The organism is Stenotrophomonas sp. YJH_SMC_69 (assembly GCF_059370495.1).
Window position 1 is genome coordinate 1 of sequence record NZ_JCAFTS010000008.1, and the last position, 55,629, is coordinate 55,629.

At 67.8% G+C, this 55,629-nt stretch carries 53 protein-coding genes (1 of these 53 only partly in view); 33 read left to right on the forward strand and 20 right to left on the reverse strand.

Going from position 1 to position 55,629, the window contains the following annotated elements; genetic code table 11:
- Positions 1–472: 472 nt before the first annotated feature.
- Positions 473–1,684, reverse strand: coding sequence for a tyrosine--tRNA ligase (gene tyrS, locus AC5P8F_RS14275; RefSeq protein WP_049441862.1), 1,212 nt, complete (start codon positions 1,682–1,684; stop codon positions 473–475).
- Positions 1,685–1,851: 167 nt separating this feature from the next.
- On the opposite strand from tyrS, the gene AC5P8F_RS14280 reads away from it, so the two are divergent.
- Both AC5P8F_RS14280 and AC5P8F_RS14285 read left to right on the forward strand, forming a co-directional pair.
- On the forward strand, positions 1,852–3,324 hold the full coding sequence (locus AC5P8F_RS14280; protein WP_032961400.1) for a M23 family metallopeptidase: 1,473 nt from the start codon (positions 1,852–1,854) through the stop codon (positions 3,322–3,324).
- A gap of 66 nt (positions 3,325–3,390) precedes the next feature.
- The gene (locus AC5P8F_RS14285; protein ID WP_080281908.1) at positions 3,391–4,518 is read left to right on the forward strand and encodes an anhydro-N-acetylmuramic acid kinase; all 1,128 of its coding nucleotides are present in this window, start codon (positions 3,391–3,393) and stop codon (positions 4,516–4,518) included.
- Between the two features lie 116 nt (positions 4,519–4,634).
- On the opposite strand, the gene AC5P8F_RS14290 is transcribed toward AC5P8F_RS14285, so the two are convergent.
- From AC5P8F_RS14290 to AC5P8F_RS14300, 3 genes are all read right to left on the reverse strand, one after another.
- Positions 4,635–4,865 carry a hypothetical protein gene (locus AC5P8F_RS14290; protein ID WP_014645678.1) on the reverse strand — a complete coding sequence of 77 codons (231 nt, stop codon included), beginning with the start codon at positions 4,863–4,865 and terminating at the stop codon, positions 4,635–4,637.
- A 78-nt stretch (positions 4,866–4,943) separates the two neighbouring features.
- Positions 4,944–6,248, reverse strand: coding sequence for an AmpG family muropeptide MFS transporter (locus tag AC5P8F_RS14295; RefSeq protein WP_014645677.1), 1,305 nt, complete (start codon positions 6,246–6,248; stop codon positions 4,944–4,946).
- Positions 6,245–7,045, reverse strand: a complete 801-nt coding sequence (locus AC5P8F_RS14300; protein WP_041862998.1) for an exodeoxyribonuclease III — start codon at positions 7,043–7,045, stop codon at positions 6,245–6,247. Before AC5P8F_RS14300 ends, AC5P8F_RS14295 begins: the two co-directional genes overlap by 4 nt.
- Positions 7,046–7,207: 162 nt before the next feature.
- Here AC5P8F_RS14300 and pyrE point away from each other — a divergent pair, with 162 nt between their 5' ends.
- The 8 genes from pyrE to AC5P8F_RS14340 all read left to right on the forward strand — a co-directional run bounded on the left by pyrE (position 7,208) and on the right by AC5P8F_RS14340 (position 16,704).
- A complete protein-coding gene (gene pyrE, locus AC5P8F_RS14305; RefSeq protein ID WP_032961411.1) occupies positions 7,208–7,867 on the forward strand; it encodes an orotate phosphoribosyltransferase in 660 nt (219 codons plus the stop codon).
- Between the two features lie 18 nt (positions 7,868–7,885).
- Positions 7,886–8,548, forward strand: coding sequence for a hypothetical protein (locus AC5P8F_RS14310; RefSeq protein WP_014645674.1), 663 nt, complete (start codon positions 7,886–7,888; stop codon positions 8,546–8,548).
- Between the two features lie 221 nt (positions 8,549–8,769).
- Entirely contained in the window at positions 8,770–8,862 is a 93-nt protein-coding gene (locus tag AC5P8F_RS14315; protein ID WP_005407770.1) for a potassium-transporting ATPase subunit F, read from the forward strand.
- 11 nt (positions 8,863–8,873) lie between these two features.
- On the forward strand, positions 8,874–10,583 hold the full coding sequence (gene kdpA / locus AC5P8F_RS14320; RefSeq protein ID WP_495228435.1) for a potassium-transporting ATPase subunit KdpA: 1,710 nt from the start codon (positions 8,874–8,876) through the stop codon (positions 10,581–10,583).
- 10 nt (positions 10,584–10,593) lie between these two features.
- On the forward strand, positions 10,594–12,651 hold the full coding sequence (gene kdpB, locus AC5P8F_RS14325; RefSeq protein ID WP_049441858.1) for a potassium-transporting ATPase subunit KdpB: 2,058 nt from the start codon (positions 10,594–10,596) through the stop codon (positions 12,649–12,651).
- The gene (gene kdpC / locus AC5P8F_RS14330; protein ID WP_053495930.1) at positions 12,648–13,298 is read left to right on the forward strand and encodes a potassium-transporting ATPase subunit KdpC; all 651 of its coding nucleotides are present in this window, start codon (positions 12,648–12,650) and stop codon (positions 13,296–13,298) included. Before kdpB ends, kdpC begins: the two co-directional genes overlap by 4 nt.
- Before the next feature lie 51 nt (positions 13,299–13,349).
- Positions 13,350–16,010, forward strand: a complete 2,661-nt coding sequence (locus AC5P8F_RS14335) for an ATP-binding protein (RefSeq protein WP_014645670.1) — start codon at positions 13,350–13,352, stop codon at positions 16,008–16,010.
- The gene (locus AC5P8F_RS14340; RefSeq protein ID WP_032961423.1) at positions 15,991–16,704 is read left to right on the forward strand and encodes a response regulator transcription factor; all 714 of its coding nucleotides are present in this window, start codon (positions 15,991–15,993) and stop codon (positions 16,702–16,704) included. Before AC5P8F_RS14335 ends, AC5P8F_RS14340 begins: the two co-directional genes overlap by 20 nt.
- A gap of 395 nt (positions 16,705–17,099) precedes the next feature.
- Here AC5P8F_RS14340 and AC5P8F_RS14345 read toward each other — a convergent pair whose 3' ends face one another.
- Genes AC5P8F_RS14345 through coaBC form a run of 3 tightly spaced genes read right to left on the reverse strand, consistent with a single transcriptional unit; the run spans position 17,100 to position 21,220 of the window.
- The gene (locus AC5P8F_RS14345) at positions 17,100–19,448 is read right to left on the reverse strand and encodes a phosphomannomutase/phosphoglucomutase (protein WP_032961426.1); all 2,349 of its coding nucleotides are present in this window, start codon (positions 19,446–19,448) and stop codon (positions 17,100–17,102) included.
- A gap of 12 nt (positions 19,449–19,460) precedes the next feature.
- Positions 19,461–19,934, reverse strand: coding sequence for a dUTP diphosphatase (gene dut / locus AC5P8F_RS14350; protein ID WP_014035700.1), 474 nt, complete (start codon positions 19,932–19,934; stop codon positions 19,461–19,463).
- Positions 19,931–21,220 (reverse strand): bifunctional phosphopantothenoylcysteine decarboxylase/phosphopantothenate--cysteine ligase CoaBC, encoded by a 1,290-nt coding sequence (coaBC, locus tag AC5P8F_RS14355; RefSeq protein ID WP_329768293.1) that lies wholly within the window; start codon positions 21,218–21,220, stop codon positions 19,931–19,933. The genes dut and coaBC overlap by 4 nt, the downstream gene beginning before the upstream one ends.
- Before the next feature lie 199 nt (positions 21,221–21,419).
- Between coaBC and AC5P8F_RS14360 the strand changes: the two genes are divergently transcribed.
- The 4 genes from AC5P8F_RS14360 to AC5P8F_RS14375 all read left to right on the forward strand — a co-directional run bounded on the left by AC5P8F_RS14360 (position 21,420) and on the right by AC5P8F_RS14375 (position 25,540).
- Positions 21,420–22,046, forward strand: a complete 627-nt coding sequence (locus AC5P8F_RS14360; RefSeq protein ID WP_014645666.1) for a response regulator — start codon at positions 21,420–21,422, stop codon at positions 22,044–22,046.
- A 70-nt stretch (positions 22,047–22,116) separates the two neighbouring features.
- On the forward strand, positions 22,117–22,821 hold the full coding sequence (gene radC, locus AC5P8F_RS14365) for a RadC family protein (RefSeq protein ID WP_014035697.1): 705 nt from the start codon (positions 22,117–22,119) through the stop codon (positions 22,819–22,821).
- A gap of 112 nt (positions 22,822–22,933) precedes the next feature.
- A complete protein-coding gene (gene argS / locus AC5P8F_RS14370; protein WP_032961431.1) occupies positions 22,934–24,622 on the forward strand; it encodes an arginine--tRNA ligase in 1,689 nt (562 codons plus the stop codon).
- A 21-nt stretch (positions 24,623–24,643) separates the two neighbouring features.
- A complete protein-coding gene (locus tag AC5P8F_RS14375) occupies positions 24,644–25,540 on the forward strand; it encodes an SPOR domain-containing protein (protein ID WP_046428160.1) in 897 nt (298 codons plus the stop codon).
- 90 nt (positions 25,541–25,630) lie between these two features.
- On the opposite strand, the gene AC5P8F_RS14380 is transcribed toward AC5P8F_RS14375, so the two are convergent.
- A complete protein-coding gene (locus AC5P8F_RS14380) occupies positions 25,631–26,383 on the reverse strand; it encodes an SDR family NAD(P)-dependent oxidoreductase (RefSeq protein WP_014035694.1) in 753 nt (250 codons plus the stop codon).
- Positions 26,384–26,506: 123 nt separating this feature from the next.
- Between AC5P8F_RS14380 and AC5P8F_RS14385 the strand changes: the two genes are divergently transcribed.
- Entirely contained in the window at positions 26,507–26,974 is a 468-nt protein-coding gene (locus AC5P8F_RS14385; RefSeq protein ID WP_014645662.1) for a YehS family protein, read from the forward strand.
- Here the strand turns inward: AC5P8F_RS14385 and AC5P8F_RS14390 are convergent.
- Entirely contained in the window at positions 26,943–27,830 is an 888-nt protein-coding gene (locus tag AC5P8F_RS14390; RefSeq protein ID WP_014645661.1) for a LysR family transcriptional regulator, read from the reverse strand. The two genes, AC5P8F_RS14385 and AC5P8F_RS14390, sit on opposite strands and share 32 nt — an antisense overlap.
- Before the next feature lie 143 nt (positions 27,831–27,973).
- Between AC5P8F_RS14390 and AC5P8F_RS14395 the strand changes: the two genes are divergently transcribed.
- Positions 27,974–29,122 (forward strand): MFS transporter, encoded by a 1,149-nt coding sequence (locus tag AC5P8F_RS14395; RefSeq protein ID WP_329768298.1) that lies wholly within the window; start codon positions 27,974–27,976, stop codon positions 29,120–29,122.
- On the opposite strand, the gene AC5P8F_RS14400 is transcribed toward AC5P8F_RS14395, so the two are convergent.
- Entirely contained in the window at positions 29,119–29,817 is a 699-nt protein-coding gene (locus AC5P8F_RS14400) for a TorF family putative porin (protein ID WP_495228437.1), read from the reverse strand. The genes AC5P8F_RS14395 and AC5P8F_RS14400 overlap by 4 nt on opposite strands.
- 178 nt (positions 29,818–29,995) lie before the next feature.
- Between AC5P8F_RS14400 and AC5P8F_RS14405 the strand changes: the two genes are divergently transcribed.
- The gene (locus AC5P8F_RS14405) at positions 29,996–30,385 is read left to right on the forward strand and encodes a DUF6165 family protein (RefSeq protein WP_010486915.1); all 390 of its coding nucleotides are present in this window, start codon (positions 29,996–29,998) and stop codon (positions 30,383–30,385) included.
- Positions 30,386–30,391: 6 nt separating this feature from the next.
- Here AC5P8F_RS14405 and AC5P8F_RS14410 read toward each other — a convergent pair whose 3' ends face one another.
- Both AC5P8F_RS14410 and AC5P8F_RS14415 read right to left on the reverse strand, forming a co-directional pair.
- The gene (locus AC5P8F_RS14410) at positions 30,392–31,075 is read right to left on the reverse strand and encodes a response regulator transcription factor (RefSeq protein WP_032961444.1); all 684 of its coding nucleotides are present in this window, start codon (positions 31,073–31,075) and stop codon (positions 30,392–30,394) included.
- Between the two features lie 198 nt (positions 31,076–31,273).
- Positions 31,274–31,846, reverse strand: coding sequence for an OmpO family porin (locus AC5P8F_RS14415; protein WP_014645657.1), 573 nt, complete (start codon positions 31,844–31,846; stop codon positions 31,274–31,276).
- Between the two features lie 277 nt (positions 31,847–32,123).
- On the opposite strand from AC5P8F_RS14415, the gene AC5P8F_RS14420 reads away from it, so the two are divergent.
- Positions 32,124–32,483, forward strand: a complete 360-nt coding sequence (locus AC5P8F_RS14420) for a DUF1428 domain-containing protein (RefSeq protein ID WP_495228439.1) — start codon at positions 32,124–32,126, stop codon at positions 32,481–32,483.
- A gap of 15 nt (positions 32,484–32,498) precedes the next feature.
- Here AC5P8F_RS14420 and AC5P8F_RS14425 read toward each other — a convergent pair whose 3' ends face one another.
- Both AC5P8F_RS14425 and AC5P8F_RS14430 read right to left on the reverse strand, forming a co-directional pair.
- Entirely contained in the window at positions 32,499–33,185 is a 687-nt protein-coding gene (locus AC5P8F_RS14425) for a hypothetical protein (protein WP_014645654.1), read from the reverse strand.
- Between the two features lie 107 nt (positions 33,186–33,292).
- On the reverse strand, positions 33,293–34,174 hold the full coding sequence (locus AC5P8F_RS14430) for a histone (RefSeq protein WP_495220122.1): 882 nt from the start codon (positions 34,172–34,174) through the stop codon (positions 33,293–33,295).
- Between the two features lie 490 nt (positions 34,175–34,664).
- Here AC5P8F_RS14430 and AC5P8F_RS14435 point away from each other — a divergent pair, with 490 nt between their 5' ends.
- The 10 genes from AC5P8F_RS14435 (at position 34,665) to AC5P8F_RS14480 (ending at position 43,170) form a co-directional block, all read left to right on the forward strand.
- Positions 34,665–36,098 carry a Do family serine endopeptidase gene (locus AC5P8F_RS14435; RefSeq protein ID WP_014645652.1) on the forward strand — a complete coding sequence of 478 codons (1,434 nt, stop codon included), beginning with the start codon at positions 34,665–34,667 and terminating at the stop codon, positions 36,096–36,098.
- A 101-nt stretch (positions 36,099–36,199) separates the two neighbouring features.
- The gene (locus AC5P8F_RS14440) at positions 36,200–36,565 is read left to right on the forward strand and encodes a hypothetical protein (RefSeq protein WP_004153835.1); all 366 of its coding nucleotides are present in this window, start codon (positions 36,200–36,202) and stop codon (positions 36,563–36,565) included.
- Positions 36,566–36,573: 8 nt separating this feature from the next.
- Positions 36,574–37,044 carry a phage holin family protein gene (locus AC5P8F_RS14445; protein WP_014645651.1) on the forward strand — a complete coding sequence of 157 codons (471 nt, stop codon included), beginning with the start codon at positions 36,574–36,576 and terminating at the stop codon, positions 37,042–37,044.
- Entirely contained in the window at positions 37,041–37,496 is a 456-nt protein-coding gene (locus AC5P8F_RS14450; RefSeq protein WP_495228442.1) for a protein sip-5, read from the forward strand. The genes AC5P8F_RS14445 and AC5P8F_RS14450 overlap by 4 nt, the downstream gene beginning before the upstream one ends.
- Positions 37,497–37,563: 67 nt before the next feature.
- Positions 37,564–38,673, forward strand: coding sequence for an AI-2E family transporter (locus tag AC5P8F_RS14455; RefSeq protein ID WP_049441853.1), 1,110 nt, complete (start codon positions 37,564–37,566; stop codon positions 38,671–38,673).
- A gap of 91 nt (positions 38,674–38,764) precedes the next feature.
- On the forward strand, positions 38,765–39,232 hold the full coding sequence (locus tag AC5P8F_RS14460; RefSeq protein ID WP_032961458.1) for a hypothetical protein: 468 nt from the start codon (positions 38,765–38,767) through the stop codon (positions 39,230–39,232).
- A gap of 74 nt (positions 39,233–39,306) precedes the next feature.
- The gene (locus AC5P8F_RS14465) at positions 39,307–40,026 is read left to right on the forward strand and encodes an HAD family hydrolase (RefSeq protein ID WP_049441851.1); all 720 of its coding nucleotides are present in this window, start codon (positions 39,307–39,309) and stop codon (positions 40,024–40,026) included.
- A gap of 3 nt (positions 40,027–40,029) precedes the next feature.
- On the forward strand, positions 40,030–41,397 hold the full coding sequence (locus AC5P8F_RS14470) for a leucyl aminopeptidase family protein (protein ID WP_005411979.1): 1,368 nt from the start codon (positions 40,030–40,032) through the stop codon (positions 41,395–41,397).
- A gap of 136 nt (positions 41,398–41,533) precedes the next feature.
- Positions 41,534–42,637 (forward strand): catalase family peroxidase, encoded by a 1,104-nt coding sequence (locus AC5P8F_RS14475; RefSeq protein ID WP_032961465.1) that lies wholly within the window; start codon positions 41,534–41,536, stop codon positions 42,635–42,637.
- A complete protein-coding gene (locus AC5P8F_RS14480; RefSeq protein WP_032961466.1) occupies positions 42,634–43,170 on the forward strand; it encodes a cytochrome b in 537 nt (178 codons plus the stop codon). The genes AC5P8F_RS14475 and AC5P8F_RS14480 overlap by 4 nt, the downstream gene beginning before the upstream one ends.
- Before the next feature lie 569 nt (positions 43,171–43,739).
- Here the strand turns inward: AC5P8F_RS14480 and AC5P8F_RS14485 are convergent.
- Genes AC5P8F_RS14485 through AC5P8F_RS14495 form a run of 3 tightly spaced genes read right to left on the reverse strand, consistent with a single transcriptional unit; the run spans position 43,740 to position 45,687 of the window.
- Positions 43,740–44,342 (reverse strand): response regulator transcription factor, encoded by a 603-nt coding sequence (locus tag AC5P8F_RS14485; protein WP_014645643.1) that lies wholly within the window; start codon positions 44,340–44,342, stop codon positions 43,740–43,742.
- Positions 44,339–45,562, reverse strand: a complete 1,224-nt coding sequence (locus AC5P8F_RS14490) for a sensor histidine kinase (protein ID WP_032956229.1) — start codon at positions 45,560–45,562, stop codon at positions 44,339–44,341. The genes AC5P8F_RS14485 and AC5P8F_RS14490 overlap by 4 nt, the downstream gene beginning before the upstream one ends.
- Complete coding sequence (locus AC5P8F_RS14495; RefSeq protein ID WP_257473236.1) at positions 45,559–45,687, reverse strand: hypothetical protein; 129 nt, start codon at positions 45,685–45,687, stop codon at positions 45,559–45,561. Before AC5P8F_RS14495 ends, AC5P8F_RS14490 begins: the two co-directional genes overlap by 4 nt.
- Before the next feature lie 211 nt (positions 45,688–45,898).
- Here AC5P8F_RS14495 and AC5P8F_RS14500 point away from each other — a divergent pair, with 211 nt between their 5' ends.
- The 4 genes from AC5P8F_RS14500 to AC5P8F_RS14515 all read left to right on the forward strand — a co-directional run bounded on the left by AC5P8F_RS14500 (position 45,899) and on the right by AC5P8F_RS14515 (position 50,446).
- Entirely contained in the window at positions 45,899–47,146 is a 1,248-nt protein-coding gene (locus tag AC5P8F_RS14500) for an efflux RND transporter periplasmic adaptor subunit (RefSeq protein ID WP_329768289.1), read from the forward strand.
- A 102-nt stretch (positions 47,147–47,248) separates the two neighbouring features.
- On the forward strand, positions 47,249–47,938 hold the full coding sequence (locus AC5P8F_RS14505) for an ABC transporter ATP-binding protein (RefSeq protein ID WP_004137569.1): 690 nt from the start codon (positions 47,249–47,251) through the stop codon (positions 47,936–47,938).
- A 14-nt stretch (positions 47,939–47,952) separates the two neighbouring features.
- Complete coding sequence (locus AC5P8F_RS14510; RefSeq protein WP_014035671.1) at positions 47,953–49,110, forward strand: ABC transporter permease; 1,158 nt, start codon at positions 47,953–47,955, stop codon at positions 49,108–49,110.
- 13 nt (positions 49,111–49,123) lie between these two features.
- On the forward strand, positions 49,124–50,446 hold the full coding sequence (locus AC5P8F_RS14515; protein WP_032956233.1) for an ABC transporter permease: 1,323 nt from the start codon (positions 49,124–49,126) through the stop codon (positions 50,444–50,446).
- Between the two features lie 96 nt (positions 50,447–50,542).
- On the opposite strand, the gene AC5P8F_RS14520 is transcribed toward AC5P8F_RS14515, so the two are convergent.
- A complete protein-coding gene (locus AC5P8F_RS14520) occupies positions 50,543–50,860 on the reverse strand; it encodes a YrhB domain-containing protein (RefSeq protein WP_239510533.1) in 318 nt (105 codons plus the stop codon).
- Between the two features lie 319 nt (positions 50,861–51,179).
- On the opposite strand from AC5P8F_RS14520, the gene AC5P8F_RS14525 reads away from it, so the two are divergent.
- Positions 51,180–54,005 carry a TonB-dependent receptor gene (locus AC5P8F_RS14525; protein ID WP_346601601.1) on the forward strand — a complete coding sequence of 942 codons (2,826 nt, stop codon included), beginning with the start codon at positions 51,180–51,182 and terminating at the stop codon, positions 54,003–54,005.
- A gap of 207 nt (positions 54,006–54,212) precedes the next feature.
- Here AC5P8F_RS14525 and rarD read toward each other — a convergent pair whose 3' ends face one another.
- Positions 54,213–55,109 carry an EamA family transporter RarD gene (gene rarD, locus AC5P8F_RS14530; protein ID WP_014645638.1) on the reverse strand — a complete coding sequence of 299 codons (897 nt, stop codon included), beginning with the start codon at positions 55,107–55,109 and terminating at the stop codon, positions 54,213–54,215.
- Positions 55,106–55,629, reverse strand: partial view of a drug/metabolite exporter YedA gene (yedA, locus tag AC5P8F_RS14535; RefSeq protein ID WP_049404006.1) — the 3' portion only. The gene runs 382 nt beyond the window's last position; the window shows 524 of its 906 coding nt (coding positions 383–906); its start codon lies off the right edge, out of view; its stop codon occupies positions 55,106–55,108. Before yedA ends, rarD begins: the two co-directional genes overlap by 4 nt.

Sequence of the window (55,629 nt, forward strand, 5' to 3'; positions counted from 1 at the left end):
CTGGCAACGTATCGCTTGCTTTAAAACAATTAATAGTTGCTTGATCAAACGTCTGCAAGATGGACAATCATCCTTCCTGCAGGCGCCTTCACAAGATACCTGCGCATACTTTCAAAGATCCGGGGAAGTGGCCTCAGCGCCATTCCCGTGTGCTGCGAAGTTTCCTTCGTAGCGAGCCGCCCATTATGCCAGACTTTTTCAGTCCGTCAACACCTTCGTTCGATCATCTCGTTCGGCGGTGGTGGGCACCCTGATGTCGCTGAAGCCCCTTGGTGGCGACCCCTGCGACGGGGGAGGAGAAGTATGGCCCCATCCACATCATTTGTGAAGGGGGTGTGGCGATTTTTTTCACCGGATGTTGCATCTGTTCATCCGTCGCGCTGCGGTAGGAACCCGCGAAGCGCAGCCAAGCGTAGGCTTGGCTCTACAAGAGCATAAGGAAGGGCCGGCTGGCGCCGGCCCTTCCCTGCTGTCAGGCAGTGACCAGGCGCACGCGGGCGAAAGTACGCTTGCCGACCTGCAGCAGGCCTTCGAAGCCCGGCTGCAGCACCTGCTGGCCATCTTCGACCACTTCACCGTCGACCTTGACCGCGCGCTCCTTGAGCTTGCGATTGGCTTCAGAGTTGCTCGGGGTCAGGCCGGCCGCCGTCAGCAGCGCAGCGATACGCAGTCCTTCGGCCGGAATCGCCACGTCCTGCAGCGGCAGCTGGGTAATGTCACCCTGCCCGGTCACCGCTGCTTCCCAGCCTGCAATGGCCTGCTCGGCCGCCGCGGCGTCGTGGAAACGGGTCGCCAGTTCACGCGCCAGGCGCAGCTTGACCACACGCGGGTTCAAGCCGCCTTTGGCCACCTGCTCGCGCAGCTGCACGGCTTCGGCCTGGCTGATGTCGAAGGACAGCAGTTCGATCCAGCGCCACATCAGGGTGTCGTCCACCTTCATGGTCTTGGTGACGATGTCGATGGCCGGCTCGCTGATGCCAATGTAGTTGCCCAGCGACTTGGACATCTTGTTGACGCCGTCCAGGCCTTCCAGCAGCGGCATGGTCAGCACCACCTGCGGCTTCTGGCCGTGATGTTCCTGCAGGCCACGGCCCATCAGCAGGTTGAACTTCTGGTCGGTACCGCCCAGTTCGACGTCAGCCTCCAGGGCCACCGAATCGTAGCCCTGCACCAGCGGGTACAGGAACTCGTGGATGGCGATGGACTGCTGGGCGGCATAGCGCTTGGCGAAGTCGTCGCGCTCGAGCATGCGCGCCACGGTATGCTGGCCGGCCAGGCGGATCATGTCGGCCGCGCCCATCTTGCCGAACCACTCCGAGTTGAAGCGGACTTCGGTACGGCTGCGGTCGAGCACCTTGAACACCTGTTCCTCGTAGGTACGGGCGTTGGCCAGCACGTCATCGCGGCTGAGCGGCTTGCGGGTCAGGCTCTTGCCGGACGGGTCGCCGATCATGCCGGTGAAGTCGCCGATCAGGAAAATGACCTGGTGGCCGAGGTCCTGGAACTGGCGCATCTTGTTCAGCAGCACCGTATGGCCCAGGTGCAGGTCGGGCGCGGTGGGGTCGAAGCCGGCCTTGATCCGCAGCGGACGGCCTTCCTGCAGGCGCGCACGCAGATCCTCGAGCTTGAGGATCTCGTCGGCACCACGGCCGATCAGGGCAAGGGCTTCTTCAATCGAGGACACGTGACTACTCCCGGCAACGCCGATTCTTGTGTGGGGTGTTAAAGCGAAGTTAACCCGATTGGCTTCACAAAAGCCAATGGGCACAAGGGTTTGACGCGGTTTTCTGAGGTGTCTATGGTAACCGGCGATCAGGCCCGCACTCCCAGGCCGCCAGGAAAAAACCGCCGATGCACAATTCCGAACAAGGGCGCGCACGCAAGCAGCGCTTCCAGGAACGCCTCCACGTCCTGCACGACAACACCCTGCATCGGAAGCTCAGGCAACATCTTCCCGCCGCCTTCAATGAGCGCTGGACCCGCCGCCATTGGATGCATGCCAGCCTGTTTGCGACCATCGGCGCCCTGGTGGCGACGATCGTCCCCGGTTTCTCGCACACCATCGATGCGCCTTACGCCGACAGCCACACCAGCCTGGCGCTGCCGTTGCCGCCGCTGACCATGGCCCGCCAGCAGCAGGTGCCGGGTGACAGCTGGCAGGTGCTGCGCGTGCAGCGTGGCCAGACCCTGAGCGACCTGTTCGACAAGGCTGGCATTCCGGCCACCACCCTGCACCGGGTGCTGGACCACCCCGGCGCGCGTGAGGCGTTGACCAAGCTGCGCCCGGGTGCCGAGATCGCCTTCGACATGCCGCTGTCCGGCGACCTGCGCAGCATCCGTTTCGACCGCGATGCCGACAACCGCGTGGAACTGAGCCTGGCCGGCGATGACATCAAGGAGAAAGTGACCAAGCGCGAGTCCTCCACACGCACCGTGGTCACCAGCGGCGAGATCACCAGTTCGCTGTATGCCGCGGCCCGACGGGCCGGGCTGTCGCCGTCGGCGATCGCGACGATGACCGACGACATCTTCAAGTACGACATCGACTTCTCCAAGGACCTGCAGCCGGGCGACCGCTTCAGCGTGGTGATGGATGAAACCTGGCGCGAAGGCGAGAAGGTGGACACCAGCAAGATCCTGGCGGCGACCTTCACCACCGGTGGCAAGACCTATTCCGGCTTCCGCTTCGACCGCAACGGCAAGTCCGAGTACTACGACATCAACGGCCGTTCGCTGAAGAAGAGCTTCATCCGCATGCCGATCCCGTTCGCGCGGCTGAGTTCGACCTTCGGCGCGCGCAAGCACCCGGTGCTGGGCAAGATGCGCATGCACAAGGGCGTGGACTACGCCGCGCGCACCGGCACTCCGATCATGGCCGCCGGCGATGCCCGCGTGCAGTTCGCCGGCGTGCAGCGCGGCTACGGCAACGTGGTGATCCTCGACCATGGCCGCGGCCACACCACCCTGTACGGCCACATGTCGCGCTTTGCGAACATCAGGACCGGCCAGCGCGTGGCCCAGGGCACGGTGATCGGCTACGTCGGTTCGACCGGCCTGGCGACCGGGCCGCACCTGCACTACGAATTCCGCGTCAACGGCGAGCACCGCAACCCGCTGACCGTGACCATGCCGCCGCCGGAACCGCTGAAGGGCGCCGAGCTGGTCGCCTTCCGCGCGCAGACCGCGCCGGCGATGGCGCGCATCCAGGGCATGGAGAAGCTGATCTACGCCGACGCCAGCCCGGCACCGACCAGCCGCGACGAGGCTGCGCCCGAGGTGGCCAGCGCCAAGGACAAGCAGGCGACCGGCCGCAAGCGCGGCTGAGCGTCTTGCGTTGACGAAGAAGGACGCGGCAGCCCAAGCTTGCCGCGTCCTTTTTTTATGCCTGCCATGAACACGACTGCCGACGCTGACGCCCCCCTGTACCTTGGCCTGATGTCGGGCACCAGCGCCGATGGCATCGATGCCGCGCTGGTGCAGTTCCCCGCCGGCGGTGGCTGCCGCTTCGTGCACGGCCTGACCGCCCGCTGGGAGCCGGTGCTGCGCGCGCGGCTGGTGGCGCTGGGCGAAGGTGGCCCGCTGGAGTCGCTGGAGGAACTGGGCGAACTGGACGCGCGGATCGCGATCAACTTCGCCGGGGCCGCCAATCAACTGCTGGCCGAGGCCGGCGTGGACCGCAGCCAGGTGCGCGCGATCGGCTCGCACGGCCAGACCGTGCGCCACCGCCCGCTGGCCGACCCGGCGTTCACCGTGCAGCTGGGCGACGGCAACCGCATTGCCGAACTGACCGGGATCACGACGGTATCCGACTTCCGCCGCCGCGACGTGGCGGCCGGGGGCCACGGTGCGCCGCTGATGCCGGCCTTCCACCTGGGCATGCTGGGCACCGCCGACGAAGACCGCGCGGTGCTCAACCTGGGCGGCATCGCCAACCTGACCCTGATCCCGCGCGAAGGCGCGGTGCGTGGCTTCGATACCGGCCCGGCCAATGCGCTGATGGACGCCTGGTGCCAGCGCCATACCGGCCGCACCTTCGATGCCGATGGCGCTTACGCTGCCAGTGGCACGTTGGACGAGGGCCTGCTGGCCGGCTGGCGCTCGGACCCGTGGTTCGCGCTGCCGCCGCCGAAGAGCACCGGGCGCGAACAGTTTCACCTGTCCTGGGCCGAAGCCCACATGGGGGAAGGCGAGTATGCCGCTGCCGATGTGCAGGCCACCCTGCTGGAGCTGACCGTGGCGACCGTGGCCGATGCGTTGCTGGCGCAGCAGCCGCAGACCCGGCGCCTGCTGGTCTGTGGCGGCGGTGTGCGCAACCGGCAGCTGATGAAGCGGCTGGCGGCGCGGCTGCCGGAGGTGCAGGTTGAGTCCAGCGCGGTGCATGGGCTGGACCCGGAGTACGTGGAGGCGATGGGTTTCGCCTGGCTGGCGCAGCGGACGATGGACGGGCTGGCGGGCAACCTGCCGAGCGTGACCGGGGCGACGGGCCCGCGGATCCTGGGGGCGATCCACCTGGCGTGAGGTGGGCCGTCCGCGCAGCTGAGGCGCCGTTGTAGAGCCGAGCTCTGCTCGGCTTAGCGCGGGCCGGGCCGGGCCGGGCCAAGAGCAGCCGAGCATGGCTCGGCTCTACAAAGGCGCTAATCGAAGCCCTGCCCTGCCGGCAGGGCCTGCAGGGCGGCAATCGCGGCGGAGAGGGCGTCCACTTCGGGATCGCCGAAGCCGGAGCGGACCTCCAGTTCACTGCTGAACAGCCCCTGCTCCAGCAAGGCGGCGCAGGTCTGTTCGTGGGTCCAGCCGCGGGCGACCGCGACCCGTCGGATGCGTTCCAGCAGCAGCGGGTCCAGGTCCCGCAGCACAACGTCGGCCATGCTCACTTCCCCGTTCGCAAGGCACCGCCCCCTCGGCGCGTCGGGGGCGATGATCCCGCAGTCCGGGCGGGCAGGCAATCAGGCGACCGGCGGCGGCCCGCGATCGGCGATCCGCGGCCACAGCCACGCCAGCAGCAGCAGGGTTGGCACCACGGTGATCGAGCTGAGGATGAAGAACGTGCTGTAGGACGTGGCTTCGACGATGTAGCCGGAGACGCCACCGACGAACTTGCCCGGCAGGTTGGCCAGCGAGACCAGCAATGCGTACTGGGTGGCGGTGAAGTTGCGGTCGGTCAGCGACGACATGAAGGCCACCAGCACGGTGCCGGCAAAGCCCTGGAACAGGTTGTCGGCACTGAGCGCGGCGTAGAACGCCCACAGCTTGCCCGGATTGTGCGCCATCAGCAGGAAGGCCAGGTTGGACAGCGCCACGCCCAGCGCGGCCACCAGCAGCATGCGGCGGAAGCCGAACGCAGCCACCGCGATGCCGCCAAGGAACGCGCCGCCGATGCCCATCCACACACCGAACAGCTTGGAGACGGTGGCGATGTCAGCCTTGTCGAACCCCGAGTCGAGATAGAACGGCCCGGCCATCACTCCGATCACCTGGTCGGGGAACTTGAACAGGCCGACGAAGGCCAGCAGCACCAGCGCCAGTGCCACGCCATTGCGGCTGAAGAAGCTGGAGATGGGCTGGACGAACGCTTCGGCAATATCGATGCGGCGCTGCACGGCGGTGGCCGGGCGCTGCGGTTCGGCGCACAGCAGGGTGGTGACGATCGGCAGCAGCATCAGCGCGGCCATCGCCAGGTAGGCGACGATCCAGCCTTCGAACTGGGCCAGGTACAGCGCGCCGGCACCGGCCAGGATCAGGCCGATCCGGTAGCCCAGCGTATAGGTGGCGGCCAGCGCCGCCTGGGCGGTCTGCGGCGCGATCTCGATGCGGTAGGCATCGACGGCCGAATCCTGGGTGGCGCCGGCGAACGACGCCACCAGCACCCACATCACCAACGGCCACACGCCCTGTTCGGGCCGCACGAAGGCCAGCGCGACCAGCCCGACCAGCACCAGCACCTGCGACACCAGCAGCCAGGAGCGGCGGCGGCCGAGCCGCCCCAGCAGCGGGAAGGCGTAGCGGTCCAGCAGCGGTGCCCACAGAAACTTGAGCAGGTAGAAGAAGCTGGCCAGGCTGATCAGGCCGATGCTGCCCAGATCCAGCCCGACGTCGCGCAGGCGCGTGGACAGGGTCTGCGAGGCGATCAGCAGGAACGGCAGGCCACTGCCGAAGCCGAGCATGGCCATGGTCAGCGCCGACGGGGTACCGAAGGCGCGCTTGATGCCGGCCCAGCCCTTGTAGCTGACCGGCGTGGCGGCCTCGGTCACAGGTCGTAGTCCACGGTGAACGGGGCGTGGTCGGAGAAGCGCTCGTCGCGGTAGATCGAGCAGCTGCGCAGTCGGTCACGCAGGCCCGGGGTGATGAACTGGTAGTCGATGCGCCAACCGACATTGTTGGCACGGGCGGCGCCGCGGTTGCTCCACCAGGTGTAGTCCTCTCCGGTGGGGTTGAGCAGGCGGTAGGCATCGGCCCACCCACGGCCGCCGGCGACATCGGTGGCCTGGCCGTGGTCGGCGCACAGCGCGTTGAGCCAGTCGCGCTCCTCCGGCAGGCAGCCGGAGTTCTTCTGGTTGGACTTCCAGTTCTTGATGTCCAGCGCCGAACGCACGATGTTCCAGTCACCGCACAGCACGTAGTCGCGGCCGCTGCGCGCCCACGCTTCGAGGATCGGCCGCAGCCATTCCATCACTTCGAACTTGAAGCCCTGGCGCAGGTCGCCCGAGCTGCCCGATGGGATATAGAAGGAAACCACGCTGAGATTGCCGTAGCGCGCCTCGATGTAGCGGCCTTCGTCGTCGAACGGCGCCCAACCCAGCGAGGTGATGACCTGGTCCGGTTCGCGCTTGCTGTAGATCGCCACGCCGCTGTAGCCCTTCTTGGTGATGGCATCGCGATAGAAGCAGTGGTGGCCGTCCGGACGGAACATCGGGTCGGTCAGCTGGTCTTCCTGGGCCTTGGTTTCCTGGATGCACAGGACGTCGGCGTCCTGGGCACGGAACCAGTCGAGGAAGCCCTTGGTCGCGGCGGAACGGATGCCATTGGCGTTGAAACTGATGATGCGCATGCGGGGGACCTGCGGCGGGAAACCGGGCAAGCATACCGGTTGCCCGCAGGGCTGCGCAGTCCGCCAGGCCGGGCCTGGACGGCTTTCACATGGCGCTGGACGAGCGCGAAACGCCCAGCTGGATTAGGATTTGTGCTCCAAATGAAGATGAATCGAGTTTTGATGAGCGACCACCGCCACCGTTTCCTGCAGCTGGCCCTGACTGCCGACGCCCTGCGCTTCGGCCAGTTCACCCTCAAGTCCGGCCGGCTGAGCCCCTATTTCTTCAACGCAGGTCGTTTCGACTCCGGTTCGCTGCTGTCGCAGCTCGGCGCCTGCTACGCCGATGCCATCGATGCCACCGGGATCAAGTACGACGTGGTGTTCGGCCCGGCCTACAAGGGCATTCCGCTGGCCACCGCGATGGCCTGCGAGCTGGCTCAGCGTGGCCGCGACCTGCCGCTGTCGTTCAACCGCAAGGAAGCCAAGGACCATGGTGAAGGCGGCCAGCTGATCGGCGCGGACCTGAATGGCAAGCGCGTGCTGATCGTCGATGACGTGATCACCGCCGGTACCGCGATCCGCGAAGCGCTGGGCATCATCCGCGCTGCCGGCGGCACCCCGGCCGGCATCGTGGTGGCACTGGACCGCCAGGAGATCGCCTCGGAAGCCGACCGTCGCTCGGCGGCGCAGTCGGTGGCCGAAGAAGCCGGCATTCCGGTGATCGCCGTGGCATCGCTGGCCGATCTGCTTGATTTCGCCTCCGGCAACCCGGAACTTGTCGGTTACCGGCAGCCGCTGGAAGCCTACCGGGCCCAGTACGGCGTCCGTTCGATCCGCTGACCGACCAGGGGAAAGGTCATGTCCCGAGTTCCTGCTGTTCTCTTTGCCGGCCTGCTGCTGGCCGTGCCGTTCACCGTGCCGGCGCAGTCGCGCGACGGCGGCAAGGTGGAAAAGAAGCTGTACTGCTGGAACGAGGGCAAGGAGCGGATCTGCAGTGATTCGCTGCCGGCCGATGCGGTCAATCACGCCCGCGAGGAGTTCAACGCGAAGAGCGGCCTGCGCAATGCGCAGGTCCAGCGCGCGTTGACCGACGAGGAGCGCGCCGCAGCCAGCACCGTGGCACAGCAGCAGCAGCTGGACCTGATGGCCGAGCAGACCCGCCAGCGCACCGAGCAGGCGATGCTGTCCACCTATGGCAGCGAGGACGACCTGCGCCGGGTGTTCGCCGAACGCCAGGAAGTGCTGGACAACAACCTGAAGACCGCCGAGTACAACGTCACCAGCCTGCGCGAATCGCTGGTGGCGCTGCTGTCGGCCGCCGGTGACCGCGAACTGGCCGGTGGCAAGGTGGCCGACAAGCAGGCCGAGGCGATCCGCCAGCGGCATATACAACTGCAGTCGCAGCAACGCCTGCAGGCCGGGTTCCTGCAGCAGCAGCAGGCGCTGAAGGCCGAGATCGACAGCACGCTGCAGCGCTATCGCGAGCTGAAGGGCGTGGCGCAGGCGAGCCAGGCGCCGTGATTCGCCTGTAGCGCCGGGCCCACGCTCGGCGCCGCGTGACCTTGGGAAAGGGCAGCCGAGCATGGGCTCGGCTCTACAGCAGGCGGCGCCTGGTTACGGGTTGGCCCACGGAATTTATGCACTCTTTACGCGTCGGCCCGGTCCGGCGCGTAGTGCGTTTATGGGCGGCAGGACGACGATGACGGCCTGAGGTGGAGGGGTTCCACCAGGTCGCTATTGAAATGTCCCCCTGGCTGTCTTTGTTGTGTGGCGTGCTGGTGCTGGTCGCCGCCGCCTATCTTCTCTATGTCGTGCTGCGGCCCGAATCGTTCTAACGGAGCCGGCCATGACTGAGATGCTTGTCATTCTTGCCGCCAGCCTGCTGCTGGCGTGGCCGCTGGGCCTGTACCTGGCCCGCGTGATGCGCGGCACGCCGATGAAGGTCGACGTGCTGTTCAACTGGATCGAAAAGCCGTTGTACAAGGTGTTCGGCGTCGATCCCTCGCGCGCGATGTCCTGGCGCGGCTACGTGCTGGCCTTCGTGCTGAGCAACGTGGTGGTCGCTGTGTTGACCCAGGCGGTGTTCATGACCCAGGCCGGGTTGCCACTGAACCCGGACCAGATCCCGAACATGCGCTGGGACACCGCGCTGCACACGATGATCTCGTTCCTGACCAACACCAACCAGCAGCACTATTCGGGCCAGGCGCAGCTGTCCTACCTCTCGCAGATGACCGGCATCACCGGCCTGCAGGTGGTGACGCCGATGATGGGCCTGGCGCTGGCGGTGGCGACGCTGCGCGCATTGTTCTCGCGTGCGCCGCAGGCTGCGGCGGCCACCGGTGCCGGCGATGACCGCCAGGTGGCGGTAGGCAACTACTACGTGGACGTGGTGCGCCTGTGCGTGCGTTTCCTGTTGCCGCTGTGCCTGGTGTGGACCCTGCTGCTGACCAGCCAGGGTGTGCCGTCGACGATGGCCGGTGGCCCGCAGGCCACGCCGATCGATGCCAGCGCCGGCATGACCGGACAGAAGCTGCCGCTGGGCCCGGTGGCGGCGATGGTCGCGGCCAAGCAGCTTGGCGCCAACGGTGGCGGCTGGTACGGCCCGAACAGCAGCTTCCCGCTGGAGAACCCGACCCCGCTGTCGAACGCGCTGGAAATCGTCGGCATCCTGCTGGTGCCGATGGCGGTGATCTTCATGATCGGCGCGTTCACCGGCCGGCGTCGCTTCGGCGCCCTGGTGTTCAGCTGCATGCTGGGCATGTCGCTGCTTTCCACCGGCGCGATGATGTGGAGCGAAGGGCATAGCGCCAGCGCCGCCACCCCGCTGCTGATGGAAGGCAAGGAGGTGCGCTTCGGCGCCGACGGCACGGCGCTGTGGGCGGCGGTGACTACCCAGGTCTCCAATGGCTCGGTGAACGGCATGCACGATTCGCTGGCGCCGCTGAGCGGTGGCATCGCGATGGTCAACATGCTGGTCAGCGCGATCTGGGGCGGCATCGGCTGTGGCCTGCAGCAGTTCATCGTCTATATGTTGCTGGGTGTATTCCTGGCCGGGTTGATGACCGGGCGCACGCCGGAACTGTTCGGCCGCAAGCTGGAGACGCCCCAGGTGCGCCTGCTGGCCCTGCTGGTGCTGCTGCAGCCGATCACCCTGCTGGTGTTCACTGCGATCACCCTGGCCGTGCCCGGCCTGGCCGGCGCCTCCAACCCCGGCTTCCATGGCATCAGCCAGGTGTTCTACGAGTATGTCTCGGCCTACGCCAACAACGGTTCGGGCTTCGAAGGACTGGGTGACGCCACGCTGTGGTGGAACCTGAGCTGCTCGCTGGTACTGGTGCTGGGCCGCTTCCCGCTGCTGATCATTCCGCTGGTGGTGGCCGCACAGCTGGCCGCCAAGCGCCAGGCGCCGGAGTCTGCCGGCAGCCTGCAGATCGAAACCCCGACCTTCGCCCTGACCCTGGTCTCGGTGATCGTCATCCTGACCGTGCTGCAGTTCATGCCGGCGCTGGTACTCGGCCCGATCGCCGATCACCTGAGCCTGGGGCTGCGCTGAGGACACCCTGATGAGTACCCAAGCAAGTTCAACCCGTAGTACCCATGCACCGCGCCCTGCCCTGCTTGATGGCGCCGGCCTGCGCCGTGCGCTGGTCGAAGCGGTGCGCAAACTGGCGCCGATGCATCTGGTGCGCAGCCCGGTGATGGCGGTGGTGATGGCCGGCACGATCGTCGCCGCGATCGTCACCCTGACCGGCAATGCACCGCTGGGCTTCGGCCTGGCAGTGACCGCCATCCTGCTGGTGACCGTGCTGTTCGGCAATTTCGCCGAGGCAGTGGCCGAAGCGCGTGGCCGTGGCCAGGCCGCCTCGCTGCGCCGTGCCCGCCAGGACCTGGTGGCGCGCCGGCTGGCGGCGCCGCAGCCGGGCGCAGCCGAAGCCCAGGTGCCTGCCGCCGAGCTGCGCCCGGGCGACCATGTGATCGTCAGTGCCGGTGAGCTGGTGCCGGCCGATGGCGAGATCGTGCAGGGCCTGGCCACCATCAACGAAGCGGCAGTGACCGGCGAATCGGCACCGGTGCTGCGCGAGGCCGGTACCGACCGTTCCGGTGTGATCGGTGGCACCAAGGTGCTGTCCGACCAGATCATCGTGCGGGTGACCGCCGAGCCGGGCCACAGCTTCCTGGACCGCATGATCGCGCTGGTGGAAGGTGCCAATCGCCAGAAGACCCCCAACGAGATCGCGCTGACCCTGTTGCTGGCGGCGATGACGCTGACCTTCCTGGTGGTGGTGGCCACGTTGCCGGCGATCGGCGCGGCCGTGGGCGTGCAGGTCGATCCACTGCTGCTGATCGCACTGCTGGTGTGCCTGATCCCGACCACCATCGGCGGCCTGCTGCCGGCCATCGGCATCGCCGGCATGAACCGTGCGCTGGCCGCCAACGTACTGGCCAAGTCGGGCAAGGCAGTGGAAGTGGCCGGCGACGTCGACGTGCTGCTGCTGGACAAGACCGGCACCATCACCTACGGCGACCGCCAGGCCAGCCACTTCCATCCGCTGGCCGGCATCGACGCCAGCCAGCTGCGCGAGGCGGCACTGCTGTCCTCGCTGGCCGACCCGACCCCGGAAGGCAAGTCGATCGTGCGCCTGGCGCGCGAACAGGGCTGCGCCACCGCCGAGCCGGACCGTGCCGACTACCTGGCCTTCAGTGCCCAGACCCGGATGTCCGGCGTCGATCTGGAACATGGGCGGCAGATCCGCAAGGGCGCTGCCGATGCGATCCGCGCCCACGTGCAGGCGCTGGGCGGCAACGTGCCGGCTGAACTGGCCGGCCGCGTCGAGCAGGTCGCGCGCAATGGCGCCACCCCGCTGGTGGTGGCCGAGGGCCGCCACGTGCTGGGCGTGATCGAGCTGTCGGACGTGGTCAAGCACGGCATGCGCGAGAAGTTCGCACAGCTGCGGGCGATGGGCATCCGCACGGTGATGATCACCGGCGACAACCCGCTGACCGCTGCCGCCATCGCCGCCGAAGCGGGCGTTGATGACTACATCGCCGAGGCCCGTCCGGAAGACAAGCTGGCACGCATCCGCCAGGAACAGGCCGGTGGCCGCCTGGTGGCGATGGTGGGCGATGGCACCAACGATGCTCCCGCGCTGGCCCAGGCCGACATCGGCCTGGCGATGAACTCCGGCACGCAGGCGGCGAAGGAGGCCGGCAACATGGTCGACCTCGATTCAGACCCGGCCAAGCTGCTGGCAGTCGTGGAAGTGGGCAAGCAGCAGCTGATCACCCGCGGTGCGCTGACCACCTTCTCGCTGGCCAACGACGTGTCCAAGTACTTCGCGATCCTGCCGGCGCTGTTTGCCGCTGCGGTTCCGGCCATGGCCGCACTGAACGTGATGCAGCTGTCGAGCCCACGCAACGCGGTGCTGGCGGCGCTGATCTTCAACGCGCTGGTGATTCCCGCGCTGATCCCGCTCGCCCTGCGTGGCGTGCGCTTCCGCCCGGCCACGGCCACCGCGCTGCTGCGCCGGAACATGCTGGTGTACGGCCTCGGCGGCGTGCTGTTGCCGTTCGCGGCGATCAAGCTGATCGACCTCTTCCTTGTCCTGGTATTCGGCGCATGAACCGTTCTGCTTCCACCTCCACCACCCTTCCCCGCGAACCGAAGGCCGAAGCCCGCGTGGCCAGCCTGCAGGACGGCGCCGGCTGGCGCCCGGCGATCGGCCTGGGCCTGGCCACCCTGCTGCTGGCAGGCGCGGTCTACGCCGGCATCGCCACCGGTTTCGCCGGCCTGGCCTACCCCACCCAGGCCGAGGGCAGCCTGCTGCGCGATGGCAGCGGCCAGGTGCGCGGCTCGGCATGGTTGTCGCAGCCGTTCACCGGCGATGGCTACTTCCAGGCACGGCCGTCGGCGGCCAACTACGACCCGATGGCCGCGGCCGGTTCCAACCTGGCGCGCAGCAACCCGGCGCTGGCCGAGCGTGTTGCCGCCAGCACGGCGGCGGTGGCCGCGCGCGAAGGTGTCGCCCCGGCGCAGGTGCCGGCCGACCTGGTCACCCAGTCCGGCGGCGGGCTGGATCCGCAGCTGTCGCCGGCGGCGGCGCAGCTGCAGGTGGCACGCGTGGCACGTGCCCGCGGCCTGCCGGTGGAGCGCGTGCAGGCCTTGGTGCAGGCACATACTGAAGGGCGCCAGTGGGGCGTGTTCGGCCAGCCGCGGGTGAACGTGGTGACGCTGAACTTCGCGCTGGACCATGCGGCCAAGGCGCCGTGATGCCGGCCTGCATCGGCTGCGCGCACAATGGCGGCCATGACAGCGGCCCCCATGACTGATGCGCGTACCCGCCAGGCCGATGCCCTGGTGGAAGGCCTGCAACGCGAAGCCGGTGGCAAGCTGACCGTGTTCCTCGGCGCTGCGCCGGGTGTGGGCAAGACCTACACCATGCTGACCCGTGCCCAGGAGCAGCTGCGCCGCGGCGTGGACCTGGTGGTCGGGCTGGTGGAAACCCATGGCCGCGCCGAAACCCAGGCCCTGCTGGAAGGCCTGCCGCAGCTGCCGTTGAAGGACGTGGCCTATCATGGCCACGCCCTGCAGGAGATGGACCTGGATGCCGTGCTGGCACGGCATCCGGCGCTGGTGCTGGTGGACGAACTGGCCCATCGCAATGCGCCCGGCAGCCGCCATGAGCGGCGCTGGCAGGATGTGATGGAGCTGCTGGACGCCGGCATCGACGTCTGGACCACGGTCAACATCCAGCATCTGGAAAGCCTCAACGACGTGGTGATGCGCATCACCGGCGTGCGGGTCAGCGAGACCGTGCCCGATGGCGTGCTCGATCGCCTGCACGACATCGTGCTGGTCGATCTGCCGCCGCGCGAACTGATCGCGCGCCTGCAGCAGGGCAAGGTCTATGTGCCCGAACAGGCCGCGCAGGCGCTGCAGGCGTTCTTCTCGCCGGCCAACCTGACCGCCCTGCGTGAGCTGGCGATGCAGGAAGCCGCCGACCGCGTCGACAGCAGCCTGCGTGAAACCCGCGCCGCACGGGGCGAAGGCAACCTGCCGCTGCGGCGCGGCGTGCTGGTGGCCATCGATGGCGGCGGCCAGAGCGAGTACCTGGTGCGGGTGGCGCGCCGCATCGCCGAGCGCCGCGACGCACCGTGGACGGTGGTGACCGTGCAGGGCCGGCGCCAGGACGAGGCCACGCGGCGCGAGATCGATGCGGCCTTCGCCCTGGCACGGCGCCTGGGTGGCGACGCCGAACTGCTGCACGGATCGAGCATCGCCGATGCCCTGCTGGACCATGCAGCGCACAACGGTGTATCGACCCTGGTGCTGGGGCGGACCCGTGAGCGCCCGCTGGCGCGGATGTTCAACCGAACCCTGACCCAGCAGCTGATCCAGCGCGGCGCGCACTACGAGATCACCATCATCAGCACGCCGCAGGCCCGGGCGCGCTCGCGCCGCGAAGGTCTGCTGCCACCGATGCGCGGCATCAGCTACGAGCCGGTACAGGCACTGATCGCCACCGCGCTGGCCTGTGCGGTGGCTTGGCTGGCCGAACGCTGGGTCGGCATGGCCGACCTGTCGATGGTGTTCATCGTGGCAGTGGTGCTGGTGGCGGCGCGCACGCGTGCCAGCGTGGCGGTGATGGCGGCGATCCTGTGCTTCCTGGCCTACAACTTCCTGTTCATCGCGCCCCGCTTCACCTTCGCCATCGGTGCGCGCCAAGGCGTGATCACCGTGTTCCTGTTCCTGGCCGCCGCCTTGGTGGCCGGACGGCTGGCCTCGCGCCTGCGCATGCAGGTCATTGCGCTGCGTGCGGCCAATCGCCATGCACGTGCACGCCAGCAGCTGGGCCGTCAGCTGGCCAGCGCCGCCGGCAACGGCGAGGTGGCACAGGCAGGTCGGCATGCCTTGGAGCAGGCGATGGATGTGCCGGCGTGGCTGCGGATCGGCGCGGACACTGCCGCCGGTGGCCGCAGCCAACCCGGCGATACCGACCTGGCTGCCGCCGACTGGGCACTGCGCCACGGCCAGCCCAGCGGCCGCTTCACCGACACCCTGGCCGGTGCGCAGTGGTGGTTCCTGCCATTGCTGGATGGCGAAGATCGCGCGATCGGCGTGGCCGGCCTGTACCTGCCCGGCGCACAGGCACGCCTGCTGCCCGAACAGCGGCAGCTTGCCGAAGCGATGGTCGATGACATCGCACAGGCCGCACTGCGTACCCGGCTGGTGGCCGAACTGGAACAGGCGCATGTCAGCAACGAGACCGAGCGGTTGCGCTCGGCCCTGCTCTCTTCGGTGTCGCACGACCTGCGCTCTCCACTGGCGGCGATGATCGGTTCGGCCGACAGCCTGGCCAGTTACGGCGCGGCGATGGACACGGCTGATCGCCGTGCCCTGCTGGACACCATCCTGGTCGAAGGCGAGCGGCTGGACCGCTACATCCAGAACCTGCTGGACATGACCCGCCTTGGCCACGAAGGTCTGAAGATCAACCGTGACTGGATCGGCGTGGACGAACTGATCGGCTCGGCCGCACGGCGCCTGCAGCGCTACCAGCCCAAGGTGCGGCTGGAGCTGGACATTCCGTCCACGCTGGCGCCGATCTGGGTACACCCGGCGCTGGTCGAACAGGCCGTGTTCAACGTGATGGAGAACGCGGCCAAGTTCTCGCCGCCCGACGCCGCCGTGCAGGTGCAGGCGCGCGAACTGGACGGCCAGCTGCGCATCGACGTGATCGATGCCGGCCCCGGCATTCCCGACGACGAGCGCGCGCGCATCTTCGACATGTTCTACAGCGTCGAGCGCGGCGACCGCGGCCGCCACGGCACCGGCCTGGGCCTGACCATCTGCCAGGGCATGATCGGCGCACATGGCGGCAGCGTGCAGGCGCTGCCCGGACGCGACGGTCGCGGTACCCTGATCCGCATCACCCTGCCCCTGCTCAAGCCAGCCTCCCACGATGAGCCCGACCCCGATTGATGCCAGCGTGCCGGCCGCGCGCGTGCTGGTGATCGATGATGAAACCCAGATCCGCCGGTTCCTGGACATCAGCCTGCGCGCGCAGGGCTACCAGGTGCGACAGGCCGCCACCGGCCAGGAAGGCCTGCAGCTGGCCGCCAGCGAGGACATGGACCTGGTGATCCTGGATATCGGCCTGCCGGACATGGAAGGCCACGAGGTACTTGAACAGCTGCGGCAGTGGAGCCAGGTGCCGGTGATCATGCTGACCGTGCGCGCCGGCGAAGCCGAGAAGGTGCGCGCACTGGATACCGGCGCCAACGACTACGTGACCAAGCCGTTCGGCACGCAGGAACTGATGGCGCGGGTGCGGGCGCTGCTGCGCACGCGCAGCGTACCCAGTGATGGCACGCCACCGGTGTTCGACGACGGCCACCTGCGCGTGGACCTGGTGCGCCGCGAAGTCGCCCTGCAGGGTGAACCGGTGGCGTTGACCCGCAAGGAGTACGCGTTGCTGTCGCTGCTGCTGCGCAATGCCGGGCGGGTGGTGACACAGCCGCAGATCCTGCAGGAGATCTGGGGGCCGACCCACCAGCACGATACCCATTACCTGCGCATCCTGGTCGGCAAGCTGCGGCACAAGCTGGGCGATTCGGCGCTGGATTCACGCTACCTGTTCACCGAACCGGGCGTGGGCTTGCGATTCAAGGGGTGAGGGTGTGCCGAACAACGGTCGGCACCCACCAAAGCAAATTCGGAAGAGCATCCACGCATGGCGTGGATCTCTGCTGTGTCGACCAAGGTCGACACCTACCAAGAGCAGTTCATGCGGTTCGGACAGATCGCGGAAATCTGTCGAAGGCGGGGTGGGTCCGGTTGCGGGGGCGTGAGCCGCATGGATGCGGCGACCGAGCTTACATGGGTGAGGGCGCTTTGCTTGCGAAGCACTGCTTCGCAAGCGCCCGAACCCCCAGCCGCCAGCGGCTGGGCCGGGCCCCGGAGGGGGACTTGCAGCGTCCCGCGCAACCGGACCCACCCCGCATCCTACGGATAGCCGGCCTTTGACGTTGACGTTGATTCGGCGGGTGCCGGGCGCCGCCCGGCCCCACCTCAGAACCCCAGCGGCGTGTCGCCCAGCACCGGCTGCAGCTGGCTGCGGAACAAGGCCTTGATGCGCTCCAGTGCGGCCTCGTCGTTGCCTTCGAAGCGCAGCACCAGCACCGGCGTGGTGTTGGAGGCACGCACCAGGCCCCAGCCATCGGCGAAGTCCACGCGCAGGCCATCGATGGTCGACAGGCGGCCCCCCACATACGGGTTGTCCGGCGACTGCGCCGCCGCCACCAGCATCGCCACCAGCGCATGCGGCGTCCCGTCGGCCACCGCTACCTTCAGCTCCGGCGTGGCGACCATCTCCGGCAGTTCGCCCAGCACTTCGTCCGGGGTTTCCTCGCGCTGGGCCAGGATCTCCAGCAGGCGCGCAGCGGCGTACAGGCCGTCGTCGAAGCCGAACCAGCGTTCCTTGAAGAAGAAGTGGCCGCTCATCTCACCAGCCAGCTCGGCATCGGTCTCGCGCATCTTCGCCTTCATCAGCGAATGCCCGGTCTTCCACATCAGCGGGCTGCCACCGTTGCGCAGCACATGGTCGGACAGCTTGCCGGTGCACTTGACGTCGTAGATCACCATCGCGCCCGGATTGCGCATCAGCACGTCGGCAGCGAACAGCATCAGCAGGCGGTCGGCATAGATGATCCTGCCTTCGCCGGTGACCACGCCCAACCGGTCGCCATCGCCATCGAAGGCTACGCCGAGGTCGGCGCCGAAGCGCTTGACCGTCTGCACCAGGTCTTCCAGGTTGGCCGGCTCGCTCGGGTCGGGATGATGGTTGGGGAAGGTGCCATCGACATCGCAGTACAGCGGAATGACGTCGGCGCCGATTGCTTCCAGCAGCTGCGGGGCCAGTGCGCCGGCCACGCCATTGCCGGCATCGGCCACGACCTTCAGCGGACGGTCCAGCTGCACGTCATCGGCGATGCGCTGGATGTAGTCGGCACTGACATCGCGCTGCTGGTAGTCACCCGGCTCGGCGGACTGCACCAGGCGGCCCTCGACGATGCGCTGGTAGAGATCGGTGATCGCGTCGCCGGACAGCGTCTCGCCGCCGATCACCACCTTGAAGCCGTTGTACTCGGGCGGGTTGTGGCTGCCGGTGACCGCCACGCAGGTGCCGGTACGCAGATGGAAGGCGGCGTAGTACACGAGCGGGGTCGGCGCCAGGCCGATGTCGATCACCGCGCAGCCGGCACGGCGCAGGCCCTCGGCCAGCCCGGCCGTCAGCTCGGGTCCGGACAGGCGGCCATCGCGCCCGATCACCACCTCGCGCAGGCCCTGCTCCAGTGCCACGGTGCCGATGGCCTGGCCGATCAGCGCCGCGGTCTTCGGTGTCAGTTCGCTGCCCACCATGCCGCGGATGTCATAGGCGCGGAAGATGCCGGCGGCCAGCTCTTCGGCAGGCACCGGCGGTGGCGGCGGTGGCGTGGCATCGCCACTGCCGGTCACGGCGGCCACCGGTGGCGGCGCCTGCTGCAGGCTCTCGCTCAGGGTCGGGCCATGGTCGGCCTCGGACGCGGCGGCGCGGCGCGGCAACGGCAGCGACTTCGGCAGCCGGTCGCGCCCCACCACCAGCAACACGGCAATGAACGCCAGCAGCAACGCCACAATGGCGCTGGCCAGCGCGCCCAGGCCGAGCGGACCGGCCTCGACATTCGGCACCGACGCGACCAGCCGCAACGGCGTGCCTGCAACCGGGCGCGCCAGCGCTTCCGCACTTTCGGCCAGGCTCGGGTCGCCCTGGGTGACCAGATCGAATGCTCCCTGGCGCAGGCCGAGGAAGCCGGCGGACGGCGCGCTGACCTGGTCGAGCGGCGACGTCAGCCGCAGCAGCGGTTGGCGGACATAGATGACGGCCGGCCCCAGGCTGCCCAGCTGCACCGGCGCGGCCAGGCCCAGGCGGTTGCCGCCGCCGTCGCGGACCACGCGCAGGCTTGGCCTGGCCTCGGCCAGCGCCGCTTCCAGCAGCGCCAGGCGGGAATACCCGAAGGTGGCCGGATCGGCATAGGCGTTGGCCAGATCGGCCGCCAGCACCTCGACCTGCTCGACCCCGGTCCAGCTCTCGCGAACGGCCAGCGCCGCCGCAGCGGCGTCGCCGGCCTGCAGCGCCTGCTGCACGCGATCATTCTTCAACTGCTGCTGCAGCTGCTGCAACTGGCCTGCAGCAGCCTGCTGCAGGCCCTGCACGGCCTGGTCACGCGCCTCTTCCAGCGCCTGCCCGTTGGCCTCCTGCCGCCATTGCTGCACCGCGCTCCATCCGAACCAGCCGGCCAACAGGATCAACAGCACCCCCAGTAGAGGTGCACTGCGACCCAACGACCGTCCCCGCTGTCCTTCCCCGATGCCGCTCATCGATGTCCCCTGTCAACGCACCCCGGTATGGCCGAATCCACCCGCGCCCCGCACGCTGTCGGTGAAAGTATCCACTACCTGCAGGCTGACGCGGGCGATCGGAACCACCACCAGCTGCGCGATTCGATCGCCCGGCTCGATGGTGAAGGCCTCGCGGCCACGGTTCCAGACGCTGATCAGCAGCGGCCCCTGGTAGTCGGCATCGATCAGGCCGGTGCCGTTGCCCAGCACGATGCCATGCCGATGGCCCAGCCCGGAACGCGGCAGGATCACCGCGCACAGGTTCGGGTCGGCAATATGGATGGCCAGGCCGCTGGGCACCAGCGCGGTGTCGCCCGGCTGCAGGGTCAGCGCGGTATCCAGCGCCGCGCGCAGGTCCATGCCGGCACTGGCCTCGGTGGCATAGGCCGGCAGCGGCCAGCTGTCGCCGAAGCGCGGATCGAGCAGCTTGACCTGCAGCGGGTGGGAAGTGGATGCCTGGGTCATGCCTGGAGTCTCCGCGCGATCAGCGCCAGCAGTTGTTCGGCCAGCTCGCGCTTGGAAGTGGCCGGGAATACCTGTTCGCCGTCCTGCCAGAAGGCCGTGGCGGCATTGTTGTCGCTCTCGAAACCGCCGCCACTGATGCCGACCTGGTTGGCGATCACCAGGTCCAGGCGCTTGTCGACCAGTTTGCCGCGCGCGTATTTCTCCACGTCGTGGGTCTCGGCGGCGAAGCCGACCACCAGCTTCAGCGACTGCGTCTGTGCAGCGACTTCGGCGAGGATGTCCGGCGTGCGCACCAGTTCGATCACCAGCGACTGGCTGTCGGCGGTCTTCTTCAGCTTCTGCGCGGCGACCTGGCGCGGCGTGTAGTCGGACACCGCGGCGGCACCGATATAGATGTCGGCGGGCAGCGACTTCAGTACGGCATCGCGCATCTGCGCGGCCGAGCGCACGTCGATACGCTGCACGCCCGGCGGCGTCGGCAGCTGTACCGGACCGCTGACCAGCACCACCTGCGCGCCCAGCGCGGCAGCAGCGGCGGCCAGGGCAAAGCCCATCTTGCCGCTGCTGCGGTTGCCGACGTAACGCACCGGATCGATGTCTTCGTAGGTCGGGCCGGCACTGATCAGCAGGCGCAGCCCCTGCAGGGCACGGGTTTCCGGCGCGCCAACCGTCGCAGCGGCGCCGCCATTGGCGGCCAGCGCGGCCACGATGTCGCCGGGTTCGGCCAGCCGGCCGGGACCGGATTCACCTTCGGCCAGCGGGCCATCGACCGGGCCGATCACCTGCGCACCACGCTGGCGCAGCAGGGCGATGTTGGCCTGGGTGGCCGGATGCAGCCACATGCGATGGTTCATCGCCGGGCAGATCGTCAGCGGTGCGGTGCTGGCCAGGCACAGGGTGCTGACCAGGTCATCGGCATGGCCCTGGGCCAGCCGGGCCAGCAGATCGGCGGTTCCCGGCGCGACCACGATGCGGTCCGCCCAGCGGGCCAGCTCGATGTGGCCCATGGCCTGTTCGGCGGCGCTGTCCCACAGCGTGGTGCGGGTCGGCTGCCCGGACAGGGCCTGGAAACTGAGGGGGGTGACGAACTGCTGGGCGCCGGCGGTCATCGCCACCTGCACCTGGGCGCCCGCATCACGCAGGCGTCGCACCAGTTCCAGGGCCTTGTAGGCCGCGATCCCGCCTCCGACGCACAACAGCAGTTTCTGGCCTTCCAGCGCGCGGCCGGGCGCGGGGGAAGCGTTGGGGGAGTCAGCCACCTGGAATTCCTGTGCAAACGAGGGCATTAGCTTACCCGATGGTCGGTAATGTCCCGGTGCACAGCGCACATAGCGGGCAGCTATCAGCAGATGGGACTTGCACCACAGCGCTTCCGGGGTTCAAGACACTGCGATTCGGAACTTTCCTATACCTGTAGGCCGGCCACGTTTGCAGAATCGTCAGTGGCCGCCGCAGGTGTGCCGCTTCGCTTTTCGAGGATTCCGCGTGCACCCGCGCATCATCATCGCCGACGACCATCCCGTCGTCCTGCACGGCATCCGCATCGTGCTGCAGACCCACCTGATGGAGGTCGTCGGCAGCGCGCGTGACGGCGCCGAGCTGCTGCAGCTGGTCGAGCACCACGGCTGCGACGCGGTGCTGACCGACCTCTCCATGCCGGGCACCGGCCCGGATGGCCCGGAACTGATCGCTGAACTGCGCGCACGCCACCCGCGCATGCCCGTGGTGGTGCTTACCGGCGCCCGCCACCCCGGCCTGCTCGATGGCCTGCTGCGTGAGGGTGTCAGCGGCCTGGTCGACAAGTGCGCCGATTTCGGCGAGTTGCCGCAGGCCCTGAACGCGGCCATGGCAGGGCAGGTGTTCGTCTCGCAGCAGCTGCGCCACCACCTGCAGGCGCGCGACCTGATGTTCGCGCGCGAACCGGCGGCGCTGTCCGCCCGCGAACAGGAAGTGCTGGACCTGTTGGCCGCCGGGCTGAAAGTGAACGCCATCGCCGTCCACTGCGGCCGCAGCCCCAAGACGATCAGCCGGCAGAAGGCCGAGGCCAAGCGCAAGCTGGGGCTGCAGAACAACCAGGAGCTGTTCGCCTACCTGCAGTCGCGACGCGACTGAGGCAACGGCCGACCCGGGCATGCGTCCTGCCCTGATGGGCCGCATCGCCCCCACTGGCGATGATGCAGGCATGCCCATCCACGACTGGCCCGAACAGGAACGTCCCCGCGAGAAGCTGATCGCACGCGGCCCCGCCACGCTGTCCGACGCAGAACTGCTGGCACTGTTCCTCGGCTCCGGCTTCGGTGGACGCGATGCGGTGCAGACCGCGCGCGACCTGCTGCAGGCGCACGGTCCCCTGCGTGTGCTGCTGGACCGCCCGGCCCGCGAGCTGGCCCGGTTGCCGGGGCTGGGCCCTGCTCGAAGCTGTGCACTGGCCGCCGGGCTGGAACTGGCCCACCGCTATCTGGCGGCCGAACTTCAGCAGGGCGAGGCCGTCGGCAACAACCCGGCTGCGGTCGGCCGCTATCTGCAGCACCGCCTGCGCGGCCAGGCCCGCGAGATCTTCATGGCGCTGTTCCTGGACAACCGCCACCGCCTGATCGCCTGCGAAGAACTGTTCCAGGGCACCATCAATGCCGCCCCGGTCTATCCCCGCGAGGTGGTGCGTCGAGCCCTGCTGCACAATGCGGCAGCGGTGATCCTCAGCCACAATCATCCTTCCGGCGACCCCGAGCCCTCCGGCGCCGACACCCGCATCACCGATGAACTGCAGCAGGCGCTGGCACTGGTGGACGTGCGCCTGCTCGACCACTTCGTCGTCGGCGAGGGCCGCCCCGTTTCATTTGCTGAACGGGGCCTGCTGTCCCCGCCCCAGCCGCGCCTGTTCGGCTGAACGGCCCTGGTCAGGGCCGGGCGGGCGCCCCGCAGGCATGTCCTGGTCAGCGTGGGCGCGGGCATCTGCGCTAAAATGGGCGATTCCGCCGCTCATTCTCACAGCAGGCCTCGTGAAAAATCTCCTCCGCGCCCTGATCAGCCAAGGCATCGAAGCCTTGCGCGCCAATGGCACCCTGCCCGCCGACTCCCTGCCGCCGGACTTCGTGGTCGAGCGCCCGAAGACCCGTGACCACGGCGACTTCGCCACCAACGCCGCGATGCTGCTGGCCAAGGCCGCGCGCAGCAATCCGCGCGCACTGGCACAGGCGCTGGTCGAGGCGCTGCCGCGCAGCGAGGACGTCAGCAAGGTCGAGATCGCCGGCCCCGGCTTCATCAACTTCCATCTGGCCCCGGCCGCGTACCAGCGCGAAACCGCCTCGGTCATCAAGGAAGCCCACGACTACGGCCGCAACCTGTCCGGCAATGGCCGCACGGTGGGCGTGGAGTATGTGTCGGCCAACCCGACCGGCCCGCTGCATGTCGGCCATGGCCGCGCAGCGGCGATCGGCGACTGCGTGGCCCGCGTGCTCGATGCCAACGGCTGGAACGCCAAGCGCGAGTTCTACTACAACGACGCTGGCGTGCAGATCGAGAACCTGGCGCTGTCCACCCAGGCGCGGATCAAGGGCATCGCACCCGATCAGGACGGCTGGCCGGAAGGCGGCTACCGCGGTGAGTACATCGCCGATGTCGCCCGCGCCTACATGGCCGGTGCCAGCGTCGACCTGGAAGGCAGCACCGTGGTCGGCGCCAAGGACCCGGACGACATGCAGGCAATCCGCCGCTTCGCCGTGGCCTACCTGCGCAACGAGCAGAACCTGGACCTGGCCGCGTTCGGTGTCGACTTCGACATCTACTTCCTGGAAAGCTCGCTGTACGCCGACGGCAAGGTTGCCGAAGCGGTGGCCAAGCTGCAGGCGTCCGGCCACACCTATGAGGAAGGCGGCGCGCTGTGGCTGCGCAGCACCGACTTCGGTGACGACAAGGACCGCGTGATGCGCAAGTCCGACGGCACCTTCACCTACTTCGTGCCGGACGTGGCCTACCACCTGTCCAAGTGGCAGCGCGGCTACGAGCGCGCGATCACCGAACTGGGCGCCGACCATCACGGCTCGCTGGCGCGCGTGCGCGCCGGCCTGCAGGCGATGGAAGTGGGCATCCCGCAGGGCTGGCCGGAATACGTGCTGCACCAGATGGTCACGGTCATGCGCGGCGGCGAGGAAGTGAAGCTGTCCAAGCGTGCCGGCAGCTACTTCACCCTGCGCGACCTGATCGAAGAAGCCGGCCGCGATGCGACCCGCTGGTTCCTGATCGCGCGCAAGCCCGATTCGCAGCTGACCTTCGACATCGACCTGGCGCGCCAGCAGAGCAACGACAATCCGGTGTTCTACGTGCAGTACGCGCACGCCCGTGTCTGCAGCCTGCTGCGCCAGGCGCAGGAAAAGGGCCTGGTGTACGAGCAGGGCAATGGCCTGGCCAACCTTGGCCACCTGGCCGACGATGCCTCGCTGCTGTTGATGAACGAGATCTCGCGCTATCCGGAAGTGGTGGAAGCGGCCGGCGTGGCGCTGGAGCCGCACCTGGTGGCGCAGTACCTGCGTGAATTGGCGCATGCCTTCCACACGTGGTATCACGGGACGCCGGTGCTGGTGGAAGACGCCGCCGATCGCAACGCCAAGCTGACCCTGGCCTGCGCGGCGCGCCAGGTGCTGGCCAACGGCCTTGAACTCCTGGGCGTGAGCGCCCCGGAAAAAATGTAAGCATCAGGAGACGCAGTACACATGGCAGCACGACGCGGCAAAACCCAGGCACGACGCAACAGCAGCAGCCAGGGCACACCCGGATGGGTGTGGCTGGTGGCCGGTGTGGCGATCGCCGCCGTGGTGTTCCTGGCGGCGCCGAACCTGTTCAAGGGCGAAGGCGACGGCTTCCTGCGCGCCGGTCCGCAGCCGAACCCGAACGCGCAGCCGGCCCCGGTTGCTGATGCAGACAGCGATGTCGGCAGCCAGCCAGCCGCGCAGCCGGCCACGCCGAAGCCGGCCGAACCGGAGAAGCCCGCGGCGACGCAGTACGACTTCTACACCCTGCTGCCGGGCAAGGAAGTGGAAATGTCCGACGCCGAACTGGCCGCCAGCGCGCGTGCCGAGGACCAGCGCCGGGCCAAGGCCGAAGCGTCGCGCGCGCAGGCCGCGCTGGAGGGCAAGCCGGTGCCGCCGGCGAGCACGGCCACGCCGGCACCGACCGCAACGGCCAGCGTCGCCAGCACCGCACCGGTGACCGCGAGCAACCGTCCGCTGCCGGCACCGCTGAGCGAGCGCCCGGCCGCGGCAACCCCGCCGGCCAGCACCGCACCGGCGTCGACCAGCACGGCCGCCACCCCCGCGCCGCGCGCGGAAGCCGCGCCCACCGCGCCGGCGACCACTGCCGCACCGGCGCCCGCCGACAACGCCCGCTACATCCTGCAGGCAGGTGCCTTCGGTGCGTCCGGCGACGCCGAAGCCACCAAGGCCAAGCTGGCCATGATGGGCCTGGCGGCACGCGTGGAGTCGGCGCAGATCAACGGCAAGACCGTGTATCGCGTGCGCATGGGGCCGTACGGCAGCGCCGGCGAACTGTCTGAAGCGAAGCAGAAGCTGGATGGCACCGGCCTGCAGGCGATGGCCATCAAGGCGCAGTGACGTTCTGCGGGACTGCATGAAGAAAGCCGGGCATTGCCCGGCTTTTTTTGTTTCTGCCGAGTCGAGCATGGCTCGACTCCACACACGGCGTCAGCCCTCGCGGGCGACCTGGAACCCGGCGAAGGACTGGCTGACCGGCATCAGCTCCAGGCGATTGATGTTCAGGTGCGGTGGCAGCGTGGCCACCCAGAAGATCTGTTCGGCGATGTCTTCGGCGGTCATCGGATTGGCACCGCTGTACAGCTTGTCCGATGCATTCTGGTCGCCATGGGTGCGGACCACGGTGAACTCGGTCTCGGCCATGCCCGGCTCGATCGTGGTCACGCGCACGCCGGTGCCGTGCAGGTCCGAACGCAGGCCCAGCGAGAACTGGCTGACGAAGGCCTTGGTGCCACCGTAGGCGTTGCCACCCGGGTACGGGTAGACGCCGGCCACCGACGAGATGTTGATGATCGCACCCTTGCGCTCCACCAGCTGCGGCAACAGGCGGTGGGTCAGGGTCACCAGCGCGGTGATGTTGGTGTCGATCATCGTGGTCCAGTCCGACAGCCTGGCGCTCTGTGCCGGTGCGGTGCCCTGCGCCAGACCGGCGTTATTGACCAGCAGGTCGATCTCGCCGAAGGCCGGCGGCAGCGCCAGCAGGGCCGCCTCCATCGCCACCGGATCGCGGATGTCGAAGGCGGCGGCGTGCACCACGTCCTTGCCATAGCGCTCGACCAGCGGTTGCAGGCGTTCGCCGCGGCGGCCGGTGGCGATCACTTTCCAGCCGGCCTGGGCGAAGCGGTGGACGGCGGCGGCGCCGAAGCCGGACGTGGCGCCGGTAATCAGGACAGTGCGGGTCATCAGGCAACTCCAGGGGGAAAACCAGATCCCCATTCTGGCACCGTCCGGCAGCACCCGTGTTGCCGGATCGGCCAGATCCGGGGCGGCGACCCCACGTGTCGGGGTGACCGGTACAATTGCGCCATGATCAACAATGATGTCCTGCGCAGCGTGCGCTACTCCCTGGACCTGGGTGACCAGCACGTGGTCACCCTGTGCCAGATGGCCGACCCGGCCTTCGCCGTGGATACCGAGCAGGTGAAGGCCTGGCTGCGCCGCGAGGACGAAGCCGGTTTCGAGGCGATGAACGACAGCGCACTGGCGCACTTCCTCGATGGCCTGATCGTGCACCTGCGCGGTCGCGACGAGAGCCAGCCGCAGCGTGCGGTGGAAACCCGCATCGACAACAACCTGGTGCTGAAGAAGCTGCGCGTGGCCTTCCAGCTGCGCGACGTGGACCTGATGGAGATCTTCGCCAGCGCCGGCTTCAACGTGTCCAAGTCGGAAGTCGGTGCGTTGTTCCGCCAGCCCGGGCACACCAACTACCGGCGCTGCCTGGACCAGATGCTGCGCAACTTCCTCAAGGGCCTGAGCCTGCGCCTGCGCGGCTGAGCACGGCCTCGACGAAGGCGCGCGCGGCCGGCGTCGGCAGCCGCTGCCAGACCAGGTGTACGCGCCGGGTCGGGGTCGGCTGCAGTGGAATCTGAACCACGCCCTGGAAACCTTCGGCGATCAACGCCGGCACGATGCCCACCGCCAATCCGTGGCGGACGAAGCGCTCGACCAGTTCCATCAGGTTGACCTCGAAACGCACCGTGTGCGGCAGGCCAGCGGCGGCGAAGGCATCGTCGGTCTGCCGGCGCGCACCGGTACCGCGCGGGAAGTCGACCAGCGCTTCATCCTGCAGTGCGGTCAATGGCAGCCGCGTGCGCCCGGCGAGCCGGTGCGACGGCGCCAGTACCGCTACCAGATCCTCCTCCTGCAGCACCTGGTGGCAGACGCCATCCAGCGCTGCCGACGGCGCCAGGCCGACCAGTGCCACATCCAGCGCGCGCGACTGCACCTGTGCGATCAGGTCTTCGCTCTTGTCCACGCGCAGCTGGAACTCCACCTGTGGGTGCACCCGCTGGAAGGCCGCCAGCATCGCCACGACGTCGATGTCGGTCAGCGAAGAAATCTGCCCGATGGCCAGCAGGCCACGCACTTCGCCACTGACGGCGGCCACGTCGGCGCGCAGGTGGCGCAGGCTGGCCAGCACCTGGCGTGCGTGCACCAGCAACGCCTCGCCGGCGGCGGTAGCCCGCACCTGGCGTGGCAGGCGCTCGAACAGCGTGGCACCCAGTTCCTGTTCCAGGTGGGCGATCTGGTGGCTGAGCGCGGACTGCACCACGTGGCAGCGCTCGGCGGCACGGGTGAAATTGCCCTCCTCGGCCAGGGCGACGGCAAACTCGAGCTGCTTGAGGTTCATCCAGCTATCTTGTTTTCAGATGACAAGGATGATGATGATTCATTTCCATCATGACCGCAGCAGGCGGACACTGTGCACCCCGCTTCCTGGAACACCGCGTGAGCCCCTCCCTTCCCCCTCTGCACCGCTGGCAGGTGCTGCTGATGTCGGTCGCCACCGGCGTGGCCGTGGCCAGCAACTACTATGCGCAACCGCTGCTGCACACCATCGCAGATGCCTTCGGCGTGCCGTTCGGCCAGGTCGGCATGGTGGTTACCGCAGCACAGCTGAGCTATGCCGCCGGACTGATCCTGCTGGTGCCACTGGGTGACCTGTTCGAGCGCCGCCGCTTGATCGTGGTGATGAGCCTGCTGTCGGCCGGTGGCCTGGTGATCAGTGCCTGCGCGCCGTCGCTGGCCTGGCTGCTGGTCGGGACCGCAATCACCGGACTGTTTTCGGTGGTGGCACAGGTGCTGGTGCCGTTCGCGGCCACGCTGGCCGCGCCGGAACATCGTGGCCGCGTGGTCGGCACGCTGATGAGTGGCCTGCTGCTGGGCATCCTGCTGGCGCGTACCGTGGCCGGCCTGCTTTCCAGCCTGGGTGACTGGCGCCTGGTGTATGCCATCGCTGCCGGCACCCTGGTGCTGACCGCACTGGCATTGCAGCGCGGCCTGCCGCGATTCCACCACAGCGCCGGCCTGGGCTATTTCGCCTTGCTGCGCTCGATCGGCGTGCTGTTCGTGCAGGAGCCGGTGCTGCGCCAGCGCACCCTGCTGGGCGCCTGCAGCTTTGCCATGTTCGCGATTTTCTGGACCCCGCTCGCGTTCCTGCTGGCGCAGCCACCGTACGCCTACAGCGATGCCACCATCGGCCTGTTCGGGCTGGTCGGTGCAGCCGGTACGCTGGCGGCCGGCCTGGCCGGGCGCATGTCCGATCGCGGCCAGACCGGACGCGCCACTGCCATCGCGCTGGTGCTGTTGCTGCTGTCGTGGCTGCCACTGGGGCTGTCGGCCCACTCGCTGCTGGCGCTGCTGATCGGCGTGGTGGTGCTGGACCTGGCCGCACAGCTGCTGCACGTCAGCAACCAGAATCTGATCTATGCGCTGCAGCCCGCGGCGCGCAACCGCCTCAATGCCGGCTACATGACCGGCTACTTCATCGGCGGCTCGCTGGGTTCGCTGCTGTCGGCGCAGGTCTACCAGCGCTACGGTTGGACCGGCGTCTGCGTGGCCGGTGCCGCCGTGGCCGTGCTGGCCCTGCTGCTGTGGCTGCCCGGCGCGCTGCGCGCGCGCCAGGCGGCATCGTCGAACTAGAAGCTGCCCTGCAGCGCCAGCTCCCAGCGTCCACCGGCATTGCCCGGGAACAGTCGCTTGGCCGCGCTGTCGGTGTCATGCACGGTGGCGCGCAGCTCCCATGCCGGAGTCAGCGTGGCAATGGCACTGAGCTGGCCATGCAGGTAATCCGGGCCCTGCGCGGTGGCCAGCCAGTACTGGCCCACCGCTGCTTCCAGGCGGACGCGTTCGCGCAACGGCACACGCACGCCCAGCTGGGCATAGGTTCCGCGATGGCCACCGGCCAACGCATCGTTGGAATGCGCGACCTGCAGCCAGGCGCGCTGCTTCCAGGTCACGGTGGTGTTGAGTTCGGTCCAGTCCAGCGCACGACCGGTACCCGGATACACATAGCGGGTCAGGTTCGCATCCAGCGTCCAGTCCGGTGCCAGCGCGCCGGACCAGCCCGCCACCAGGTCGAACTCGCTGCGCGCGCCATTGTCCGGCTTGAACGAGACGTTGGACCCCCACACGCTGGCGTACCAGCCCGATGGGATCGAGATCTTCGCGCCGGCTTGCACCGCCGGGTCACCATCGCTCTGCGAGCTGCCGCGCCACACGTAGTCACTGGTCAAGGCCGCACTGCCACTGACCTGCACCTGTGCCTGCGCGCTGCCCATGCCAAGCAGCCCTGCCAGGGCGGCCACCACCGCCGCCATCGTCCCCTTGCTGTTCACTGCACTGTGTTCCTCGTCGAAGGCGGTCACGCCGCCGGGACGGCAGTGTCCAGCGCGTGGCCGTAACGGATCGAGGGTGCGGCCCGGGCCGCGGCGCAAATTCGGCGTAAATCCCGTGGATCGGGGCCATGCGCCAGCGGCGCGGTATCATGGCGCCCTGTTTCCAGGAACCAACCGCGTGGACGCCATCCTGACCCCGGTATCGATCGGCGAGCTGATCGACAAGATCACCATTCTCCAGATCAAGGCCGAGCGCATCGACGATGCCGCCAAGCTGGCCAACGTGCGCACCGAGCTGGACGGCCTGCTGCCCCTGTTGCAGCAGCAGCTGCAGGCACAGCCGGCCCTGGCCGCGCTGCAGCAGCAGTTGAAGGCGATCAACGAGCGTATGTGGGACATCCAGGACCAGCTGCGCGACAAGGAAGCGGCCCAGGTGTTCGATGATGCATTCATCCAGCTGGCACGCGGTGTCTATGGCACCAATGGCGAGCGCGTGCAGGTGAAGAACGAGATCAACCGCGTGGCCGGTTCTGCACTGGTGGAAGAGAAGCAGTACCAGGGCGAGTAACGCCGCTCATCCGCATTCCAGCAGGTGGCGGAAGCGGAACAGGTCACCGTCGCCGCGGATGCCGAGCTTGCGGTAGGCCGAGGTTTTCTGCGAGCTGATCGTGCTGGCTGAACGCCCCGATCGCAGGGCCATTTCGCTGGTGCTGACCCCTTTCAGCACCAGCCCGAGCACTTCCCGTTCGCGCTGGCTCAACGGCACCAGTGCCGGGGCCGGCATTCTGCGTGCACGCGTGCCCGGCAGGTTCAGTTCCGCGCGCAGCTCCGGTGGCACGAAGCGCCCTCCCCGGGCGACCACATCAATGGCACGCAGCAACACGTCCGGTGGCGTCGACTTGGACAGGAAGCCGCGCGCACCGGCACGCATCGCGGTGGCCACCGTGCTGGCATTGCAGTGTGCCGAGAGCACCAGCACCGGCAGTGCCGGCCAGCGCTGCGACAGCACGTGCAACAGGGCCAACCCATCGCCCAGGTCGCCCATGGGCAACGCATCGATCAGCAGCAGGTCGACACACGTCGGGCTGCGCTCCAGCAGGTGCAGCAGGTGCGCCTCGCTGGACAGGCTCACCCGTACCTGCACACCCGCGTGCTGGCGCAGCAGCACTTCCACGCCCAACCGCAGTACCGGGTGCGGGTCCAGCAGCGCCAGGCGTCGTGGCCGATCAGGCAGCAGAGGCGGGAGGGTCAGCGGCATTGCGGCATGTCCAGGCAACATGGGACATCCAACGTAGGTCGGTGCCCGCAGCGGCGGAATCCAATTCCTTGCAATGGCTGGCCCGCGCATTCCGCCAGTCAGACAGCATTCCGGTTTGCCACGGCGCAAACGCAACAGGCCCGGCAAATGCCGGGCCTGTTGGGGCGTCTCCAGCGCGCAATCGCGCCGAGGCAGCAATTACCAGCTGAAGCGCGGGCCGACGGTGTATTCCTTGTCGCCGTGGCGGTTCATCTTCAGCTCGCCGTTCAGGCCCCAGTTCTGGTTCAGCTTGACCTGACCACCCAGGCGGCCGTACCACTGGCCATCCGGATTGACGCCGTGCTTCTTGGCGTAGTCTTCGTAACCGACCATGCCGTAGACCTCGGCGTGGGCGCCGAAGGCAGTGCGGATACCGGCTTCAGCGCTGTAGCCATTGAAGTCCAGACCGTGCTTGCGGTCGAACTTCTGGTAGGCAACGCGGGCAACGAAGTCGGTGCTCGGAGCGATTTCAACGTTGTAGCCGGCACCGACCTTCCACTGGTCAACCTTCAGGTTGGTGTGGTCGATTTCCTGGCGGCTGTATTCGCCGAAGGCGTGGAAGTTCGGCAGGAAGCCGTAGGAACCCTTCACGCCCCAGCCGTCGGCCTTGATGCCTTCAACGTCGGTCTTGGCGTAGTCGGCTTCGGCGTAGTTGTAGGACAGGTTCTCAGCAGCCGAAGCGGTGAACGGCAGGGCAGCGGCCAGGGCCAGAGCAATCAGCGAATTCTTCATGGGGGTACACCTTTACTTTCTTATGGTGTGCAGCAGCGCCAAGGCGCCATCGCATCGGGAATGTAAATTCTCCGTTATTCGCCACAACGCTCCCTGAAAACAGCGGTCTTCGCATTGCTGAATTTTTTGGCTTGATTCAGGCTGCGTCTGGCATACGCGCGCGGCGCGCGTGCATTTTTCAGGTTTCTTCACCGTCCACCGTTGTCGATCCCCGATCCCCTGGTTCGTCGTGTACCTGAAGGCCGTGCATGTGGCACGGTCCATCCGGAGGCAGGCAATGAGCTACATCGACGGTTTCGTCCTGGCGGTGCCCACCGCCAACAAGGAGAAGTTCCTCGCCCATGCACGCACAGGGGATCCCGTTTTCATCGAGTACGGCGCGCTGCGCGTGGTCGAGTGCTGGGGCGATGACGTGCCGCACGGCAGGACCACCGACTTCTTCGGCGCGGTGAAAGCCACGCCGGATGAGACGGTGGTGTTTTCCTGGATCGAATGGCCGGACAAGCCGACCCGCGACGCCGGCATGAAGAAGATGATGGAGGACCCGCGGTTTGATCCAACGAAGAATCCGATGCCGTTCGACGGCGCGCGGATGATCTACGGCGGCTTCGTGCCGCTCTACGAGCTGACGCGCTGAACCCGGCGGACGTGCTCAGCGCGCGTCCGTTTCATCGCTGGCAGCAGCATGGCCGGCGCCCAGTGCGGCGCCGGCACCGAGGCCCATGCCGCCCATGCCGGCGCCCATTCCACCACCACCGCCACCGCCTGCACGGCCGCCCTTGGCATCGCCGTCGTTACGGCCCTTGCCGCCACCACTGGCAACGGGCCGGGTCGGCCCCTGCGGTGGAATCTGCAGATCGGCCGGAATCGGGGCCAGATCCAGCGCTTCGCGCACGAAGTCGCGCAGCGAGACCACCAGTTCGTGGGTATGCACCGGGCGCCCCTGTGCCAGTTCGTTGGCGGCACGCGTGGCCAGCCGCACCTGTTCGTCGGTGCCCAGCAGCAGGATGTCCGACAGCGCGGCCTCGACCGCATCGCGGATGCGCCGCGCACGGTCCGAGCGCGGCTCGGCGATGCCGTCGGCATCTTCGCGCTGGCGCAGGTCGCGACGATGGCTGGGATCCACGCCCAGCTCGCCGGTGAACGAACCGCCCAGGGTCTTGTAGGCGGCCATCAGCGTGCGCAGCCGTTCGTTGATCTGCCGGTTCTCGCGCTCGCGGCGCTGCTGCAGGGTCTGCATCACCAGCAGGCGGATGCCGACGCCGAGCAGGGTGATCAGGACCAGGCCGGCCAACGTGGACAGCACGCCCTGCCAGGAACTGAAGTCGATACCGCGCATGGTCGGGGCTCCGGCGGGAAGAACCTGCATCTTGCCCCAGGTAGCGCCCCAGAAACGCGAAAGGCCCTACCACCCGGTGGGTGGCAGGGCCTTCGGTCACGGCGCGATTACTTGCGCTTGGCGACCTTGCGCACGGCCTTCTTGGCCGGAGCCTTCTTGGCGGCGACCTTCTTCAGCGGCGCAGCCTTCCTGGCGACCGTCTTGCGGGTGGCGGCAACCTTCTTGCCCACCGCCTTCTTGGCGACGGCGGTCTTCTTGCCGACAGCCTTCTTGGCGACGGCGGCCTTCTTGCCAACAGCCTTCTTGGCGACGGCAGCCTTCTTGCCGACAACCTTCTTGGCGGCCGCGGTCTTCTTGGTGGCGACCTTCTTGGTGACGGCAACCTTCTTGCCGACAACCTTCTTCGCAGCCACGGCCTTCTTGCCGGCGACCTTCTTGGCGGCGACGGTCTTCTTGGCCACAGCCTTCTTGGCGGTGGCGACCTTCTTGCCGACCACCTTCTTGGCGGCCGCGGTCTTCTTGGCAACGGTCTTCTTCGCGACGGCGGCCTTCTTGGTGGCGGCCTTCTTCACGGTGGCGACCTTCTTGCCGGCAGCCTTGGTGGTCTTCTTGGCGGCAGCGGCCTTCTTGGTCACAGCCTTGCCTGCAGCGGCCTTCTTCTTGGCCACTTCCTTCTTCAGGGCAGCGGCTTCGGCCTTGGCGTTCTTCTTGGCCGCTTCCAGCTTCTTCTTGGCATTGGCAACGGTCTTGCCGACCGACTTGGCGGCCTTGTCGGCCTTCTTGGCAACGGTCTTCTCGACCTTGGCCACGGCCTTCTTGGCCTTGGCAACGCGGGTACCGGCCGCCTTGGTGGCGCGCTTGACGGTCTTCTTGACCGACTTCACGGCGTCTTCGGCGGCGTGGGCGATGGTCTCGCCAACGTTGGTGGCGGCTTCTTTGACGTTCTCGACGGCGTCGGTCACGACCGACACACCATTACCGTTGCTCATGTTGCCCTCCTGGGGGCCTTAAGTATCAAAACGGGGCGATGCTATACCGACATTGACGATCGTGGAACGGGGCACGCGCCCGCAATCGCATCTGATGCGACGGCCATGGTGTAGCCCACCACTGCCGCAGAAGCGGCGGGTTGACAGGAAACCCCTTTTTTTAAGGACTACGCCACAGCAAGCGCATGGTCGAAGATGGCCGTTGCGTGCCGTTGCACGGACGCGGCATCCGATGCGTGCTGTGGCGCATTGCGGCACCCGGTTGCGCGGAACTGCGCAGGTATCGGTCTGTGTCGGCGCCCCCGGCGATCGTCTTCGGTGGTGCAGGCGTCGCCTGTGCGGTGTCGCCACAGCCATGCTGTCAGCCTCCTCACTCGCCTTTCGCGGCCTGCGGTTTTCATGGCGCATTTATCCAGATCGCGACACACTCATTCAGCTTGTTTTACCGTAGGGCCGAACCGCCCCCACCCACGCCAGCGAACCGACAACCATGCGACCGCTTCCCACCCTGCTTACGCTCGCAATCGCCGCCGCCTTCGGTGGCTTCGTTGCCACCGGCATCAATGCCCACCTGGACAACCGTGCCGATGCAGCACCGCTGCCAGCGGTGCTGCCGACCACCGCCGCGTTGCCGGCCGCGGTGGCCGGACAGGCGGTGCCTTCGCTGGCGCCGATGCTGGAAAAGGCGATGCCGGCCGTGGTCAGCGTCAACACCAAGCAGGTGGTGCGCGTGCGCAACCCGTTCTTCAACGACCCGTTCTTCCGCCGCCTGTTCCCGGATATCCCGCAGGAGCGCATCAACGAATCGCTGGGCTCGGGCGTGATCATCGACGCCAAGGAAGGCCTGGTGCTGACCAACCACCATGTCATCGACAACGCCGATGACGTGCAGGTGACACTGGCCGACGGGCGCACGGTGAAGGCCGAGTTCCTCGGTTCGGACCGCGATACCGACATCGCGCTGATCCGCATCCCGGCGCAGAACCTGACCGACATCAAGCTCGGCAACAGCGACCAGCTGCGGGTCGGTGACTTCGTGGTGGCCATCGGCAACCCGTTCGGCTTCAGCCAGACGGTCACCTCGGGCATCGTCTCGGCGGTGGGCCGCAGCGGCATCCGTGGCCTGGGCTACCAGAACTTCATCCAGACCGATGCGTCAATCAACCCCGGCAATTCCGGTGGCGCCCTGGTCGACCTGCAGGGCCAGCTGGTCGGCATCAATACCGCCAGCTTCAACCCGCAGGGCAGCATGGCCGGCAACATCGGCCTGGGCCTGGCGATTCCGTCCAACCTGGCGCGCAGCGTGGTCGACCAGCTGGTCAAGCACGGCGTGGTGGTACGCGGCACGCTGGGCGTGGAGAGCCAGAACCTGACCGCGCAGATCGCGCAGGGGCTGGGCCTGGGCGAAACGCGCGGTGCGCTGATCACCCGCGTGCTGGCCGGTTCGGCGGCCGCCGCGGCCGGGTTGAAGCCGGGCGACGTGGTGGTCTCGGCCAACGGCCAACGCGTGGACAGCGCCGAAGCCCTGCACAACGTGGAAGGCCTGGCTGCGGTCGGCAGCCCGATGACGCTGGACGTACGCCGCGAAGGCAAGCCCGTGCAGATCAAGGCCACGCTGAAGGAACAGGCGCGTGCGGTCACCGGCGAGAGCCTGGACCCGCGGTTGACCGGTGCCACCTTCGTCGACCTGCCCGAGTCGCTGCGACAGTCGGGTGTCGGCGGCGTGCTGGTCAGCGAGGTCAAGCGTGGCAGCCGCGCGGCCAGCAACGGCCTGCAGCAGGGCGACATCATCACCGACGCCACCGTGGGTGAATTCGCCGACCTGGCCAGCTGGCGCGCCAACTTCCAGCAGCGCCCGCCGACCCTGGTGGTGCGCGTGCTGCGCAACAATGGCCAGCAGCAGGGCCAGCTCGTGATGCGCTGATCGCCCTGCCGTAACACCCCCTATACCCCGGCAATGCTATTGCTGTCAGTCCAGGTCGGCACCGCCGACACCCGTTCCCCCATCGCAACAGGAGTGATTCGATGAGCCCCACCAATACCGAGAACCTGAAGGAACACCTGGGTGAAGCCGGTTCCCACCTGAAGCAGGCCGCCACGGCCGCCGGCGGTGCGATCAAGGGCGCAACCGGTGCCGCGACCGACGAGCTGCGCATCGGCAAGGCCAACGTCAAGGCCGAACTGTCCGACAGCGCACTGTCTGGTCTGGCCGCCGCCGAATTCGGTGGTGCCGCTGCCAAGGAACAGGTTGACGCGTTGATGGACAAGGGCAAGGACCTGATCGACAGCGCCGCCGAGTTGATCCGTGAGCGTCCGCTGGCTTCGTTCGGCGTCGCCTTCGCTGCCGGCTGGATCATCGCCAAGCTGGCCCGCGGCAGCAGCGACAAGTAAGCCGCGGCGTGAGCGAAGACAACGCGCAAGCCCCTGATCCGGCGGCCACCCCGCCGCTGGATGAGAGCATCCGCCAGGTCGGCGCGGCCGGTCGTGCCGCCGCCGATTCGGCCAAGCACACCGTGCGCTCGCTGCGCCGGCTGGCCTCGGCCGACTTCGCCCTGGCCCGCAGCGCCTTCGGCCGTGCGCTGGCCTGGGCCGGCGTGGCGATCGTATTTGGTGCCTCGGCCTGGCTGTTGATGGCGGCCACCCTCATCGCCCTGCTGCAGAGCTGGGGCCTTAGCTGGCTGCAGGCGCTGCTGATCACCTCGCTGCTGAGCCTGGCCGTCACCGGCTACGCGATCTGGCGGGTGTCCTACTTCTTCCACCACACCGGCATGCATGCCACCCGGCGCCAGCTGTCACGCCTGGGCCTGTTCGACGAGCCCAGCGAAGACGACCCCGATGCCGGCGTGCAGCTGCCCGAGGGCAAGCCATGAAGTTCGGCGCGCTGCAGCGGCGGGTGAAACGCTGCGAACAGGTGGTGACCGTGCGCCTGAGCGAGACCCAGGACCACTGGTCCACGCTCAGCGACGTCTGGCGAAAGGGCTGGTCGCCGTTGCGCATCGTGGTGGTCGGCCTGGCCGGTGGCTTCATCGCCGGCAAGCTGGAAGTGCCCGGCAAGGTCAACGGTGCGCGCTGGCTGCAGATGGTCGGTTCGGTCTCGAACCTGTTCGCCAGTGCCCAGGCGGCGTTCGCCACGGCGATGGCGGCACAGGCTGCAGCGACCGCCGACGACGCGGCCGAAGAAGCCGACGATGCCAGCGAGCAGGCACAGGCGGCGGCCTCCGCCGCCAACGCACGGCCGGCACCTGCCCCCCGCCCGGAACCCGAACCGGAACCGCGCGAACCGCGCCCGGCCGAAGCCGCCACCGAGCTGTCCGAACGTTGATCCACGCACTCCGCCGCGCCGATCGCGGCCGGCGGATAATGCGCTCCCCTTCCCGGTTGGTGCGTCGATGAGCGAGTCCCTCCTGTCCCCGTCACCAGCCGATCCGCAGGGTGCGGAGGCACCGCTGCCGCCCCCGTCGCGTCCACGCGGGCCGATGTCGCTGGTGGTCCTGGCCACCCTGGCGGTGGGCTACACGCTGTGGGCCGCGCAGGACATCATCCTGCCGGTGCTGCTGGCGGTGTTCTTCGCGCTGGTCGGCAACCCGATCCTGCGCCTGCTGCAGAAGCTGTGGATTCCGCGCGCGCTGGGCGCACTGCTGATCCTCGGCGCCGGGCTGGGCGTGACCGGTTCGCTGGCGGTGCAGTTGATCGGTCCGGCGATGGAATGGGCGCAGGAAGCACCGCAGCAGCTGCGCAAGGTGGCCCGGCAGGTGCAGGACCTGACCAAGCCGGTGCAGCAGGCCAACCAGGCGGCGGAAAACTTCGCCCGCGTGGCCGGCGGTGACAGCAACCACAAGGTGCAGGTGATCCGCACCCAGCTGGACGATCCATACCGCATGCTGACCCGTGCACCGCGCCTGGCCGCGTCGGTGCTGGCGGTGGTGCTGCTGACCCTGTTCTTCATGATCTACGGGCAGAGCCTGCAGCGCGCAGCGATCGCCCTGTTCCCGAACCGCCAGCAGCAGCGGTTCACCACCGACATCCTGCGTTCGATCGAACGGGAGGTCTCGCGTTACGTGCTGACCATCAGCGTCATCAACACCCTGGTCGGGCTGGTGTTCGCCGGCGTGCTGATGCTGCTCGGCATCGGCCTGCAGGAAGCACTGCTGTGGGGCACGGTGGCTGCACTACTGAACTTCGCCCCGTATGTGGGTCCGCTGATCGGCGTGGCGCTGATGCTGTTGATGGGCTTCGTCGAGTTCCGCGACCCGCTGCAGGCCCTGCTGCCGGCCGCCGCCTACCTGGGCCTGCACACCCTGGAAGGGCAGATGGTGACCCCGATCGTGCTGGGCCGTCGGATGAAGCTGTCGCCGCTGGTGCTGATCCTGGCGCTGATGGTGTTCGGCTGGGCCTGGGGCATGATCGGGCTGCTGCTGGCAGTGCCGCTGCTGGTGTGCATCAAGCTGGTGCTGGCACGCCTGGATGGCATGCAGGGCTGGGCACGCCTGCTGGAGTGACGGCATCAACAACGGATGGACGCAGGTGGCGGAACCAGAAACAGGGACGAAGTGGCAGACTATGGCGCCCTACCCGGATGGATCCGCTCGTATGAACTCTCTCGCCACGCGTTGCCTTGCCTTGGCCTGCATTGCCGCTCCCGCGTTCGCCGCGACACCGCCGACTGCCGATCAGGCGCGCACCCAGCTTGCTGAGGCGGTTACCTGCAAGCGGCACCTCACGCCCATGCAGTTCGACGCCATGGCCCGGATGCTGGCACCGGCCCCGGCAAGGGCGCAGGACGGCGAATCCAGCGGCGAGTTCCGGCTGACCACGCCCTTGATGGTGCTGGGCCAGCCCGTGAACCGGCTGCAGTCCTATGACGGCGACAGCGGCGAGGATGGCATCGACAGTTTCACCGCGTACTTCAGCTCGGCCAGTGTGGAACAGGTCGCGGCACTGGCGAAGATGTCCGACCCGGTAGCAGGCACCTACACGAAGGAAGTTGGGCGGCACAACCTGGACGTGCAGCAGTTCGACGGCCAGACCACCATCGCCTGCTCGTACAACCTGCGCTGACCCGGCCCAGCCACAGTGCCCACCCGCCCGCCGCGCCGCATGAAAGCCCGCGCGGGCAGGGGTAGAATGGCGAGGTGAATTTCCCCGTCCAAGCCATCACCCTCGACCTTGACGACACGCTGTGGCCGTTCGCTCCGATCGGCGCCCGCATCGAACAGGTCCTGCACGCCTGGATGTGCGAACACAGCCCCGCTACCGCCGCGATGTATCCGGTGGAGGCGATGCGCGAACTGCGCGAGCGGCTGTACCACGCCCATCCGCACCTCCACCACGACCTGAGTGCGCTGCGCCGGCTGACCCTGCACGAAGCACTGCACACCAGCGGTGCCAGCCTCGATCTGCTGGAGCCTGCGTATGAAGTGTTCTACGCCGCGCGCAACCAGGTGGAGTGCTATCCCGATGCGATCGACGCGCTGGCGCGCATTGCCGCACGGGTACCGGTGGCGGCGCTGAGCAACGGCAACGCCGACCTGGAGCGGATCGGCCTGGCCCATCATTTCGCCTTCCAGCTGGGTTCGCGCGAACACGGCGCGGCCAAGCCCGAAGCCAGCATCTTCCATGCCGCGTGCACCCGCCTGGGTGTGGCACCGGCACAGGTGCTGCACGTCGGCGACCATGCCGACATGGACGTGGCCGGGGCGATTGCCGCCGGCCTGCGCGGCTGCTGGATCAACCGCGACGCAGCCACCTGGACCCATCCGCAGCTGCAGCCGGACCTGCAGTTCGACACCCTTACCGGCCTGGCCGACTGGTTGGATGCCAACCTCGACGCCGCCGCACCCCGGAGTACCTGACGCATGAGCGAGATCACTGGTTTCACCGCCGACACCGCTGCGGCGCTGCCGTTGTACGTGCTGGACCGCGAGCAGTTCGCCGCCTGGAAGGACAGCCAGCCGGCTGCCACGCAGGCGTGGCTGGCATCGCAGGGCTTCAACGCCGGCGCCCACAGCGTGGCACTGCTGCCGGGCGCCGATGGCCTGGCCGGTGCCGTGATGGGCGTGGGTGATCGTGCCGATGCCTACAGCTATGCGCATGCGCCGCACGCGCTGCCGGAAGGCAGCGTCTGGCAGCTGGCCAATGAACTGCCGGCCGCCGAACTGGCGCTGCTGCAGCTGGGCTGGGGCCTGGGCAGCTACCGCTTTGACCGCTATCGCAAGCGCAACCGCGCACCGGCGCAGCTGGTGGCCTCGCCGACCGGCGAAGTGGCCGACCTGATCGCCGCCAGCCTGCGCGTGCGCGACTGGGTCAACACCCCGACCGAAGACATGGGCCCGCAGCAGCTGGAAGACGCCGCGCGCGCGCTGGCCGATGCACATGGTGCGCAGGTCGAGGCGATTACCGGCGACGAACTGCTGAAGCAGAATTTCCCGGCCATCCACGCCGTGGGCCGCGCTTCGCATCGTGCGCCGCGCCTGGTCGTGCTGCGCTGGGGCAGGGAAACCGACCCGGCGCTGGTGCTGGTGGGCAAGGGCGTGTGCTTCGATACCGGCGGGCTGGACATCAAGCCGGCCGACGGCATGCGCAACATGAAGAAGGACATGGGCGGCGCCGCGCACGCACTGGCCCTGGCCGGCCTGGTGATGGCGCGCGGGCTGCCGGTGCGGCTGACCCTGCTGGTGCCGGCGGTGGAAAACGCGATCGGTCCGGATGCCTTCCGCCCGGGCGAAGTGATCGCCACCCGCAAGGGCCTGAGCGTGGAGATCGACAACACCGATGCCGAAGGCCGCGTGATCCTGTGCGATGCGCTGACCTTCGCCGGTGAGCAGAAGCCGGACCTGGTGCTGGACTTCGCCACCCTCACCGGTGCCGCGCGCATCGCACTGGGCCCGGACCTGCCGGCACTGTTCAGCAACGACGACACGGTGGCCCAGCAGTGGCTGCAGGCCGGTGACGCGACCCGCGACCCGGTCTGGCGCATGCCGCTGTGGCGCCCCTACCTGCGCTACCTGAGCAGCGGCATCGCCGACCTGGCCAACGCCGGTTCGCGCATGGCCGGCTCGGTGACCGCCGCGCTGTACCTGGAACGCTTCCTGGAAGACGGCCAGCGCTGGGCGCACCTGGATGTGTATGCCTGGAACGACGGCGAGCGCCCGGGCCGTCCGGCCGGTGGCGAAGCGCTGGCGCTGCGCTCGGCGTGGGCGATGCTGAAGCAGCGCTACAGCTGATCGGGTGGGTGCCGACCGTTGGTCGGCACCCCGTCCCCGGAAAATCTGACGAAAAATTGAATTTCGGCCCCGGCCGGGTTCTGCGAGGATGTGTGGGTCGACCACCCACACGCTCCGTGAAGGCAGGACTCCGACCATGTCGCTCTTCCGCTACACCCGCGCTGGCCAGACGCCGGGCGCGCCACGCAAGCATTCACCCCTGCTCTGGATCGCACTGATCGCACTCATTCTGGGTGCGGTCGCGCTGGCCTTCGCCTGGCTGGCCGGCTGGATTGGAAACCGCCTGACCGCGCAGCGCTTCACCGACACCATCGAGGCCACCGGCCCGGCGCACCCGGGCTTCCGCCGCGCGCACAGCAAGGGCATCTGCGTGAGCGGCTGGTTCGAACCCAGCGCGCAGGCGCCCACCCTGTCCAGCGCACGGGTGTTCTCGCAACGCCGCGTGCCAGTGATGGGCCGCCTGTCGATCGGCGGCGGCGACCCCTACGGCGCCGACAACACCGCACGCGTGCGCAGCCTCGCGGTGCAGATGGTCAGCGATGATGGCCAGGAATGGCGCATGGCGATGAACAGCTTCCCGTTCTTCGCCGTGCCCAGCGCAGAGGCGTTCTACGAGCAGACCCGCGCCTCCATTCCCGACCCGGCCACCGGCAAGCCCGATCCGCAGAAGATGGCCGCGGTGCTGGCCAAATACCCCAGTGCGCAGGCTTTCCAGCAGTGGGCCAAGACCGCGCCGTGGACCAGCAGCTGGGCCGACACCACCTTCAACAGCGTCAACAGCTTCTGGTTCACCAATGCGCAGGGCCAGAAGCGCGCGGTGCGCTGGCGCTGGCAGCCGCAGGCGCCGGTGGTGGAGATGGATGCGGAAACCCGCAAGCAGGCCAGCGTCGATTTCCTCAGCCAGGAACTGCAGCAGCGCCTGGCCAGCGGCCCGGTGCGCTGGAACCTGGTCGTGACCACCGCCGAGCCGGGCGATGCCATCGATGATCCGTCGGTACCGTGGCCCGAATCGCGTGATCAGGTAGTGGCCGGCGTACTCAGCCTGGACCGCATGCAGTCGCAGGAACAGGGCGCCTGCGGGCAGATCAATTTCGATCCGCTGATCCTGCCCAGCGGCGTGCGCGGCAGTGACGATCCGATCCTGGCGGCCCGCTCGGCCGTGTATTCGCAGTCCTTCAACCGCCGCGAACGCGAGCGCGCCACCGGCAACGTCGAGCAACGGAAGGAGGCCGCACGATGAGCACCGGCAACGGCCACTTCAACCTGCTGGCGCGGGTGCTGCACTGGTCCATGGCGCTGATGATCGTCGCCATGCTGTTCATTGGCGTGACCATGGTCGCCTCGCTGCACCTGCGACCGATGCTGATCGACCTGCACCGCCCATTGGGCATCACTATCGGCGTACTGGTGTTGCTGCGCCTGTACAACCGGCTGCGTCATCGCCCACCGCCGCTGCCGGCGGATCTTCCTGTGTGGCAGGTGATGGCGGCCAAGGCCTCGCACTGGATGCTGTACGCACTGATGCTGGCGATGCCGCTGATCGGCTGGGCGATGCTGTCGGCCGGCGGTTACCCGATCGTGCTGTGGGGCGGCCTGCACCTGCCGCCGATCGTGCCCCATACCCCGGCACTGTATGCCGCGTTGCGCAATGCGCACAGCCTGCTGGCCTATGTGTTGTTTGCCACGGTGCTGATGCATGTGGGTGCGGCGCTGTTCCACCTGTGGGTGCGGCGTGACGGGGTGTTCCAGGCGATGGCGCGCGGGAAGGATTGAGAGCGAGCTCCTCTGCGCCCACGCATGAGTAGCGCCGGGCCATGCCCGGCGGATCGTTTCCGCGCCCGCGGAGGGGTGTCACTTTCTTTGCTCGTGCAAAGAAAGTAACCAAAGAAACACGCCGCCAGATCGCGAGCCGTCGCTCCGCGCCGGTTCCCTGCGCTTCTCGGTGAATCAGGGGACGGCGCCGAACTCGCTGCGCTCAGACATCGGCGCCTCTGCGCCCCTGATTCCCCTGCGATGCTCGGCTCGCTAGAAGGCGGACCCAACGTCAAAGGCCACAGCTGCACCCAGTAGATCCACGACGTGCGTGGATGCTCTTGCCCTTCCAGTCCGCCTTGAGCGAGCCGAGCACCGCAGGTCCGGCGAGGGCGAAGAGGTGCGGGTGTCTGAGCGCAGCGAGTTCCCGCGCCGTCCCTCGACGGACCGAGGAGCGCAGGGCACCGGCGTGCGAAGCACGCCGGCTCGCGGCCGGCGGAGCGTTTCTTTGGTTACTTTCTTTGCGCGCAAAGAAAGTGACATCCCTCCGTGGTCGCGGAAACGAAATCACCGGGAACAGCAGGACGCCCCTACAACCACCCCTTCTGCCGCGCCAGCCGGTACGCCTCGATCCGGTTGGCCACGCCCAGCTTGCCGATGCACTCGGACAGGTAATTGCGCACCGTACCGTGCGACAACCCCAGCTGTTCGGCGATCTCGCTGGCGGTGCGGCCCTCGCCCGCCAGCCGCAGTACGCGGCGCTCGCGGTCGGTCAGCGGATCGGCCTGCGACCACGCATCCAGTGCCAGCTGCGGGTCGATCGCACGGATGCCCTGTTTCACCTTGCGCAGGGCATCGGCCAGGTTCTCGGCCGGTGCATCCTTCAGCAGGTAGCCCAGCACGCCGGCTTCCAGCGCGCGGCGCAGGAAACCGGCGCGGGCGAAGGTGGTCACGATCACCACCTTGATCGGCAGCTCGTGGCGCGCGATGCGCTGGGCAAGCTCGAGCCCGGACAGGCCGGGCATCTCGATGTCGGTGACCAGGATGTCCGGTTGCAGCTGCTGCAGCATCCGCCACGCGGTTTCGCCATCGGCGGCGCTGCCCAGCACCTCGATATCCGGCTCCAGGCCCAGCAACGCCGACAGTGCACCGCGCACCATCGCCTGATCCTCGGCCAGCAGGATGCGGATCATGCGGCACCGTCCTGTGCCAGCGACGGCGGCGCTCCCGGCGGCAACGGTGTGGTCGCGGCAGCCAGTGGCACGCGCACGGTCAGTCGCGTGCCCTCGCCCTTTGCGGACTGTACCTGCAGGCTGCCCCCCAGGGCGGCCACGCGTTCGCGCATGCCGCTCAGCCCGTTGCCCTCGGCCTGCACGCCGCCACGGCCATCGTCGCGGATCTGCATCGCCAGCATGCGTCCCTCCAGCATGAACTCCACCCGTGCCTGTGTCGCCTGTGCATGGCGCACGATATTGGTTGCGGCCTCGCGCAGCACCAGCGCCAGCCCGCGTTCGACATCCACCGGCATCGCCGGTGGTGGTGCGTATTGAAGGTGGACCTGCTGGCATTCCAGCAGCAGCCGCGCCGATGCCAGCTCACCGGCCAGGTCGCTGGCGCGGATGCCGGTAACCGCGCTGCGCACCTGTGCCAGCGCTTCGCGGGCGATGGCCTCGGCCTCGCCGATCTCCAGCCGCGCGCGCGCGTCGCCGCGGTCGTGCAGCTTGCGCGCCAGCTCCAGCTTCAATGTGATCAGCGACAGGGTGTGGCCGAGCAGGTCATGCAGGTCGCGGCCGATGCGTTCGCGCTCGGCAGTGGCCGCCAGCCGCCGCACCTCGTCCTGCGACAGCTGCAGTGCCGCATCCTTCTGCTGGTTGAGCGCTTCCACGTTCACGACCAGCCCCACGATGTAGGACACGGCCGGGATCCAGACCAGGCTCTGCCACGGGTACTGGAACAGCAGCGCGAGGCTGCAGAACAGAAGGTTCAGGCCAGTGAGCTGCAGCAGATACTGCCACCAGCCACCGCGTCCGCTCACCCGCAGCAGCACGCAGCCGAACACGAAGTAGGTCAGCCCGGACGGATACCAGGGCAGCAGCACCAGCGACATCGCGATCAGGCCCAGCGCATAGCGCGGAGCGTGATGGCGCGGCGCCACCATCACCTTGGCGTACAGCAGCAGGAACACCGGATAGCTGGCCAGCGTCAGCAGCAGCCAGCGCAGGGTGAAGCCGTGGCCAAGCAAGGGCGTCAGGAAGATCCACACCGACCACAGCAGGTGGACTGCCTCGCTCCAGGGCGATTTTCCCCGGCGCAGCGTATCGGCCACCGCCGAGTCCGGCGCGGGGCGCAGCAGCGAGGCAAGCCATGTCGACGGCACGGGCGGTTCCAGGCGGGGACGATCGCCGCCGATCATGCCAGTTCAGCCGCCTGCGCGCAGGCGCCACCACCGGCCGGGCGGCACCGGCGCAACCGAGCGCGGATCACGGTACGCTTGGCGGCGCGGCTGTGGCGGGCCAGCGACGGGGTGATCGGATCCATGGGCGGTACCGGTAGCGGGGACGTTGCCATCCTGTGCCGCCGTGGTCACGTTTCGCAGTTGCCGCCGTCAGTGTCATCGGGTGACAGCTGTCACTGCCGTCATCGCTGTGCCTGCCTGCATGCTGTGCCGCACGCTCCACCGCCGGAACCGCCGGAACCGCCGCCGTCCGCCCTTCCGGCCACACCCGCCCAAACGCCTGTGATGGAACGAATGAACGCTTCTGCCGAGCTGTTGAAGGAACTCCGTATCGACCGCAAATCGCCGCCGCCCGCCTCCGGCGGCAGTGGCGGTGGCCGCCGCTGGCTGTGGATCGCGATCATCTTGGTCGTGTTGTTGCTGGCCGCTGTCGGCTTCGCCCTGTTCGGGCGTACGCCGGCAGTGGACGTGGAAACCGCCCCCGCCGTGGCCATCCAGCAGGGCAGCGCCAGCAGTTCGGTGCTCGATGCCAGTGGCTACGTGGTCGCCCGGCGCATGGCCACGGTATCGGCCAAGATCACCGGCAAGGTGCGCGAGGTGATGATCGAGGAAGGCATGCGCGTGGAACAGGGCCAGATCATGGCCACCCTGGACCCGATCGATGCCGACGCGCAGCGCAGCCTGTATGCCTCGCAGCTGCAGGCCGCACGCAGCCAGGTGGCCGGGCTGGAAGCGCAGCAGAGGCAGGCGGCCGCTGAAGCCAGCCGCCTGCAGGCACTGGTCGGCCAGCAGCTGGTGTCGCGCTCGCAGTACGACCAGGCGGTGGCCCAGCGTGACAGCCTGCGTGCACAGCTGGACACCGCACAGCGCAACGTCAAGGTGGCCAACGACCAGCTGGCCATCGCCGATCTGGGCGTGGACAACAACATCGTGCGCGCGCCGTTCTCCGGCGTGGTCACTGCCAAGGCCGCGCAGCCCGGCGAAATCGTCTCGCCGCTGTCGGCGGGCGGTGGGTTCACCCGTACCGGCATCGGCACCATCGTCGACATGGACTCGCTGGAGATCGAAGTCGAGGTCGGCGAGGCCTTCATCGGCCGCGTGCAGCCGAAGATGCCGGTCGAAGCCACGCTCAACGCCTATCCGGAGTGGAAGATTCCGGGCGAGGTGATCGCCATCATCCCCACCGCCGACCGCGGCAAGGCCACGGTGAAGGTGCGCGTGGCGCTGAAGGTGAAGGACCCGCGCATCGTGCCGGAGATGGGCGTGCGCGTCAGCTTCCTGGAGCAGGCGCAGCCGCAGGCGGCCGCCAAACCGCAGGGCGTGCGCGTGCCGGCGGGCGCCGTGGTCCAGCGCGAGGGCGCCTCGGTTGCCTTCGTGCTGGGTGACGAAAGCCGCGTGCAGCAGCGCACGGTCGAGGCCGGCCAGGCGATGGGCAAGGACCGCCAGATCCTCAAGGGCGTGAGCGCAGGTGAATCGGTGGTGCTGAACCCGCCGGACACCCTGCGCGATGGCGCCAAGGTGCAACAGAAACAAGCGCAGTAGCGGCCTGGCGCCCACGGGCGCCGCCGGCAGCACCGCTCGACGCACGCCTGCGGCCCCTGCCGTGGCGCTTCCCCGTTTCCCGCCTTCCGTGGAGAACCACCCATGTCGACCCTGGTTTCACTGCGCAACATCACCAAGACCTACCAGCGTGGCCCCGAGAAAGTGCAGGTGCTGCACGGCATCGACCTGGACATCGCCAGCGGCGACTTCGTCGCGCTGATGGGCCCGTCCGGCTCGGGCAAGACCACCCTGCTCAACCTGATCGGCGGCCTGGACAACCCCAGCGGCGGCGAGATCAGCATCGAGGGCGAGCGCATCGACCAGATGAGCGGCGGCCAGCTGTCGACCTGGCGCAGCCACCACGTCGGCTTCGTGTTCCAGTTCTACAACCTGATGCCGATGCTGACCGCGCAGAAGAACGTGGAACTGCCGCTGCTGCTGACCCACCTCAATGCGGCGCAGCGCCGCCGCAACGCCGAGATCGCGCTGACCCTGGTCGGCCTGGCCGACCGCCGCAGCCACCGCCCGAATGAACTGTCCGGCGGCCAGCAGCAGCGCGTGGCAATCGCCCGGGCGATCGTCTCCGACCCGACCTTCCTGATCTGCGACGAACCGACCGGCGACCTCGACCGCCAGTCCGCCGAGGAGATCCTCGGCCTGCTGCAGCAGCTCAACCGGGAGCATGGCAAGACCATCATCATGGTCACCCATGACCCGAAGGCCGCCGAGTACGCCACGCACACGGTGCACCTGGACAAGGGCGAGCTGGCCGACGCGCCGCTGGCCCACTGACGGAGGCCACGGCGATGAAATACTTCTCGTTGGTGTGGGCGCAGCTGTTCCGCAGCCGTACCCGCACGTTGCTGACCCTGCTCTCCGTGGTGGCCGCGTTCCTGCTGTTCGGCATGCTCGATTCGGTGCGCGTGGCATTCACCTCCGGCGGCAGCGTGGAAGGCGCCAACCGCCTGGTGGTCGCATCGCGGCTGTCGATCACCCAGTCGCTGCCGATCCGCCTGGAGGCCCAGGTGCGGCAGGTGGCCGGCGTGCGCGACGTGGCCTATGGCATGTGGTTCGGCGGCATCTACCAGGACCCGAAGAACTTCTTCCCGAACTTCTCGGTGTCCCCCAACTACTTCGATGTCTACCGCGAGCTGCAGATCGACCCGGCACAGCTGGAAGACTGGAAGCAGACCCGTACCGGCGCCATCGTCGGCGAAACCCTGGCCAAGCAGTTCGGCTGGAAGATCGGCGACACCATCCCGCTGCAGGCCACGATCTTCCCGCGTGGCGGCAGCAACGACTGGCCGCTGGTGCTCAAGGGCATCTACCGTTCCAAGGACCGTGCGCTGGCCGCCAACGAAGAACGCCAGTTGATGATGAACTGGAAGTACTTCGATGAATCCAACGACTACATCAAGAACCAGGTGAGCTGGTACACGGTAACGCTGGACAACCCGGACCACTCTTCGCGGGTGGCGCAGGCGATCGACGCGATCTCGGCCAACTCCGACCACGAGACCAAGACCCAGACCGAATCGGCGTTCCAGCAGGCCTTCGTCAAGCAGTTCGCGGATATCGGCATGATCGTCACCTCGATCATGGGCGCGGTGTTCTTCACCCTGCTGCTGTTGACAGGCAACACCATGGCGCAGGCCGTGCGCGAGCGCGTGCCGGAGCTGGCCACGCTGAAGACGCTGGGCTTCAAGGACAGCACCGTGCTGACCCTGGTGATGGTGGAATCGGTGCTGCTGATCGGCCTGGGCGGCCTGATCGGCATGGGCCTGGCCGCCCTGATCCTGCCGGCCATCGGCCCGAAGAGCATGGGCATGCTGCCGCCGCACGTGCCGACGCCAACCTGGCTGATGGGGCTGGGCCTGATCGTGGTGATCGGCATCATCGTCGGCCTGTTGCCGGCGCTGCGTGCCAAGCGCCTGAAGATCGTCGACGCACTGGCCGGTCGCTGAGGAGAACACAGACATGTTCAAGAGCAAACTCAAGAAGTGGCTGGGCAACGGCGTGACGGTGCTGCTGCTGGCGGTCGGCCTGGTGCTGTGGATCAGCCTGCCGTGGACCGGCGTGCTGGCCGTGACCGTGCTGGTGGCCCTGTGGCTTCTGCTGACCCGCGGGGGGCGACTGGCGCTGGCCGCCACCCGTATCGGCGTGGCCAGCCTGCCGCAGCGCTGGGGCGCGTCCTCGGTGATCGTGGTCGGCATCGCCGGCGTGGTCGGCGTGCTGGTGGCAATGCTGGCGATGGGCGAAGGCTTCCAGGCCACGCTCAACAACACCGGCGATGACACCACTGCCATCGTGCTGCGCGGTGGCTCGCAGGCCGAGACCAACTCGGTGATCACCCGCGAGCAGGTACCGATGCTGTCCACCCTGCCCGGCATCAGCCGCGATGCGCAGGGCCGGCCGCTGCTGTCGCCGGAGCTGTCGCAGGTGGTCAACCTGGTGTCGAAGTCCGATGGCACCGACGTCAACGCGCAGTTCCGCGGCGTGGGCCCGCAGGCGTGGGCGGTGCATGACAAGGTCAGGATCGTCGAGGGCCGCAAGTTCGCCACTGGCCTGCGCGAGATCGTGGTCGGCCAGGGCGCCAAGGGCCAGTTCCGCGACATGGAGGTGGGCAGGACACTGACCCTGGGCAACCAGACCTGGACCGTAGTGGGTGTGTTCGCCACCGGCGATGCGCATGATTCGGAACTGTGGACCGACGCCGATACGCTGGCCACCACCTACCAGCGCAGCGCCTGGCAGTCGATCAGCGTGCGCACCGAGGGCAAGGCAGGCTTCGATCAGTTCAAGGCCGCCGTCGCCGCCGACCCGCGCCTGAAACTGGACGTGGAAACCACCCGCGTGTACTACAGCAAGCAGGGCGGCGGGCTGACCAAGTTGATCGACATCCTTGGCAAGGTGATCGGCACGATCATGGCGGTCGGTGCGGTGTTTGGCGCGCTCAACACCATGTATGCGGCCGTCGCCACGCGCGCCCGCGAAATCGCCACCATGCGTGCGATCGGCTTCCGCGGCCTGCCGGTGGTGACGGCAGTGATGCTGGAGACGATGCTGCTGGCGCTGCTCGGTGGCCTGCTCGGCTGTGCGGTGGCGTGGCTGCTGTTCAACGGCTACAGCGTGTCCACCATCGGCAGCAACTTCAGCGCAGTGGTGTTCAAGTTCCATGTGTCGCCGGAACTGCTGTGGACCGGCCTGAAATGGGCACTGGGCATCGGCCTGGTCGGCGGCCTGTTCCCGGCACTGCGCGCGGCACGTCTGCCGATCACCACGGCGCTGCGCGAAACCTGAGCATCGCGCAGCGGTGGACTGCGCATCACGCAAGGGGACGGAGCGAAGGCTCCGTCCCTTTCACGTTGCCGAACTCAGAAATCCGCCGCCGCAGCATCAGACGGCGGGGCCGCGCGCGGCCAGATGCTGGCGAAGGACCTCCTCGGGCGGATACGCCGTGCCCAGCGCGTGCTGCTCGCCTGTGTGCCGGTCGACGAAGATCGGCCCATTGCCGGCCAATGCATCCGAGATTTCGCCGGATTGCAGGTAGCGCAGCGACTGGAAGCAGAACAGCCAGCCTTCGACCACTTCGTGCTCATGCGTGATGGCAACCGGCTCATCGTCGCTGGCAAGTGCAGCCTCCACGCGACGGCGTGCTTCTTCAAGCTGGATCATTCCTTCGTCTCCTGCCTTCGATGACAAGGCGAAGAGCATTTCATGCGGGCAGGTGCATCACAACGCCTGCGCGCCTGCATACAAGCGCGTACTGCGACGCGTTGTCGCAACCACTCAAGCGTGCCAGCTTCGTGCCGCTATCGATGCCTCTGCCCATCGCAAACGCAGCGCGCGTGACGCTGCGCACAGCGCATCTGTGGATTGTTGGTTGCGATTCATTTTCGCGCACTTCCAGCAGCGCCGAGACAAACAGTTACGAATGGAAACATTCTAGAATCGCGCCCCCCACGTTGGTTTGCAGCACCCCACGCGCCCATAGAACGGGCGCTTGTTTTTACCGAAACACGAGATTTCACGGATGTCCCTGAAAACCAATCCGCTGCGCAACGCGATCGTCATCGCGCTGGCCGCCAGCTGCACCACCCCCGCCTTCGCACAGAGCACCAGCGATACCCCGACCAACCTCGACCGCATCGAAATCACCGGCTCGCGCATCCGCCAGGCCAGTGTCGAAACCGCACAGCCGGTGGTCGCGCTCAACCGCGCCGAGATCGAGAAGAAGGGCTACGTCAACGTCGCTGACATCCTGCAGGACATTCCTGCCGCCGGTGCGCCGAGCATGAGCCGCGCCTCGTCGCTGACCTCCTCGCGCGACTTCGGCGGCATGTACGTCAGCCTGCGCAACCTGGGCCCGGAACGCAGCCTGGTGCTGATCGACGGCCGCCGCATGGGCGTCAGCGCCGGCGGTTACTCCGACCTGGCCTCGATCCCGTCGTCCATCGTCGAGCGCGTGGAAGTGCTGACCGACGGCGCCTCCGCGCTGTACGGCTCCGATGCCATCGCCGGCGTGGTCAACATCATCACCCGCAAGAATTTCGATGGTGGCGAAGCCAGCGTCTATGTCGGCCAGTACGGCCAGGGTGACGGCCAGAAGCGCGCCTACAGCGCGACCTTCGGCAAGACCTTCGAGCGCGGCTGGTTCAGCGTGGGCGCCGAGCGCACCAAGGAAGATGAGGTGCTGGGCAAGGACCGCGCGTTCAGCCGTTACACCAACGGCCCGCGCCACCCCAACGATGGCCTCAATGGCAACACCCCGTGGGGCTACGTCACCGTCGGTGGCAAGAACCTGACGGTGGGCCCGGGCGGCGACCCGGGCAAGGCCGGCAACTTCCATGCGCCGGACCCGGCTGATGGTGCCAACACCAAGTCGAACATGAGCCTGCTGACAGGCCTGGAACGCACCTCGGTGTTCGCCAACGGTGGCTTCTCGATCACCGACAACCTGCGCATCGTCGCCGACGCGTTGTACAGCAAGCGCGAGTCGACCAAGCACCTGGCCGGTTACCCGTACTCGGTCAGCGCCGCACAGGCCCGCAATGGCAGCCGTGCCGCCCTGTCCAAGGACAGCGCGTTCAACCTGTGGGGCCAGGATGCGCTGTTCGCGCACCGTACCGAGGAACTGCCGCGCGGCACCGAGAACAACCTGGAAACCAAGCGCGCCAGCATTGGTCTGGAAGGCAGCTTCGAAACCGGTTCGCGGTACTGGGACTGGAACGTCAACTACATGTACAACCGCAACGAAGGCGAGCGCATCGGTACCGGCAGCATGTACCAGCCGCACGTCAACCTGGCCGTCGGCCCGTCCTTCATGGACGGCAACGTGGCCCGCTGCGGTGCGCCGGGCGCGGTGATCGCCGGCTGCGTGCCGTGGAACCCGGCCGCCCCGATGGGTTACACCGGACCCGGCTCGCTGAGCAACCAGGACGTGCAGGACTACCTGTTCACCCGCTTCGTCGACAAGATGCAGAGCACCACCAAGGTCGCCAGCGGCAACATCTCCGGCTCGCTGTTCACCCTGCCGGCCGGCGACATCCTGGCCGCGATGGGCTTCGAGCACCGCAGCGAAGAAGCCAGCTACACTCCGGACACGATGGTGCAGAAGGGCGAGATCGCCGGCACCAGCGGCCAGCCGACCCGCGGCAACTACTCGCTCAACGAGGTCTACCTGGAGCTGCAGGTGCCGCTGCTGGCCGACCTGCCGTTCGCCCGCGAACTGTCGCTGGACATGGCCGGCCGCTACTCGGACTACAACAACTTCGGTTCGACCACCAACAGCAAGTTCGGCCTGAAGTGGAAGCCGATCGACAGCCTGCTGGTGCGCGCCACCTACGGCACCGGCTTCCGTGCGCCGACCGTGGATGACCTGTACGGCGGCACCGTCAGCAGCCGCGACTCGTTCACCGATCCGTGCGATACCTCCTTCGGTACCGCCGCCACCAGCCCGACCGTCGCTGCCCGCTGCCAGGCGCTGAAGGTGCCGGCCAACTTCCGCCAGCTCAACAGCGATGGCAGCGTGGCCACCAAGCCCGGCCAGCAGGCCACCACCGATTTCAGCTCGGGTTCCAACCCGGGCCTGAAGCCGGAAACCGCCAAGACCTGGACCGTCGGCCTGGTCTACAGCCCGGACTTCGTGCAGGGCCTGGACGTCAGCCTGGACTGGTGGAAGATCCGCATCGACAACGCCATCGTCGGTGAGTCGGCCACCAACATCCTGGAACAGTGCTACGTGCAGGGTTCGGATGCCGCCTGCGGCCGCTTCACCCGTGGCAGCAACGGCCAGGTCAACTCGCTGGACCGCTCGCTGGTCAACGCGGGCTACCGCGAAACCGCCGGCTATGACATCAACGTGCGCTACCGCCTGCCGGAAACCGCGTTCGGCAAGTTCGCCGTCAACTGGAACACCACGTACACCGACTACCTGGAGCAGCGCAACGACAGCGCCGCCACCACCCCGGTGGAACAGCGTACCGGTTGGGCCGGCGACTTCCGCGTGCGCTCCACCTTCAACCTGGATTGGCAGTACGGCGACCTCGGCATCGGCTGGACCGCGCGCTACTACTCCAGCATGAAGGAGAAGTGCTCGTACATGGATGAGTGCAACCTGCCGGGCTTCAACTCGTCGTACACCAGCGCGTCGCCGACCAACAAGGTGGGCTCCAACACCTTCCACGACCTGCAGGTGCGTTACAGCCTGCCGTGGGATGGCACCGTGTCGCTGGGCGTGAACAACGTGTTCAACCACCAGGGTCCGATCATGTACAGCCAGCCGAACAGCAGCTTCACCTACTACGGTGGCTTCGACATCGGCCGCTTCATGTACATGAAGTACCAGCAGCGCTTCTAAGCCTGCAACCGCGTTCCCGCCACGGCCATCCCTCTCTCCTGGCCGTGGACGGAAGCAGAACGGCGCCCCTCGGGGCGCCGTTCTTTTTTGGGTGGAAGCGGGTCGGATCCCTTCGCCCTGCGAAGGGCTCTGACCCCACGCGACGGATAGAACAGGGTCAGAGCCCTCCGCGTTGCGGAGGGATCCGACCCCGCAGCCCCGCCGGCGCTAGCGCTTGGCGCGCATCGTGCGGATGTTGTCGCCGACGAACAGGATCAGGCCGGCCCAGATCGCGGCAAAACCGATCGCCTTGGCGGTATCGAACGCTTCGTGGAAGAAGAACACGCCCAGCAGCAGCTGCAGGCTCGGTGCGATGTACTGCAGGATGCCGACCAGCGACAGCGGAATGCGCTTCACGCCGTAGGCAAAGCCGATCAGCGGTACGGCGGTGACTGCGCCACCGAAGATCAGCAGCAGGTCGTTGCGCCAGCCCCAGCCATGGAAGAACGCACCGCCATGGCCGTTTTCCGCCCAGATCGCGAAGGCCAGCGCCGGCAGGAACAGGTACATGCTTTCCACGCCCAGGCCGGCCACCGGGTCGACCGAGACCAGCTTGCGCAACAGCCCATACAGGCCGAACGAACAAGCCAGGCCGAGCGCGATCCACGGCGGTGTGCCGGCGTCGATGGTCAGCCAGGCCACGCCCACCGCCGCCATCGCCACCGCCACCCATTGCAGGCGGCGCAGGCGTTCCTTCAGCACCAGCACGCCCAGCAGCACGTTCACCAGCGGGTTGATGAAGTAGCCCAGGCTGGTCTCGATGACATGACCGGCGTTGACCGCCCAGATGTACAGGCCCCAGTTGAAGGCGATGGTCAGGCTCGACACCAGCAGGATCGGCAGCGCGCGCGGCTGCGCGGCGATCTTCTGCCACCAGCCCAGGCGCGAGCTGATCAGCAGCCAGCCCAGCACCAGCACGGTGCTCCAGATGATGCGGTGGGCGATGATCTGGAACGAAGGCACCTCGTTGAGCAGGTGCCAGTACACCGGCACCAGGCCCCAGATCACGAAGGTGGACGCGGTGACCAGCAGGCCCCGGCGTTGTTCTTTCTCGTCCATGCTCATCTCTTTCGCGTCCTTGCCATCGTCAGTACCACCACACCCAGGAGAATCACCGCCATCGCCAGCAGGTCGCGCCAGCCGAAGCGTTCACCGTTGAGCAGCGCGCCGAGCAGCACCGCGATCACCGGGTTGACGTACGCATAGCTGCCGGCCAGCGCCGGACGCACGTTCTGCAGCAGCCACACGTAGGCAGTGAACGCGACGATGGAGCCGAACACGCACAGGTACGCCATCGCCAGCAGGCCACCGGTATCGGGCAGCGTGCTCGGGCGCTCGCCGACCGCCAGGCCGATCAGCACCAGCAGCACGCCACCGCAGATCATCTGCCCGGCCGCGGTCATGAACGGGCCCGGCAGGTCCAGCCCGCGTGCCCACACCGAACCGAAGGCCCAGCCGATCGGCGCGATCAGCAGCAGCACCAGCCCGGTCGGCGAGGCGGTCAGGCTGCTGCCGGCATTGAGCCAGACCACACCGAGGAAGCCGATGGCGATGCCCAGCCACTCACCGCGGCTGGCATGCTGCC

Coding starts and splice junctions, on each gene's coding strand:
- AC5P8F_RS14280 (WP_032961400.1), top strand. CDS start 1,852: ATGCACAATTCCGAACAAGGGCGCGCACGCAAGCAGCGCTTCCAGGAA.
- AC5P8F_RS14285 (WP_080281908.1), top strand. CDS start 3,391: ATGAACACGACTGCCGACGCTGACGCCCCCCTGTACCTTGGCCTGATG.
- AC5P8F_RS14290 (WP_014645678.1), bottom strand. CDS start 4,865: ATGGCCGACGTTGTGCTGCGGGACCTGGACCCGCTGCTGCTGGAACGC.
- AC5P8F_RS14300 (WP_041862998.1), bottom strand. CDS start 7,045: ATGCGCATCATCAGTTTCAACGCCAATGGCATCCGTTCCGCCGCGACC.
- pyrE (WP_032961411.1), top strand. CDS start 7,208: ATGAGCGACCACCGCCACCGTTTCCTGCAGCTGGCCCTGACTGCCGAC.
- AC5P8F_RS14310 (WP_014645674.1), top strand. CDS start 7,886: ATGTCCCGAGTTCCTGCTGTTCTCTTTGCCGGCCTGCTGCTGGCCGTG.
- AC5P8F_RS14315 (WP_005407770.1), top strand. CDS start 8,770: ATGTCCCCCTGGCTGTCTTTGTTGTGTGGCGTGCTGGTGCTGGTCGCC.
- kdpA (WP_495228435.1), top strand. CDS start 8,874: ATGACTGAGATGCTTGTCATTCTTGCCGCCAGCCTGCTGCTGGCGTGG.
- kdpB (WP_049441858.1), top strand. CDS start 10,594: ATGAGTACCCAAGCAAGTTCAACCCGTAGTACCCATGCACCGCGCCCT.
- kdpC (WP_053495930.1), top strand. CDS start 12,648: ATGAACCGTTCTGCTTCCACCTCCACCACCCTTCCCCGCGAACCGAAG.
- AC5P8F_RS14335 (WP_014645670.1), top strand. CDS start 13,350: ATGACTGATGCGCGTACCCGCCAGGCCGATGCCCTGGTGGAAGGCCTG.
- AC5P8F_RS14340 (WP_032961423.1), top strand. CDS start 15,991: ATGAGCCCGACCCCGATTGATGCCAGCGTGCCGGCCGCGCGCGTGCTG.
- AC5P8F_RS14345 (WP_032961426.1), bottom strand. CDS start 19,448: ATGAGCGGCATCGGGGAAGGACAGCGGGGACGGTCGTTGGGTCGCAGT.
- dut (WP_014035700.1), bottom strand. CDS start 19,934: ATGACCCAGGCATCCACTTCCCACCCGCTGCAGGTCAAGCTGCTCGAT.
- coaBC (WP_329768293.1), bottom strand. CDS start 21,220: ATGCCCTCGTTTGCACAGGAATTCCAGGTGGCTGACTCCCCCAACGCT.
- radC (WP_014035697.1), top strand. CDS start 22,117: ATGCCCATCCACGACTGGCCCGAACAGGAACGTCCCCGCGAGAAGCTG.
- AC5P8F_RS14375 (WP_046428160.1), top strand. CDS start 24,644: ATGGCAGCACGACGCGGCAAAACCCAGGCACGACGCAACAGCAGCAGC.
- AC5P8F_RS14380 (WP_014035694.1), bottom strand. CDS start 26,383: ATGACCCGCACTGTCCTGATTACCGGCGCCACGTCCGGCTTCGGCGCC.
- AC5P8F_RS14385 (WP_014645662.1), top strand. CDS start 26,507: ATGATCAACAATGATGTCCTGCGCAGCGTGCGCTACTCCCTGGACCTG.
- AC5P8F_RS14390 (WP_014645661.1), bottom strand. CDS start 27,830: ATGAACCTCAAGCAGCTCGAGTTTGCCGTCGCCCTGGCCGAGGAGGGC.
- AC5P8F_RS14395 (WP_329768298.1), top strand. CDS start 27,974: ATGTCGGTCGCCACCGGCGTGGCCGTGGCCAGCAACTACTATGCGCAA.
- AC5P8F_RS14410 (WP_032961444.1), bottom strand. CDS start 31,075: ATGCCGCTGACCCTCCCGCCTCTGCTGCCTGATCGGCCACGACGCCTG.
- AC5P8F_RS14415 (WP_014645657.1), bottom strand. CDS start 31,846: ATGAAGAATTCGCTGATTGCTCTGGCCCTGGCCGCTGCCCTGCCGTTC.
- AC5P8F_RS14420 (WP_495228439.1), top strand. CDS start 32,124: ATGAGCTACATCGACGGTTTCGTCCTGGCGGTGCCCACCGCCAACAAG.
- AC5P8F_RS14425 (WP_014645654.1), bottom strand. CDS start 33,185: ATGCGCGGTATCGACTTCAGTTCCTGGCAGGGCGTGCTGTCCACGTTG.
- AC5P8F_RS14430 (WP_495220122.1), bottom strand. CDS start 34,174: ATGAGCAACGGTAATGGTGTGTCGGTCGTGACCGACGCCGTCGAGAAC.
- AC5P8F_RS14435 (WP_014645652.1), top strand. CDS start 34,665: ATGCGACCGCTTCCCACCCTGCTTACGCTCGCAATCGCCGCCGCCTTC.
- AC5P8F_RS14440 (WP_004153835.1), top strand. CDS start 36,200: ATGAGCCCCACCAATACCGAGAACCTGAAGGAACACCTGGGTGAAGCC.
- AC5P8F_RS14450 (WP_495228442.1), top strand. CDS start 37,041: ATGAAGTTCGGCGCGCTGCAGCGGCGGGTGAAACGCTGCGAACAGGTG.
- AC5P8F_RS14455 (WP_049441853.1), top strand. CDS start 37,564: ATGAGCGAGTCCCTCCTGTCCCCGTCACCAGCCGATCCGCAGGGTGCG.
- AC5P8F_RS14460 (WP_032961458.1), top strand. CDS start 38,765: ATGAACTCTCTCGCCACGCGTTGCCTTGCCTTGGCCTGCATTGCCGCT.
- AC5P8F_RS14470 (WP_005411979.1), top strand. CDS start 40,030: ATGAGCGAGATCACTGGTTTCACCGCCGACACCGCTGCGGCGCTGCCG.
- AC5P8F_RS14475 (WP_032961465.1), top strand. CDS start 41,534: ATGTCGCTCTTCCGCTACACCCGCGCTGGCCAGACGCCGGGCGCGCCA.
- AC5P8F_RS14480 (WP_032961466.1), top strand. CDS start 42,634: ATGAGCACCGGCAACGGCCACTTCAACCTGCTGGCGCGGGTGCTGCAC.
- AC5P8F_RS14485 (WP_014645643.1), bottom strand. CDS start 44,342: ATGATCCGCATCCTGCTGGCCGAGGATCAGGCGATGGTGCGCGGTGCA.
- AC5P8F_RS14490 (WP_032956229.1), bottom strand. CDS start 45,562: ATGATCGGCGGCGATCGTCCCCGCCTGGAACCGCCCGTGCCGTCGACA.
- AC5P8F_RS14495 (WP_257473236.1), bottom strand. CDS start 45,687: ATGGATCCGATCACCCCGTCGCTGGCCCGCCACAGCCGCGCCGCCAAG.
- AC5P8F_RS14500 (WP_329768289.1), top strand. CDS start 45,899: ATGAACGCTTCTGCCGAGCTGTTGAAGGAACTCCGTATCGACCGCAAA.
- AC5P8F_RS14505 (WP_004137569.1), top strand. CDS start 47,249: ATGTCGACCCTGGTTTCACTGCGCAACATCACCAAGACCTACCAGCGT.
- AC5P8F_RS14510 (WP_014035671.1), top strand. CDS start 47,953: ATGAAATACTTCTCGTTGGTGTGGGCGCAGCTGTTCCGCAGCCGTACC.
- AC5P8F_RS14515 (WP_032956233.1), top strand. CDS start 49,124: ATGTTCAAGAGCAAACTCAAGAAGTGGCTGGGCAACGGCGTGACGGTG.
- AC5P8F_RS14520 (WP_239510533.1), bottom strand. CDS start 50,860: ATGCTCTTCGCCTTGTCATCGAAGGCAGGAGACGAAGGAATGATCCAG.
- AC5P8F_RS14525 (WP_346601601.1), top strand. CDS start 51,180: ATGTCCCTGAAAACCAATCCGCTGCGCAACGCGATCGTCATCGCGCTG.
- rarD (WP_014645638.1), bottom strand. CDS start 55,109: ATGAGCATGGACGAGAAAGAACAACGCCGGGGCCTGCTGGTCACCGCG.